The sequence below is a fragment of the Clostridium sp. N3C genome, from assembly GCF_900095445.1.
Taxonomy (GTDB): Bacteria; Bacillota; Clostridia; order Clostridiales; family Clostridiaceae; genus Clostridium_AU.
Map to the genome: position 1 here is coordinate 1 of NZ_FMJL01000015.1, position 57,671 is coordinate 57,671.

At 32.9% G+C, this 57,671-nt stretch carries 48 protein-coding genes, 1 pseudogene and 2 other annotated features (1 of these 51 running past the window's edge); of the genes and pseudogenes, 10 read left to right on the forward strand and 39 right to left on the reverse strand.

The features are described from left to right. Positions 1–228 precede the first annotated feature (228 nt). From N3C_RS06270 to N3C_RS06295, 6 genes are all read right to left on the reverse strand, one after another. Positions 229–1,458, reverse strand: a complete 1,230-nt coding sequence (locus N3C_RS06270; RefSeq protein ID WP_074365205.1) for an aminopeptidase — start codon at positions 1,456–1,458, stop codon at positions 229–231. Positions 1,459–1,619: 161 nt separating this feature from the next. Beyond that, positions 1,620–3,089, reverse strand: coding sequence for a sensor histidine kinase (locus N3C_RS06275; protein ID WP_242944050.1), 1,470 nt, complete (start codon positions 3,087–3,089; stop codon positions 1,620–1,622). Between the two features lie 186 nt (positions 3,090–3,275). Further along, positions 3,276–4,382 carry a GerAB/ArcD/ProY family transporter gene (locus N3C_RS06280; protein WP_074365206.1) on the reverse strand — a complete coding sequence of 369 codons (1,107 nt, stop codon included), beginning with the start codon at positions 4,380–4,382 and terminating at the stop codon, positions 3,276–3,278. A gap of 19 nt (positions 4,383–4,401) precedes the next feature. Beyond that, on the reverse strand, positions 4,402–5,580 hold the full coding sequence (locus N3C_RS06285; RefSeq protein WP_074365207.1) for a Ger(x)C family spore germination protein: 1,179 nt from the start codon (positions 5,578–5,580) through the stop codon (positions 4,402–4,404). A 43-nt stretch (positions 5,581–5,623) separates the two neighbouring features. Next, positions 5,624–7,255: a spore germination protein gene (locus N3C_RS06290; protein ID WP_074365208.1), complete on the reverse strand. Its 1,632-nt coding sequence runs from the start codon at positions 7,253–7,255 to the stop codon at positions 5,624–5,626. Positions 7,256–7,323: 68 nt separating this feature from the next. Beyond that, the gene (locus tag N3C_RS06295) at positions 7,324–8,766 is read right to left on the reverse strand and encodes a DEAD/DEAH box helicase (RefSeq protein ID WP_074365209.1); all 1,443 of its coding nucleotides are present in this window, start codon (positions 8,764–8,766) and stop codon (positions 7,324–7,326) included. Between the two features lie 138 nt (positions 8,767–8,904). On the opposite strand from N3C_RS06295, the gene N3C_RS06300 reads away from it, so the two are divergent. Next, positions 8,905–10,086, forward strand: coding sequence for a GerMN domain-containing protein (locus N3C_RS06300; RefSeq protein WP_178377779.1), 1,182 nt, complete (start codon positions 8,905–8,907; stop codon positions 10,084–10,086). A gap of 83 nt (positions 10,087–10,169) precedes the next feature. Here the strand turns inward: N3C_RS06300 and N3C_RS06305 are convergent, their stop codons facing one another. Then, positions 10,170–10,406 (reverse strand): glutaredoxin family protein, encoded by a 237-nt coding sequence (locus tag N3C_RS06305; RefSeq protein WP_074365210.1) that lies wholly within the window; start codon positions 10,404–10,406, stop codon positions 10,170–10,172. Positions 10,407–10,620: 214 nt separating this feature from the next. On the opposite strand from N3C_RS06305, the gene N3C_RS06310 reads away from it, so the two are divergent. Both N3C_RS06310 and N3C_RS06315 read left to right on the forward strand, forming a co-directional pair. Next, positions 10,621–10,806, forward strand: a complete 186-nt coding sequence (locus N3C_RS06310) for a DUF1540 domain-containing protein (RefSeq protein WP_373432799.1) — start codon at positions 10,621–10,623, stop codon at positions 10,804–10,806. A 93-nt stretch (positions 10,807–10,899) separates the two neighbouring features. Beyond that, positions 10,900–11,631 (forward strand): lysoplasmalogenase family protein, encoded by a 732-nt coding sequence (locus tag N3C_RS06315; RefSeq protein ID WP_074365211.1) that lies wholly within the window; start codon positions 10,900–10,902, stop codon positions 11,629–11,631. An 80-nt stretch (positions 11,632–11,711) separates the two neighbouring features. Here N3C_RS06315 and pyk read toward each other — a convergent pair whose 3' ends face one another. Both pyk and N3C_RS06325 read right to left on the reverse strand, forming a co-directional pair. Continuing rightward, positions 11,712–13,457: a pyruvate kinase gene (pyk, locus tag N3C_RS06320; RefSeq protein WP_074365212.1), complete on the reverse strand. Its 1,746-nt coding sequence runs from the start codon at positions 13,455–13,457 to the stop codon at positions 11,712–11,714. 307 nt (positions 13,458–13,764) lie between these two features. After that, positions 13,765–14,859 (reverse strand): DUF3810 domain-containing protein, encoded by a 1,095-nt coding sequence (locus tag N3C_RS06325; protein WP_083604446.1) that lies wholly within the window; start codon positions 14,857–14,859, stop codon positions 13,765–13,767. Positions 14,860–15,060: 201 nt separating this feature from the next. On the opposite strand from N3C_RS06325, the gene N3C_RS06330 reads away from it, so the two are divergent. The 4 genes from N3C_RS06330 to N3C_RS06345 all read left to right on the forward strand — a co-directional run bounded on the left by N3C_RS06330 (position 15,061) and on the right by N3C_RS06345 (position 18,719). Further along, positions 15,061–16,995, forward strand: a complete 1,935-nt coding sequence (locus tag N3C_RS06330; RefSeq protein ID WP_074365213.1) for an EAL domain-containing protein — start codon at positions 15,061–15,063, stop codon at positions 16,993–16,995. 79 nt (positions 16,996–17,074) lie between these two features. Next, entirely contained in the window at positions 17,075–17,578 is a 504-nt protein-coding gene (locus N3C_RS06335) for a hypothetical protein (protein ID WP_074365214.1), read from the forward strand. A 397-nt stretch (positions 17,579–17,975) separates the two neighbouring features. Beyond that, positions 17,976–18,452, forward strand: coding sequence for a peptidylprolyl isomerase (locus N3C_RS06340; RefSeq protein WP_074365256.1), 477 nt, complete (start codon positions 17,976–17,978; stop codon positions 18,450–18,452). Positions 18,453–18,536: 84 nt separating this feature from the next. Then, positions 18,537–18,719: a DUF6440 family protein gene (locus N3C_RS06345; RefSeq protein ID WP_074365215.1), complete on the forward strand. Its 183-nt coding sequence runs from the start codon at positions 18,537–18,539 to the stop codon at positions 18,717–18,719. Between the two features lie 104 nt (positions 18,720–18,823). Here the strand turns inward: N3C_RS06345 and deoD are convergent, their stop codons facing one another. From deoD to deoC, 4 genes are read right to left on the reverse strand one after another with little or no spacing between them, the layout of a single operon-like run. Further along, complete coding sequence (deoD, locus tag N3C_RS06350; RefSeq protein WP_074365216.1) at positions 18,824–19,531, reverse strand: purine-nucleoside phosphorylase; 708 nt, start codon at positions 19,529–19,531, stop codon at positions 18,824–18,826. A gap of 60 nt (positions 19,532–19,591) precedes the next feature. Then, the gene (locus N3C_RS06355) at positions 19,592–20,776 is read right to left on the reverse strand and encodes a phosphopentomutase (RefSeq protein ID WP_278281039.1); all 1,185 of its coding nucleotides are present in this window, start codon (positions 20,774–20,776) and stop codon (positions 19,592–19,594) included. 53 nt (positions 20,777–20,829) lie between these two features. Further along, entirely contained in the window at positions 20,830–22,134 is a 1,305-nt protein-coding gene (locus tag N3C_RS06360) for a pyrimidine-nucleoside phosphorylase (RefSeq protein ID WP_074365217.1), read from the reverse strand. A gap of 40 nt (positions 22,135–22,174) precedes the next feature. Then, positions 22,175–22,834 (reverse strand): deoxyribose-phosphate aldolase, encoded by a 660-nt coding sequence (deoC, locus tag N3C_RS06365; RefSeq protein ID WP_074365218.1) that lies wholly within the window; start codon positions 22,832–22,834, stop codon positions 22,175–22,177. A 277-nt stretch (positions 22,835–23,111) separates the two neighbouring features. Between deoC and N3C_RS06370 the strand changes: the two genes are divergently transcribed. Next, on the forward strand, positions 23,112–26,057 hold the full coding sequence (locus N3C_RS06370) for an ABC transporter substrate binding protein (RefSeq protein ID WP_074365219.1): 2,946 nt from the start codon (positions 23,112–23,114) through the stop codon (positions 26,055–26,057). Positions 26,058–26,237: 180 nt separating this feature from the next. Here N3C_RS06370 and N3C_RS06375 read toward each other — a convergent pair whose 3' ends face one another. The 6 genes from N3C_RS06375 to N3C_RS06400 form a co-directional block, all read right to left on the reverse strand. After that, entirely contained in the window at positions 26,238–26,942 is a 705-nt protein-coding gene (locus N3C_RS06375) for an ABC transporter ATP-binding protein (protein WP_074365220.1), read from the reverse strand. Then, complete coding sequence (locus N3C_RS06380; protein ID WP_074365221.1) at positions 26,929–27,717, reverse strand: ABC transporter ATP-binding protein; 789 nt, start codon at positions 27,715–27,717, stop codon at positions 26,929–26,931. The genes N3C_RS06375 and N3C_RS06380 overlap by 14 nt, the downstream gene beginning before the upstream one ends. Beyond that, positions 27,698–28,678 carry a branched-chain amino acid ABC transporter permease gene (locus tag N3C_RS06385; protein WP_242944052.1) on the reverse strand — a complete coding sequence of 327 codons (981 nt, stop codon included), beginning with the start codon at positions 28,676–28,678 and terminating at the stop codon, positions 27,698–27,700. Before N3C_RS06385 ends, N3C_RS06380 begins: the two co-directional genes overlap by 20 nt. An 11-nt stretch (positions 28,679–28,689) precedes the next feature. After that, positions 28,690–29,577: a branched-chain amino acid ABC transporter permease gene (locus tag N3C_RS06390; RefSeq protein ID WP_074365222.1), complete on the reverse strand. Its 888-nt coding sequence runs from the start codon at positions 29,575–29,577 to the stop codon at positions 28,690–28,692. Between the two features lie 129 nt (positions 29,578–29,706). After that, positions 29,707–30,852, reverse strand: coding sequence for an ABC transporter substrate-binding protein (locus N3C_RS06395; protein WP_074365223.1), 1,146 nt, complete (start codon positions 30,850–30,852; stop codon positions 29,707–29,709). Between the two features lie 60 nt (positions 30,853–30,912). Further along, positions 30,913–31,145, reverse strand: a binding site (T-box leader). 320 nt (positions 31,146–31,465) lie between these two features. Beyond that, entirely contained in the window at positions 31,466–32,443 is a 978-nt protein-coding gene (locus N3C_RS06400) for a diaminopimelate dehydrogenase (RefSeq protein WP_074365224.1), read from the reverse strand. Positions 32,444–32,733: 290 nt separating this feature from the next. Between N3C_RS06400 and N3C_RS06405 the strand changes: the two genes are divergently transcribed. Then, the gene (locus N3C_RS06405) at positions 32,734–33,678 is read left to right on the forward strand and encodes a methyl-accepting chemotaxis protein (RefSeq protein WP_074365225.1); all 945 of its coding nucleotides are present in this window, start codon (positions 32,734–32,736) and stop codon (positions 33,676–33,678) included. Positions 33,679–33,764: 86 nt separating this feature from the next. Here N3C_RS06405 and N3C_RS06410 read toward each other — a convergent pair whose 3' ends face one another. The 10 genes and pseudogenes from N3C_RS06410 to N3C_RS14995 all read right to left on the reverse strand — a co-directional run bounded on the left by N3C_RS06410 (position 33,765) and on the right by N3C_RS14995 (position 45,838). Then, the gene (locus N3C_RS06410) at positions 33,765–35,519 is read right to left on the reverse strand and encodes an ABC transporter ATP-binding protein (RefSeq protein ID WP_074365226.1); all 1,755 of its coding nucleotides are present in this window, start codon (positions 35,517–35,519) and stop codon (positions 33,765–33,767) included. A 327-nt stretch (positions 35,520–35,846) separates the two neighbouring features. Then, positions 35,847–36,086 (reverse strand): annotated as a pseudogene (gene tnpA, locus N3C_RS06415) (IS200/IS605 family transposase); the annotation flags it as partial. 397 nt (positions 36,087–36,483) lie between these two features. Then, entirely contained in the window at positions 36,484–37,644 is a 1,161-nt protein-coding gene (locus N3C_RS06420) for an aminotransferase class I/II-fold pyridoxal phosphate-dependent enzyme (protein WP_074365228.1), read from the reverse strand. Next, the gene (locus N3C_RS06425) at positions 37,641–38,120 is read right to left on the reverse strand and encodes an Lrp/AsnC family transcriptional regulator (RefSeq protein WP_074365229.1); all 480 of its coding nucleotides are present in this window, start codon (positions 38,118–38,120) and stop codon (positions 37,641–37,643) included. The genes N3C_RS06420 and N3C_RS06425 overlap by 4 nt, the downstream gene beginning before the upstream one ends. A gap of 62 nt (positions 38,121–38,182) precedes the next feature. Then, positions 38,183–38,435, reverse strand: a binding site (T-box leader). A gap of 142 nt (positions 38,436–38,577) precedes the next feature. Continuing rightward, on the reverse strand, positions 38,578–39,867 hold the full coding sequence (locus N3C_RS06430) for an alpha-amylase family glycosyl hydrolase (RefSeq protein WP_074365230.1): 1,290 nt from the start codon (positions 39,865–39,867) through the stop codon (positions 38,578–38,580). Positions 39,868–39,974: 107 nt separating this feature from the next. Further along, complete coding sequence (locus tag N3C_RS06435) at positions 39,975–41,504, reverse strand: FAD-dependent oxidoreductase (protein WP_242944053.1); 1,530 nt, start codon at positions 41,502–41,504, stop codon at positions 39,975–39,977. 77 nt (positions 41,505–41,581) lie between these two features. Continuing rightward, the gene (gene msrA, locus N3C_RS06440) at positions 41,582–42,076 is read right to left on the reverse strand and encodes a peptide-methionine (S)-S-oxide reductase MsrA (protein ID WP_074365232.1); all 495 of its coding nucleotides are present in this window, start codon (positions 42,074–42,076) and stop codon (positions 41,582–41,584) included. 24 nt (positions 42,077–42,100) lie between these two features. Further along, positions 42,101–43,798 (reverse strand): plasmid pRiA4b ORF-3 family protein, encoded by a 1,698-nt coding sequence (locus N3C_RS06445; RefSeq protein ID WP_074365233.1) that lies wholly within the window; start codon positions 43,796–43,798, stop codon positions 42,101–42,103. Positions 43,799–43,880: 82 nt separating this feature from the next. Beyond that, the gene (locus N3C_RS06450) at positions 43,881–45,110 is read right to left on the reverse strand and encodes an MFS transporter (protein WP_074365234.1); all 1,230 of its coding nucleotides are present in this window, start codon (positions 45,108–45,110) and stop codon (positions 43,881–43,883) included. A gap of 557 nt (positions 45,111–45,667) precedes the next feature. Beyond that, entirely contained in the window at positions 45,668–45,838 is a 171-nt protein-coding gene (locus tag N3C_RS14995) for a hypothetical protein (RefSeq protein ID WP_178377780.1), read from the reverse strand. A gap of 311 nt (positions 45,839–46,149) precedes the next feature. On the opposite strand from N3C_RS14995, the gene N3C_RS06455 reads away from it, so the two are divergent. Beyond that, positions 46,150–47,154 carry a polysaccharide deacetylase family protein gene (locus N3C_RS06455; protein ID WP_083604450.1) on the forward strand — a complete coding sequence of 335 codons (1,005 nt, stop codon included), beginning with the start codon at positions 46,150–46,152 and terminating at the stop codon, positions 47,152–47,154. Positions 47,155–47,286: 132 nt separating this feature from the next. On the opposite strand, the gene N3C_RS06460 is transcribed toward N3C_RS06455, so the two are convergent. The 10 genes from N3C_RS06460 to N3C_RS06505 form a co-directional block, all read right to left on the reverse strand. Next, entirely contained in the window at positions 47,287–48,477 is a 1,191-nt protein-coding gene (locus tag N3C_RS06460; RefSeq protein WP_074365235.1) for an ATP-binding protein, read from the reverse strand. A 364-nt stretch (positions 48,478–48,841) separates the two neighbouring features. Continuing rightward, positions 48,842–49,636 (reverse strand): ABC transporter ATP-binding protein, encoded by a 795-nt coding sequence (locus tag N3C_RS06465; protein ID WP_074365236.1) that lies wholly within the window; start codon positions 49,634–49,636, stop codon positions 48,842–48,844. Then, on the reverse strand, positions 49,611–50,537 hold the full coding sequence (locus tag N3C_RS06470; protein ID WP_074365237.1) for an ABC transporter permease: 927 nt from the start codon (positions 50,535–50,537) through the stop codon (positions 49,611–49,613). Before N3C_RS06470 ends, N3C_RS06465 begins: the two co-directional genes overlap by 26 nt. Further along, entirely contained in the window at positions 50,538–51,545 is a 1,008-nt protein-coding gene (locus N3C_RS06475; RefSeq protein ID WP_074365238.1) for an ABC transporter substrate-binding protein, read from the reverse strand. Between the two features lie 270 nt (positions 51,546–51,815). Further along, positions 51,816–52,232 carry a HutP family protein gene (locus N3C_RS06480; protein WP_074365239.1) on the reverse strand — a complete coding sequence of 139 codons (417 nt, stop codon included), beginning with the start codon at positions 52,230–52,232 and terminating at the stop codon, positions 51,816–51,818. A 32-nt stretch (positions 52,233–52,264) separates the two neighbouring features. Next, on the reverse strand, positions 52,265–54,169 hold the full coding sequence (locus N3C_RS06485; protein WP_074365240.1) for an ABC-F family ATP-binding cassette domain-containing protein: 1,905 nt from the start codon (positions 54,167–54,169) through the stop codon (positions 52,265–52,267). A gap of 109 nt (positions 54,170–54,278) precedes the next feature. Continuing rightward, positions 54,279–54,905, reverse strand: coding sequence for a hypothetical protein (locus N3C_RS06490; protein WP_074365241.1), 627 nt, complete (start codon positions 54,903–54,905; stop codon positions 54,279–54,281). Positions 54,906–54,954: 49 nt separating this feature from the next. Further along, entirely contained in the window at positions 54,955–55,980 is a 1,026-nt protein-coding gene (locus N3C_RS06495) for a TolB-like translocation protein (RefSeq protein ID WP_074365242.1), read from the reverse strand. 131 nt (positions 55,981–56,111) lie between these two features. Then, a complete protein-coding gene (locus tag N3C_RS06500) occupies positions 56,112–56,525 on the reverse strand; it encodes a GNAT family N-acetyltransferase (protein ID WP_074365243.1) in 414 nt (137 codons plus the stop codon). 293 nt (positions 56,526–56,818) lie between these two features. Then, on the reverse strand, positions 56,819–57,671 hold the 3' portion of the coding sequence (locus N3C_RS06505) for a CPBP family intramembrane glutamic endopeptidase (protein WP_074365244.1). Its footprint extends 104 nt past the window's final position; only the last 853 of its 957 coding nucleotides appear in the window; its start codon lies beyond the right edge, outside the window; its stop codon occupies positions 56,819–56,821.

The following is a 57,671-nucleotide window of genomic DNA, read 5'->3' on the forward strand; positions in this document are numbered from 1 at the left end:
GTCAAGGATACTACTTCTCTAAACCTTTGAACAAGGATGATGCAGAGAAATTACTATTAAAGTATTTCAATTAAACTAAACACCAGTAAATAAAGAGAGCCAATTAGCTCTCTTTATTTTTCACTCAATATATTTTGAATCTGAAATTCTATCAGACTCTTTGTCATTTACTTCTTCAATAATCTCTCTATTTAAATCCTTTAGCTTTAAAATCTGAATCTGCAAATTTTAATATGCAAAATTTCCTTTAACAAAGACTGGAACTTCTTTTCCATCTGCTGTAATACCTGTAATTTCTAAATCTTCAGTACCTATCATAAAGTCTACATGTACTAGAGAATCATTAACTCCTGCCGCCTTTAAATCTTCATCTGTCATATTTTCGCTATTTTTAAGACATGAAGGATAAGCTTTACCTATAGCTAAATGACAAGAAGCATTTTCATCAAATAAGGTATTATAAAATAAGATCTTTTGATTTGATATAGGAGAATCATAAGGCACTAAGGCTACCTCTCCAAGATAGTGAGAACCTTCATCTGTTTCTATCAGTGTTTTTAACATATCTAGGCCCTTCTCTGCAGTATATTCTACTATTCTTCCTTCTTTAAAAGTTAAAGTAAAGTTATCTATAATAGTTCCATTATAATTTAGAGGCATAGCACTAACAACTTTACCCTCTACTCCTGTTTTCTTAGGCAAGGTAAATACTTCTTCTGTAGGCATATTAGCATTAAATTCTATTCCTCCAGTAGTATACTCTGATCCTCCTAGCCACATATGACCTTCTGGTAATTCGATAGTTAAATCAGTTCCTAGGGCATTTTTATAACGAAGATATTTAAAATTATTGCTATTTAAAAAGTCCATACTTTTTCTTAAATTTGAATTGTGCTCATTCCAAGCAGCAATAGGATTCTCTAAGTCTACTCTTACTGCCTTTAATATTGCTTCCCATAATTTATTTATAGCTTCTTCCTCTGAAAGTTCAGGGAAAACCTTCTTAGCCCAAGCTACTGTAGGCACTGAAACAATAGTCCATGCATTTTTATTTGCCATCAGACTTTCATAAAACTCCTTTAACTCCTTAGCATTAACCTTTTGCTGTCTTGATATCCTATTTACATCTAATCCCTTAAAGATCTCAGGATCTGATGCCGCAATTTGAATAACCGCCGCTCCATTATGTAAATTAGTCAAAATGAATTCCTTTTTCCAAGAAGGTATCTCATCAAAAACTTCCTCTGGCGCTTCTAAAAATCTAATTCTAGCTAGCTTATCATCTGACCAATCCACATATACATCCTTTGCTCCTAATTTATAAGCAGCTTCTGCTATAGCTCTAACAAAATCCGCAGTATCTATAGGAGCCATTATAACTACCGGTTGACCCTTTTGAACATTAACTCCAGTATGAACTACAAGTTCAGCGTATTTCTTTAATATATTTTTATTCATAGGTTTACCTCCACTCTTTTTCATTAATAAGTGTTATATTTACATATTAGCATATGAAATCTTCATTATCTACATATCAAAAAAATAGCTAAAAGATTAATTCCATAACTAAAAATACTAAAAAGTCTCCAGCTTGGCTAGAGACTCCCTTAACAAAATTCCTAGCTATATATATCGGAAAACTCAATATTAATCATTTGTATCCTTTCATCTTCACCTTTAGAAGTTTGACTTATTACTTCTTCATCTTCCAAAACTCGATCTTCTAAAGCCACAATAAATTCACTACCTTCCCCTATTTTACTCTTCACACTAATAGAACCACCATGTACTTCTAATAAAGACTTTACAAGAGATAAACCAATCCCACTACCTTCACGGCATCTTCTAACAGACTTATCTACTTGAACAAATCTAGAGAAAATCTTCTCTTTTACATTATCTGATATACCTACCCCAGTATCCTTCACTGATAAATAAACATATCCATCTCCTTCGTATACATTTACGAAGATAGTACCTCCCTTTTCTGTGAACTTAACAGCATTAGACAGCAAGTTCAGCATTATCCTTTCCACTACATCAGGGTCACAGGCTATAACCTTTTCTTCTATCTCTGTATCAAAAACAAGAACTACTCCTTTATTTTCAATATAATCTGCTACTGATAAGGTAATATCCTCCACAACCCTTACTATGTCCATGTTTTTTAATCTAATTTCAAAGTTAGCAGCATCTATTTTTGTTATATCTATTAAATTATTGATAAGCTTAATTAACCTAAAGCAATTCTGTTTCATCATTTTTAAATACTTACGTATTTTCTTATCATTTGTATTACCGCTATCTATTAGCCTTTCTGCCATTTGTTCTGCGCTATATATGACATTTAAAGGTGTTCTAAGCTCATGTGATATATTTGCAAAAAAGTCTGTTCTGACTCTTTCATACATCTTTAACTTTTCATTTGTAGCTTCCAAGATCTCCTTAGATCTTAAGATATTCTTTTCATTCAAAAAATCCTTAGATAACCTTGTGTAATTTATTCTAGAAATTATCATAGATAAAATAACAGATATTAAAACATTTGTTATATAGCTATATAGCATTATTTCATCCTGTATAAGATAAAATAAGGTCATTATAATTATGATCATAGAACCTATAAACATAAGGGAAGCCTCTATAAAATTGAAAGATAAAAAAGATGCAAAAGTTAGTATACATATTACATAAGGTAAAACTGTACCATAGCCATCTAAGTCATTAATTCCTATTATAACGCACCAACCTATGGCTGAATTAAGAAAAATATAACACATTATACTGGTTAGTTTAGGCTTATTTATTTTATTAATAACTTTCATTACTAAAATCCAAAGCATTACTATGACTATCATAGTTATCTGATTAATAGGCAAATACACACTAGCATTGTGCTCTTTATATACAGGACTATACACAAAAAATCCCAAAATAAATAGAATTGCACATATAAATATCCATACTTTAGCTACTATTTTGCATTTTTCAAAATTTAATATTAAGCGCTGATTGTGAAATTCCTTTTCATATTCACCTAAATTGCTAGCTGAGATAATGTTATTTATGATTTGCTTTATCTTTGCCAACAATATCACCTACCAAACTACATAATTATAATACCAATCTATATTATAACATATAAAGTTTGTAATTTTAAGAATTTATTTGTAATTTTGTCTAATATTTTGTCTATCGCTAGTTAATATCATCACTTCTATCCATGCAGAATAAAAGACGGTTTTATCCGTCTTTTATTAATTATAAGTAAAATATTAAGTTGTTTCAGTTCTCTTCTTGATAGATTTCTTTTTAAAATGGTTTACCATTAATGCTAAAACAGGCAAGATAATTTGCATAGGCAAATGTATGTACTTAGGGGTAAAATCTAAGCCAATTTTTAAATGTTGAGGATAATCTTCTGCCATATAATATGCAGCTATGCTTATTATAAGACCACTAATCCATATTAGTGCTCTATTGTTTTTTACTCCTAAAAGCTGATTAGTAGCAGCTATACTGCAATAAGTAAAGAAACCTATCTTAATAAAGGCGTTAAAGGTCAGTATTGTTATGATGAATAAATCCAGTCTATCTAAAAATCCAGATAATCTAATAAGCCTCAGTGTATCCAGCATGGGAAAATAGGCCTTACTAGCAAAATTAGCTCCCAAACCAATGATATAACATATACTAGCAAAAGAAAGTACAATTCCTTCTACAATAATTGCCCAAAAAGCTGAGAATTTAATTTTATCCGGATTGTTAACCTTTGAATATAGCATTGTAGCAATTATAGTTTCGCCATAAGGAAAGGTAATAATGTCCCAATTTTTCAATAGCGGTTCTAGAAGCCCCTTAGGTAAAATAGGCTTAAGATTGTGCCAATGTATTATGTTGGAAGTAGCAAAAAACAAAAGTAATAATATTAAATTAACTATAACTAAAACTAAAAAATAGGAGGAAGTTATTCTACACATGTTTTCTACTCCCTTTGATATACCATAGATAACTGTTCCTATAATAACTATATTAAATGTAATTAAGTTATTGGTGGCTGCTACTATTTTAAGAATATTTATAAAGTCTCTAAGCACTCTACCTGCTATATATCCAAAGTATAAGATATAAAGTATAGCAAAAAATCCCCCCAGTACTTTTCCGAATATTTCTACCATCCAATCTATAATAGTCCCTTGGGGATAGCTTCTATGCAAAGAAATATAAATATATTGTAATAAAAAGCCAGGAATCATATATATTAAAATCATAATCCAGGCATCTTGCTTGGCTTCAGCTGCATTAAAAACTAATATAGCAGTACCGTAAGGAACGAGGAAAATAACAGAAAAAAGTTCATAAGGTGATATCTTCTCATCCAACGACTAGACAACCTCCCTCTCAGTATATGGGTTTAGATAACAATCCAGTATCTTTTACCTCTATATCAACGGTTACTTTTATAGGCAGATTTATGAAAAGCTCCTGCCAATTATCTTTAATTTTTTCAAATTCCTTAGGGTGCTGCTTATAAATGATATTTCCAAAGCCAATAAAATCTAACTTCATATCTTCTTTTGCAGCAGCAATAGTTTCATTCACTTTCTTTTTTATTATGTCCCTTTGAACATTTTCCATCTGAGTTAGCAATTCTGGATTTTTCAAAAAATCCATATCTCCTGTTATATCCATCAAAACGCTATATATTTTTATATAAATATCAACCTGTGGCATATCTTCTGTAATTGTTGTTTTTACCTTACTTTTACAACGCTGAATTTGCAGTGTAGCCTTGTTTCCATCACTTAGCCTTATAGAAGTAGTTAAAAGTTTAATCTCCCCCATTATAAATTGATAGCCCAAAGTAATATCTCTATCTAAATATCCTTTAAGTTTATCCTCTGAAAAAACCGCCATTCCTTCCATCTCAAAAGCACTGCTATCAGAAATCTCATTCCTTTTTGGTATTGTAATAACACCTAAAACAGGAGCAAAACAATGTTTGCTGGATAGCTTATCTGCTATTTGAGCCAAATATACTACAGGATTTGCTCCAGTGCGCACTTCTTTCAAAACAATATTATCTATAACATTTGCTGTTATGGCATCTTCAGAAGGTCTTTGCATTATGATCTTTGACGCTTCTCCTTTTGTAACATATATTGGTACATTAGTTTTGATATCAACTAATCTTGCCATAGTATCTATTGCTAAAGAAATTCCTTCTTCTCCAGCCTTTTCACCTATAATTACAACCTTTAGTTGCCCAAAATGAATCTTTTTACCAATCCTATCTTCCATCTCATGCATAGCTTCCGTTAAGGTTTCTCCAAAACCCTCAAAATATGGAGCAACTATTCCACCACTCCCCCCCTTAGGGCCTCCGCTTCCCCCTTGAAAAGTGCTAGCAGTAAAAATTTGATATGAGACTTTATACTGACTTTCATCAGTGTAATCTATTCCCATGGCCATTACTATAGCCAAATCTTGAATATCGACCTTATCTTTACAACCAGTAGTAGTAAACATTATTCCTATAATAGTTAAAAAAATAATTATGTTTCTAAATATACTTTTCATTCCCAGTACTATTCCTCTCCTTTTAATCAAGAGATTCTTTAATTTAGCTCCTGTTTGTATTCTTTCTTTCTTCTCTACTAACTTTTTCTTTCCATTTTTTTATGTAGGGGCCATGATTTATCATCCAAATTGGAGCTCTAACAATAGTATCCTTCATTGCTTTAAAATCAACAGGGCAAAAAGGAGCCATAAAAGGAACCCCAAAGGACCTTTGAGAAACGAGATAAATAAAGATCATTAATACTGAACAGGTAGTGCCTACTAACCCCAAAAGGCCCGATGCTATTAAAACAATTATTCTCATATATATAAGGGATCTTTGAATTTCCAATTCTGGTATGGCTAGACCGGAAATACCAGCAAAGGCAGCTACTATAACCATAGGCGAACTTACAATGCCTGCAGATACAGCTGCTTCACCAAGCACCAAAGCACCTACTACGCTTACAGCCTGCCCCATAGATTTAGGAATCCTTATATCTGCCTCCTGTAATATATTAAAGGTAACCATCATTATAATAGCTTCTATCACGGCATTAAAAGGTACCGTTGCCCTAGAACATACTACTGTATTAACCAGTCTAGCAGGTAGTAACTCACTATGATAGGTAATTAAGGACACATATATTGCTGGCAAGGTTAATGACACCAAAAACGAAAGATACCTAGCCCATCTTATTATAGATACTATTACAGCTCCTTGATAATAATCATCACTGCTTATAAAAAGTTCAGAAAAAACTGTAGGCAAGGTTAATACAATGGGAGAACCATCCACCATAACTGCAATCTTCCCCTCTAGTATCTTTGCAGCCACTACATCTGGTTTCTCAGTGCGAAATATGGTAGGAAGTAAACTCACAGGCTGATCCTGAATATATTCCAACACATAATTGGAATCTAATACAGAGTCTATTTTAATCTCACCTAATCGCCTTTTTAACTCTTCCAATATTTCTTTATCAACTAAATTATCCATATAAGAAATAACTACCGGAGTTTTAGTCTCCTGTCCCAATTTAAACATTTCAGTTTTCAAATATATACTTTTTATTTTCTTTCTCACTAAAGCTATATTAACAGGTAAATTTTCTATAAAACTTTCTCTTGGCCCCCTACCTGCCTTTTCTACTTCCGGTTCAGCAATAGTTCTTGATGGGGGATCTGCTAAGGAAGCCACCAATGCTTTATTTATTCCATTAATCAGTACTATAACCTTTCCTTCTGTAATAGCTTCGCAGACTTTCTCCACTTCTTCAAAGGTATTTTCATAACCAATACCTAATAAGGACATAGTATATTCTATATTGCTGGGATCAGGGCTATGCTCTGCAGGACTTGCCGTTAGTATATTAATTACATTATCCTCTAAAACATCTTGTGGAATCATATTATCCAAGTACATAACTTTTGCCTTATAAGCTAGATTATTGGCTATATTTATATCCCTTACCAAAAAATCAATACATTTATTAAAAACCTGTTTCAAGATTGCTGCATTTTTCTGTAAATTATCAGTAAACTTACTGGGCATCACCTTATTACTACTTTCATCTAGTCCACTGCCTACTTCACTTGTTGAATTTTCTTTAGAATCTTTGTATCCTTTCTTATCTGAATCATTAGACCTTCTATTTTTTCCTATAAGTTTATTAATAAAATTAAAAAAGAGCATATTTATCACCCCTTAAATGTATTATTGTAAACAGAGGTGTAAATTATACTCTCCCACTAATTGACAATTTATTTTTTGGCTTTTTGCACTCTTACTTCTTTACCTTTCATTGTAGTTTTCTGTAAAGCTCTAAGAACCTTATCTCCTTTACCATTTAGTATATCCACATAAGATACATTATCCTGTACATCTATTATACCAATATCTTCTGCATTAACACCTTCGATAGCTGTGATAGCTCCAACAATGTCTCCAGGACGCATCTTTTTCTTTTTTCCTGCATTTATATACAACTTAGTTACCTCTTTATTTAGAAGCTCTCCCTTATCAATTTTTAATTGAGGAGCCTCCCTTTCCTTTTTCACAAATTCTTTTTTAGCAACCTCAGACTTTTCTTTAGATGGTATCTCTCTCCTAGGTATCTTATAACCAATATATTCTTCTATGCTGTTAAGATACTTTTTTTCATAGGGAGCTGCAAAGGTTACTGCCTTACCTGACTTCCCCGCTCTAGCAGTTCTTCCTATTCTATGAACATAACTTTCATTTTCTACCGGTACATCATAGTTTATTATTAAATCCAAATCAGAAACATCAATACCCCTAGCAGCCACATCTGTGGCTATAAGAATCCTAAATCCCCCTCTCTTAAAGAGCCTCATTATTTCTAATCTATCCTTTTGCTCCATTCCTCCATGAAGGGCCCTAGTATATATTTTTTCACCCTTCATCCTCTTGTTGAGGGTATCCACATTTTCCTTAGTACTACAAAAAACTATACAACTTTCCGGATTTTCTATATATAATATCCTCTTAAGCAATTCTAACTTTTCTTCCTTTTCTACCTCATATAGCTCCTGTACCACTCTTTCTGAAATTAAAGTCTCACGTGTTATCTCTATCTTCTCAGCAGTATTTAAATATCTTTGGCATAGTCTTTCAATTTCTTCAGCCATAGTAGCAGAAAAAAGCATAGTGGTCCTTTCCTTAGGCAAAGTGTCTATTATTTCTCCCACCTGATCTATAAAGCCCATATTAAGCATTTTGTCTGCTTCATCAATAACTAAATAACGTAATTTTTCAAGTTTTAAACTTCCCCTTTTAATATGATCCATAACCCTTCCAGGGGTTCCTGCTACAATATGGACTCTTTGCTTTAACTCCTGCACTTGCAGGCTCATAGGCTGCTTACCAAAAACAACGGCACAGCGTATCCTCTTAAATCTCCCTATGTTTGTTATATCCTCTTTTACTTGTACCGCTAATTCTCTAGTAGGTACAAGGATAAGTCCTTGTGGCATCCTCTCCTCAATATCTATACTTTGGCAAATTGGTATTCCATAGGCCGCTGTCTTGCCACTGCCTGTTTGTGCTTGCACAATTAAGTCTTTGCCCATAAGAGCCTTATCTATAACCTTACTCTGCACCTCTGTGGGATTTTCATACCCCATTAAGGTTAATGCCTTCACTATTTCCTTACTTAATTTGTAGTCTTTAAAACTATTATTCATCTTTACTACCCCATTTTATCAATTCATTTTATTAATTATATAATATAGAATCAATTAATTTTTAAAATATTATTCAAATTTATAATTCTCTTAGCATAGTATAGATTAGTTAATATTATTTTCATGGTGGTGATACAGGTGAAAAAACTCTTAGCTAGTTTTTTACTTTTATTTTTTACCATTTCCCTAATAGGATGCCAGGGAATTGTACCTACTGATAACTTTGATAGCATATCTCAAATTAAAACTGATTCAAATAAATCATCCAGTAATGATGAAGGAAATACGGATAGCAAAGAAAAGGATACTAATAATGGAGATGCTAATAAAAAAAATACAGAAGACACCATTAGCAATAACTATAATGGAAATAATAGCCTTACTTCCCCTTATAGTATTAAGGATTATTACCCCATAAAGGCTAATACCCATTACATATATGAAGGAAGTGGCAATGAATTGTCCTCTTATTCCCTTTGGACTGACTACATAAAGGATAATAAGGTTCAACTAAGAATAGAAAGTTCTGGTACTATAACTTCTAAGATTATCGAAAGCAATAATAATGAGCTAAAGCTTATTTATGAAAAAGAAGACACACTATATAGAGAAGACCTCACCAGCAAAAAAGCCAATAAAGAAGAGATATTGCTAAAAGAACCTCTTGTAAAAGGTAATCAGTGGACTTTACCTGATAAAGATGTACGAACTATAACCAATGTTAATATTGAAGTTACCACTCCTTCTGGAAGTTATAAAGCCTTGGAAGTCACAACAAAGGGAAAGGATTCTGAAAGAATTGATTATTATGTTTTAAATATAGGTCTAGTAAAGACCATCCTTAAATCCAATGGAACAGAAGTTGTTTCTTCCTTAAAGGAAATCAGAAACAATGAAACTCTAAAAACCGAAATCACCTTTTATTATCCAGATACTCAAAGCGATAAATTGATTCCCATTAAAAAAAAATTATCCTTTAGAACAAACGATATAACTAAATTAGCTATAGAAAAAGAATTTAGAACTGTTCCTAAGGATAATCTAAATAAATTGCTTGGACCTAATGTTAAAATTAACAGCCTATACCTAAACAATGATGGCATGGTTTATGTAGATTTTACAAAAAACTTTGTTTCTGATCTAAATGTTGGAGCCTCCTTCGAGTTAAAGATTCTTCAGTCTATTACCAATACCCTGGGAGAATACTATGGTGTAGAGAAGGTCTATATTACTCTAGATGGTAATCCTTATTCTTCAGGACACATTAGCATGAAAAAAGGAGAAGCTTTCACCGTTGATAGAACACAGGTTACAGAATGATTCCACTACTAGTTAAATTTTAATTTATTAATTTAGGCTTTTTCCTATATTATTAAGAAAAAGCCTATTTTTATTGTCATTTATCAATACTTCCTTGCCAAAGATCTATCAATAGCCTTTTTATTAAAACCAACAATAACGTCCCCATCAATATCAATTACCGGCACAGCACTCTGTCCTGACTTCATTTTCATTTCAAGAGCTCCTAATAGGTTTCCAGATACATTTACTTCCCTATATTCAATATTTTTAGAATCAAGATATCTCTTAGCTTTAACACACCAAGGACATGATGAACTGGTGTAAATGGTTATATTCATTATTTCCCCTCCTTTATACCCCATATAGGTATATCTTAATACCATTATACTCACTAAGGGTATACTTGTACCTGTTTTTGTACTAAAAATTAATAAAAATTCTGTTATCTATATCAACTCCATTCATCTTGTGGTAATAGCTTGTATCTTTGCCATGAATAAATCTCTATTATAAGCACACAATAAAAGTGAAAATCTTAAAAGGAGTGATATGATGGAACACAATAAACAAGCAATGCACAATGGACATAACGACAGCATAGGTTGCATAGTTGATGAGTGTAAATATCATGCTAAGAATGTAGATTACTGCACTTTACAGCAAATAAAAATAGTTAAAAACGAAAGAAATGCAAATTCTGTGCAAGCTACTGACTGCGGAAGTTTCGAACCTATGTAAAGAACTAAAGTTTAGAAAGCATCTATCAAGATGCTTTCTTTATATAATCATATATTTATAAATTACAAAAAATAATTTATACGGTGGTAAAAAATGAAAACCCTAAATTTCAAAAAATTGACTGTAGTACTAATATTAATAGCAATATTTCTTTTGTATATATTATTTTTAATCTTAGACTTAGACAATATGTATAAAAGCAACATTTCAGACAAACTCAAATATATTTCTATTCTACTATGCTTTGTTTTATCTTTGTTAATAGATGAATATGGCCTAAACCATAAAGATACCCTTCTTCTACAGCTTGGGCTACTTTTTACCACCTTAGCTGATTTATTCTTTTTAATATTAGACTTTTGCGAACTAGGAGTAATAACTTTTTGCTTAGTCCAAATCATTTATTTCATGAGATACCTGTCTAAAAATAACCATTACACTGTAATAAAACTTATAACTTTTATAGTAATTACAACAATTATCTATCTAACACTTAGTATTTTTTCAAAAAATATTATGTTTTTATTTATGGTAGCCTTCATCTATACCATTACCCTTATTGCTAGTGTAATAAGATCAATAAAATCCTGCAAGGAAAAATACTTTCCAAGCCCTAATAGATATATGATTGTAGTAGGTATGATGCTCTTTATGCTATGTGATATTAATGTTGGTCTTAGCTATCTTGCTAGTAATTCTAACTTCCATTGTACTTTTCTTAATAAATACGAAGCTACTTCTAGTTTTCTCATATGGCTTTTTTATCTGCCTTCTCAAGTTTTGCTAGCTTTGAGCGGATATGATTTTGATAAGTTGAATACATAGCAAAAAACACCTCGACGCTCTCTCCACGCCAAGGTGTTTCATGTAATAACGTTTCTAAAATTTAAAATCAATCTACAAAACTAATTAGTACCGCTCAAAACCTGACCATTATTGGCATCCACTGTTACTACAGAGCCATTCTTTAGTAAAGATAGGGCATTATGAGCTCCTACAATAACTGGTATATCCAAGGCTAAACCTACGGTTACAGCATGACAGTCTAAATCCGATTCTTCTACTATAATTCCAGAGGCGGTTTTTAGATAAGGAACCATTTCATTGGTTGTATTTGCAACTACCACTATATCTCCATTATTATAGCACTTAGCAAAATCATCCATTTTTCTTATCAAACATACCTGAGCTGTGCTCTTACCTTTTACTACACCTTCCCCTTTTAATAGTACATTACCTACTGTATGAACCTTTAATAAATTAGTTGTACCACTTATACCGCCTGGTACTCCGGCAGTAATTACTACTATATCACCATCTTTTACTACTCCAAGTTTCTGAGCCTGCTTTACTCCCTCTTCAAACATTTCTTCTACAGTAGTTAATGATGGTATTAAGCAAGGAATAACACCCCAGGATAAATGTAGCTGTCTTTCAACCCTTGGATTATCTGTAGCTGCAACTATTGGACAGAAAGGTCTAAATCTAGATATCATTCTAGCAGTTTCTCCAGAATGAGTAACACATATGATAGCTGCAACATTTAGTTGTTGAGCTATTGAACAAGTTGCATAGCTTATGGCATTAGTAATATTATCCATAGTATCAAACTGCATGACTGCAAGCATTTTACTGTAATTTATGGCTTGCTCAGCTTTCATAGCTATCTTAGCCATAGTTTTTACACTTTCTATAGGATACTTTCCTGCAGCACTTTCTCCTGAGAGCATTATAGCACTAGTTCCATCGTAAACCGCATTTGCTACGTCGCTGGACTCTGCTCTTGTAGGTCTAGGATTTTTAATCATGGAATCCAACATTTGAGTTGCGGTAATAACAGGTTTTCCACCCTTATAACACTTACTAATTATCATCTTCTGTACAATAGGAACTTCTTCTGATGGAATTTCTACTCCTAGATCTCCTCTGGCTACCATTATGCCATCGGCAACCTGCAATATTTCATCAAAGTTGTTTACACCTTCACGATTTTCAATTTTAGCTATTATCTTAATGTATTCTCCACCTAGCTTTTTAAGTACCTTTCTAACTTCATTTACGTCTGTAGCCTTTCTAACAAAAGAACACGCTATAAAGTCAAAATCATTTCTAACAGCAAATTCTATATCCTTAATATCCTGTTCTGTTAAGGATGGAAGATGAGTATCCGTTTCAGGGATATTTACTCCCTTATTGTTGCTAACAACTCCACCGTTTAAAACTCTGCAGTGAATATCCTTACCTACAACCTTTATAACTTCTAGCGCAACTAAGCCGTCATTTATCAAAACCCTTGTTCCCATATTAACGTCCTTATACAATTCTTTATGGGATATGCTAGCTTTTTCTTCATTACCTAGTATATCTTCATTAACTAAGATAAAGTTATTTCCTTCCTTAAGAGTAACCTCATTATTTTCAAACTTTCCCAAACGTATTTCAGGACCTTTAGTGTCTAAAAGAAGTGGTACTGGCTTTCCAACCTTTTCTCTTATTCTTTTAAGCCTATCTACCCTAACTTTTTGCTCCTCATGAGTACCATGAGAAAAATTCAAGCGGGCTACGTCCATTCCCTCAAGAATTAACTGTTCCAATACATTGTCATCATCTACAGCAGGCCCAAGGGTGCATATAATTTTTGTCATTCTCATACTAACAGCTCCTATCTATAATTAATTATTGTAATTTAGTATCCTATTCCTTTGCCTCTATTTCCATATGTACAAATCTCTATTTTAATTTTATCCTTAATAAAATTATTATTCAATAAATCTAATTCTTATATAACTACAGTAAAGAAATGAATTGCTAGCTTTAGCTCTAAGCTTCTTTCTCAAATTATCTGACTCTTCTTACATTATCCCATTTTTATAGGTAAACCGCAAGGTAAGGGGTTACTTATATGTCATAAAAATGAATAGTAAAAATATTTTTTCCCTATATTTTTTATAGCATTTATCAATAATTTTCTTCTGATAAAAATCTATGTTCTGCTAAAAGTAAATCTACCATCCTACCATAACTTTGAACTCCGTCCTTCTGGCCATTAGACTTTAAATAGCTATTATTTATACTATTTGAAATCTCTTCTACCTTACCTTCATATTGAGCCCAAAAATCAATATCATCTAGTATATCTCTTTTCATACCTGGAGAATAATTTCCTATAAGTTCCTTATAACCTTCATAATCTACATACCATAAAGCATTCATAGAATGGATTAAAGCTAACATCACTCCTGAATATTTAAATTGAGGATCATCATTAGCAGTGCAAGTTAAATAAGCAATATAATTAGCTTCATCCTCTCGGGCAAAACCTCTTTGATGAGCCATTTCATGGGTAGTAGTAGCAGGTAGCATAAAATCTCTTACATTAATATTTACGTTGGCCTCCCCTGTATAAGGAATATATATACCTGTAATTCCTGTATAGCTCATAGGCTTAGATAAAATTATCTTTTTGGGTTTACCATATTTTCCGCTAAGTTCTGGGTACTGTTCTGACAACTTTAAAAATCCCTGTGATGCCTTTGAAAAAACTTCTTTATAACCACCTTCAATGGTCATTACTCCATCAGGCCCCTCCTTAATTTTCTCTCTTAACACACTAGCTCTCTCAATGAGGCTTTCACAAAGTTTGTATAGTTGTTCCTGGGATGAATTTTCTATTTTTAAGCCAGATATTTTTTCAAAGGATAACCTATTATAATTAAATCCCCAAAGAACCATAAATAATATATAAAGGATTGATAGATAAACTCCTAAATCTAAAAGCTTAGTTAGAAAGCCTCCCCTTTTTATGCTAATAACAAGCTTAACTATTAGAAAAAATAGTACAATAACAAGTACAGGTAATAAAAATTCCGCTACAGAAAATGGAAATATACCTGCTATTAAACTAAGTACCTGTCTTACAGCTTTATTTATGCCAATAGAATAATATCTTTCAACTGAATCAATGAAATTCTTACTTATTACGTTAATAATAAAGATTAAAGGGGCCATTCCGATAACTATAAGTTTAATTACAGTTTTCTTATGTACTTTCACAATATACCCTCCTAATAAAACTTTACCTGTATTTACAAAAAATATAAGATATCATAAGCGTGACTATAATACAATTTATTTAACAAATATTCTAAACTATGTATAAAAGTAAGTAATATTATGATATAATTGAAACAATAAACTTAAACTATGCTACTTTTCAATATATATAGTATAAATCTAGTGTATAGAGGTAATAAGATGATAAATTATGTTAATAGTATGATTATCACTTCCCAAGAGTATAAATTTTTCATCTATGTTTCCTTTTGCTTATTAATCTTATCATTGCTTTTTATAATCGTACTTTTATTTTATATACGAAAAATAAAAAGGATGCAAAAAGAATTACAGTCTAATCAGGATGAACTTGCTGAACTGTACGAAGAATTAGCTAAAAATGATGATGAAATTCGGGCTCAATACGATGAACTTTCTTCAACCCAAAATTTTTTAGCTAGTGCAGAAGAACGTTACCGTTTAGTATTAGAGTCCACTAACGATGCCATTTGGGATATAGATGTTAGCAACTTCACCATTTTTCACTCTGATAAATGGTACGAACTTTTAGGTTATAATGAGAAAGACTTTGATGGTTATCTTTCTACATGGAGAAAGTATATCCATCCAGAAGATGAACCCAAAATAATAAAAGCCATTAAAGATAGTTTGGCAGAAAAAAACTCTTTTATTAAATGTGAATTTAGAATAATGACAGCCAAAGGTGATTATAAGTGGATTAGAACTAGAGGAAAAGCCTTATTCAATTCCCAAGATGAAGCTTATAGAATCATTGGTTCCCACATGGATATAACTGAACTAAAGGATTATGAAGACGAATTGCAATATATAGCTTATCATGATCCATTAACAGGCCTTTATAACAGATTGTACCTCTATGAAACTGTAGGAACAAGATTAAGTCATATGAAATCAGATGATATGTATAATACACTAGATGCTATGATATTTATAGACATAGATAACTTTAAATTTATTAACGATACCTTAGGTCATTCTTTTGGAGATAAATTCTTACTAGAAGTGGCTATGAGATTACTATCCTTCACCAAGTATAACTACGAATTATATAGGCTTAGTGGTGATGAGTTCGTATTTTATATGAAAAATGCTAATAGCAAAGAGGAAATAGAGTCCTATGCAAATAAAATAACGAATAGTTTTTCAGAGCCATTTTCTATAGATTGTAACAGTATTAGCGCCTCCGTAAGCATAGGTATATCTTTATATCCTTTTGACGGAAAAGATGTGGATAGCTTATTACGCTATGCAGATATGGCTATGTATAAGGTTAAACAAAGAGGAAAAAATGGTTATTGCTTCTTTAACACTTTAATTAAAGATGAGATTCAAGCTAGAGTTAATATAGAAATGCATTTAAAGAAGGCTTTGGAAAATAATGAGTTTAAACTTTACTATCAACCTCAAGTTGATGTAGAATCAAAGCAAATTATAGGTTTTGAAGCTTTAATTAGATGGATTAGTCCTGAACTTGGTATGGTTCCTCCCTTTAAATTTATTCATATTGCAGAGGAAACAGGCTTTATAGTACCATTAGGTGAATGGATCTTAAGAACCTCCTGTGAATTTTGCAAAACTATAAACTCAGAAAAGAATGCAAACTATAAAACTTCCGTTAATATATCTGTAATGCAAATTTTACAGGATAATTTTACCGAAATGGTAGAAAAGGCTTTAAAGGATACCGGGCTATCACCAAATTTATTGGAACTAGAAATAACCGAATCCATTATTATGGAATCTCCTGAACTAATTATAGAAAAATTAAAGACCCTAAGAGAAAAAGGGATTAGCGTAGCCCTAGATGATTTTGGTACAGGATATTCCTCCTTAGCTTATTTGAAAAGCATCCCTATAACAACTTTAAAAATTGATAAGCTGTTTATAGATGACATTTCTTCTGATGACTCTAGTACAACACTGACAGATTCAATTATAAACTTAGGTCATAAAATAGGTCTTACTATAATAGCAGAAGGCGTTGAAACTACAGAGCAACTTAAATATTTAGAAAATAATAAATGCGATATGATTCAGGGCTATTTATTTTCAAAGCCGTTACCTCCAGAGGACATTAAAAAAATACTAAATTAAAGCTATGAAAAATTTAACATTAACCTAATGACATAATCACCTCTTTAATAAGGAAACCTATTAAAGAGGTGATTATGTTATGAAAAAATTCGTTTTTACAATAGCACTAACTTTATTTACTTTCCTTACACCTATAAAGGTTATTGATGCTGTTAGCTTTATTGAAAATCCTGATAAAGATTTTACCTCTATGATAAAAGAAAAAAGAAGCCAAATTAACGAAAAAGTTAAAGAGAACAAAGATATTCAAAAATCCATTAATCAAAAGTCAAAGGAAGCGTCGGATCTCTACATGCTAGTATTTAGCGGCCCTATTCCGCCTTCCGATGAAGACCGTAAAAAAGTAGAAATTATGGAAATGGAACTTGGTTCTATAGCAGAACAAATAGCTCTTACAGAAAAGGCTATTGCTAGAAGGATAAAATCTGTTAACACTTATTTGAAAAATCAAGATTACAATGAGGCTCTTTCTGGTTATGACAGCATCATAAATCTTATGAGCAAACAATACTCAAATCTAAAAAAACAAGATGAAACCTTAAGCAAATATATTAATTTTCTTCAATCCTTAAGACACAAATAATTGTAGCAACCACGAAAAATAAAAAGTATCGGATTATATCAAATAGATATCCGATACTTTTTATCTTACTTTTCTTATATATTTATATCCTTGCCTCTTTTTATCTGCTCTGCTATACTTTTTTATAGTTACATACTTGGTAAAAGGAGGTAGTGTTAAATATATGAAAAGAAAAATTACATATTGCTTAGGTAGCTTTATATTGATTTTTATTCTTTTATTTACCGCTTGCACTACATCACAAAAGCAAGAAAGTAATACTAAATCAGAAAAACAAGATATGACAATAAAGTCAGAAAAGGAAAAGGCAGCAGAGCTTATTAAAGAAAAACTAAACACCCCTGCTCCAAAGGAAGATTTAGATCTTTCAGGTAAAAAACCTATAGTAACTATAGAAATGGAAGACGGTTCAATAATGGAGGCTGAGCTATATCCTGATATAGCTCCTAAAACCGTTTCAAACTTTGTTTATTTGGCTCAAAGAGGTTTCTACGATGGTCTAATATTTCATAGAGTTATTCCTGGCTTTATGATTCAAGGGGGAGACCCTACTGGTACTGGTACAGGTGGCCCAAGTTATACAATCCCAGGTGAATTTACTAGCAATGGCTTTAAGAACGACTTAAAACATACTAAAGGAGTTCTATCTATGGCTAGAAGTAACGAACCTAACTCTGCCGGTTCTCAATTTTTTATCATGGTAGGAGATGCAGATTACCTTGATGGCCAGTATGCAGCTTTTGGTAAATTAATAAAAGGCCTAGAGGTAGCAGAAAAGATTGCTAATGTTAAGCGTAATTCCAATGATAAACCTTTAAAAGATCAAAGAATAAAGAAAATTACTGTGGACTTAGGCTCAGTAGAAAACAAGTAGTTGCAAACATATATTGCTTCGTTCAAAATAAATATTATAATATAACATAAACTGTATATTATGTTATAGGTAGGGTGTTGTGAGTTGAATAAAAAATCAGATCGCTTTCAAGTAGTATACTCTCAAGGGACCTTAGAGATGTACCGTATATTAGTTGATAAAGAGACTGGAGTTAACTACTTGTATATAAGCAATGGCTCTGCCGGTGGTTTAACCCCGTTACTAGATAAGGAAGGTCGTCCTATAATTACTCCATATAACTCATAAATAAACCAGCATTGTACATTTTTATTAAACTTTAAAATTACTAAAATCTTTCTTCGTAATTCAATATTAAAGCTAGAGCAATAATTCACTCTAGCTTTATATTTTTAATCTGCTGTTATAGTATCTAATGCCACTTCAATCATATCTGTAAAAGTTTTTTGTCTTTCCTCCGCAGTGGTTAATTCTCCTGTTACAAGGTGATCACTTACGGTCAATATAGCTAGGGCATTTACACCAAATTTAGCTGCTAAGGTGTAAAGAGCTGCCGCTTCCATTTCCACTGCTAGAACTCCATAATTGGCCCATAGCTTCCAGCTATTTGGATCATCATCATAAAAGGTATCAGAACTTACCACATTACCTACCTTTGTACTTAGCCCCTTTGCCACACTTATATCATAGGCCTTTTTAAGCAGTTCAAAACTAGCTGTAGGAGCAAAATCCATACCTTTAAATCTAATCTTATTTATAGCAGAATCTGTTGAGGCAGACATAGCTAAAATAACATCTCTAACCTTAACGGACTCTTGATAAGAACCACATGTACCTACTCTAATTAAATTTTTAACTCCGTAAAATTGAATTAATTCATTAACATAAATTGATATAGAAGGTATTCCCATCCCAGTACCCTGTACTGATACTCTTTTTCCATTGTAGGTACCGGTATAACCATACATACCTCTTACTTCATTATAGCATTCTGCATTTTCCAAAAAATTTTCTGCTATGAACTTTGCTCTTAGTGGATCCCCCGGTAATAATACCTTATCCGCTATTTGACCTTCTTTCGCACCTATATGCACACTCATTTTAAAACCTCCTTATTCCAACATGCAGTTGGCTTAATTATTATAGCTTGCTAACAAGCTTTACTTTACAATTTCCTTTAAAAAGCTTTCACCATTTTGAATTTTTTCTGTTCCAAAGATTTCAGCTATTGTCTGTCCAATGTCTGCAAAGGTATTTCTTGTGCCTAAATTTACATTTTCCTTTAATGCCTTACCGTAAGCTAGGAAAGGGACATATTCCCTTGTATGGTCAGTTCCAGGAGCAGTGGGATCACAACCATGATCTGCTGTAATAAATAATACATCACTATCCTCCATAGCATTGAGTATCTCCGGTAGTCTTGCATCAAAGTCTTCCAACCCCTTGCCGTAGGCCTTATAATCACGACGATGGCCCCATTTCATATCAAAATCTACTAAATTTGTGAATATGATACCCTTTTTATTTTCCTTCATATAATCTAAAGTTTTATCAACGCCATCCATGTTATCCGTAGTATGAACCGCCTCTGTTATTCCCTGTCCAGAGAAAATATCTTCTATTTTACCTACTGCCATTACATGATAACCGGCCTTTTTAAGCTTATCTAATACGGTATCATGAGGTGGTAATAAAGAAAAATCTCTTCTGTTAGGGGTTCTTGTAAAGGAACCAGGCTTTCCTACAAAGGGTCTTGCTATAACTCTAGCTACTGCATGCTCCTTTACTAAGATATCTCTAGCAATCCTACACATATTGTATAGCTCTTCTAAAGGCACCACATCCTCATGAGCTGCTATTTGAAAGACGCTGTCAGCAGAGGTATATACTATAACCTTACCGGTTTTCATATGCTCTTCCCCAAGCTCATCTAATATCACCGTACCTGAAGCTGGCTTGTTACCTATAACTCCCCTTCCTGTAGCCTTTTCAAAGGCCTTAATTATTTCCTCAGGGAAACCATTAGGGTAAGTTGGAAAAGGTACCATTGATACAACACCAGCCATTTCCCAGTGTCCAGTTGTAGTATCCTTACCTCTCGAAGCCTCTGCAAATCTACCATAACAACCTCTAGGAGACTCTACCTTATTTAATCCCTGTATTTCATCTATGTTACCTAAGCCTATAGATTCCATGTTTGGTACCTTAAGGCCACCTAAAGCTTGAGATACATGTCCTATGGTGTTAACATCTACGTCACCAAATAGCTCTGCATCTGGCATTGCTCCCATACCAACACTATCTAATACTATCCATATAACTCTATCTATATTGCTCTTAACCAAAACAACACCTCCTATATTAATTATTTTCAATTATTATCTTGTATTAATTACCGCTACCTTATTACCTCATAAATCAAAGGAATATCCTTACCCTTTTCTTCTTTTATTTCATAATTATTTAGAATATCCTTAATAGCTTTTTCTATACGCCCTTCATGATTAGCATGAATAACCGCTAAAGTATCCCCTACTCTAACCTTATCGCCACGCTTTTTATTAAGCAGCAATCCTACAGCTAAATCTATCACATCTTCCTTAGTTGCTCTGCCTGCACCTAATTCCATAGCAGTAATGCCCATTTTCTGAGCATCAATTTTTGTAACAAAGCCTTCTCTATCACTTTTCACTTCAACTACATATTTAGCCTTTGGCAATAAATCAAGATCATCTATCTCAGCTCCATTGCCACCCTGAGCCATAATAAATTCCTTAAACTTTTTAATAGCTGAACCATCTTCTATAGTTTTTAAGAGCATCCTTCTAGCTTCCTCTTCAGAAGAGGCCTTCTTAGCTAAAAGTACCATTTGACTACCTAAGGTTAAAGACAATTCTAGCAAATCTTTAGGACCTTTTCCTCGAAGAGTATCTAGAGCTTCCTTTATCTCCAAGGCATTTCCTATAGCAAAACCTAAAGGTTGATCCATATCAGATAATACAGCCACTGTTTCCCTGCCTACACTTTTCCCTATGTTAACCATAGCCTTAGCTAATTCTTTAGCCTCCTCATAGGTTTTCATAAAGGCTCCATCTCCGACCTTTACATCTAAAACTATTGCATCCGCTCCAGCAGCAATCTTTTTACTCATGATGCTGGAGGATATAAGAGAAATATTGTCTACCGTTCCGGTCACATCTCTTAAGGCATATAACTTTTTATCCGCCGGTGCCAGTTCCGCTGTTTGACCCATAATAGCAAGTTTTATCTTATTTACATTGCTTATAAATTGATCTTCTCTTATTTCTACAGAAAAACCACTGAAGGATTCTAGTTTATCAATAGTTCCCCCTGTGTGTCCTAGTCCTCTTCCGGACATTTTAGCTACTGGAATACCTACCGCTGCTACCATAGGAGTTAAAACCATGCTTGTAGTATCTCCTACGCCCCCTGTACTATGCTTATCTACCTTTATACCTTCTATTCCGCTTAGATCCAATATATCTCCAGAATTCACCATAGCCATGGTAAGATCTACCGTTTCCCTCATAGTCATTTTTTGAAAGTAAATAGCCATCATAAGTGCAGACACTTGATAATCTGGAATTTTCCCTTTAGTATAATTCTCTACAAAGTAGTTTATTTCCTCTGTACTAAGCTCCCCGCCATTTCTTTTTTTAATAATTAAATCATACATCCTCATAGAACAGACCTGCTCCTTTATTAAAAATTATTAAAACTTTTTAACCTTCTTTCTTTTCTGCCTCAACCACTGCTATGCTAGCACTCATACCTAATCTATTTGCTCCTGCCTCTATCATTTCTTTTGCAGTTTTATAATCTCTTATTCCGCCGGAAGCCTTAACTCCCATTTCCTTTCCTACCGTTTCCCTCATTAGAGCAACATCCTTAGCGGTAGCACCAGCAGTAGAAAAGCCAGTGGAAGTCTTAACAAAATCTGCACCAGCATTTTTTGCTATAGTGCATATTTGAACCTTTTCTTCCTCTGTTAAAAGACAAGTTTCTATTATAACCTTTACTAAAGCCCTACCATTTGCAGCATTTACTACCGCCTCTATATCTGCCTTTACTTCATCATATTTTTTAGATTTAAGAGCCCCTATATTTATGACCATATCAACTTCCTGAGCTCCTCTTTCGATAACTTGATTGGTCTCAAAGGCTTTAACTTCTCTTGTGGTAGCTCCTAAGGGAAATCCTATAACTGTACAAACTTTAACATCAGAATCCTTTAATTCCTGGGCTGCCAAAGAAACATAATAAGGATTTACACAAACAGAAGCAAATCCGTATTCTTTAGCTTCCTTACAAAGTTTCTTAATTTCCTCCTCAGAAGCCTCTGGCTTTAGTATAGTATGATCTATGTACTTAGCTAAACTCATCTCATTCAACATCCTTCCCTTATAGTTTTCATGTTATTTAAAACTAACTTTATTATACCCTAAATTTCATCTTAACATCATCCCTATATGATACATATTTCCACATTTAATAATCGGCCTAAATTCTAAATTTACATTTATACATTTACAAAAAAAATCATTTTTCTTAATATTGTATGCAAATTTATGATATAATTAATTGTAAATTTGGAGTTTATATTTAATATGAATTAATCTTTGGTTATACATGTTATTTTAGGTTAATAGGGGTGGGCCTATGAGTAAATATGGATTTTATAAGAAATTTCTAATCCTAATTATAATATGCTCCTTAATAATTAAACTACCAATAAAATGTCATGCTGATAATATAAATAAAAATGTAATTATTATAAATTCCTATGAAAGAGGGATGGCTTGGACAGATAATCAAACGGAAGCAATAATATCAGAACTAAAAAAGTATGATCCTTATATCAATATTTCTACAGAATATATGGATTGGAAGCGTTTTCCTTACGATAATGTTAAAGAAGCCTTCTATAAAATGATAAAATTAAAATATGCTAACAAAAAAATAAATTTGATTATATCAATTGATGATGCAGCATTAGATTTTTCATTAAAAAACCGCAAAGAATTATTTAATAATGCACCTATAGTTTTTACAGGGGTAAATGAAGAAAGTCTCAATAAAATCGTATACGACAAAACAAATATCACAGGCATATTAGAATTAGTAGATGTAAAAGGTACAATAGAAGCAGCATTAAAGATTAATCCAAATTTAGAAAAGATATATCTTGTTAATGATTATACCGAAAGTGGCCTATCCACCTCTAACTTAGCAATAAAAGCAATAGAATCCCTTAATAAAAATCTAACTGTTGAATCCTTAAATAATTTTTCTAAATTGAGTATTATTAATTTACTATCTAAAGAGGAAAAAAACAGCATCATCCTTATGGGAACCTTTTTTTCAGATATTAATAAAGAATTTATAGGTAATCGACACTTTACAAAACTTTTAAGTGTTAACTCCAACATCCCTATCTACCTTTTATATGATTATTCCGCTAATAGCGGCGTAGTAGGTGGAAGCATGCTTTGTAGTGATCTATTAGGCCATGAAACTGCCAAATTAGCAAAAAAGATACTAAATGGAGAAAATCCATCCAACCTGCCAATTGTAACTACAAAATCCACTCGCTATATTTTTGATTATGAACAACTAAAAAGATTTAATATACCTAAATCAGCTATTCCCAAGGATAGCATGCTGTTAAATAACCCTTATGCAATATGGGAGCAACATAAAAGTTTAATAATTACTACAGTTTTTGTAATCTTGATATTAATTATATTAGTGATATTTTTAATCATATATTTAAAAAAGCTTAAAAAGATGAAAGAAGAAGTTGAAAACAATCATGATGAGCTATCTGCATTATATGAGGAACTAGCCAGCACCGAGGAAGAATTGCGGGAACAATATCTAACCATCGCCCAAGCTCAAGAAGATTTGATTGAAAGCGAGCAAAGATATAAGCTTGTAATAGAAGCTACCAATGATGCTATTTGGGATTGGAATTTAGCAAAAAATGAAATTTACTTTTCAGAAAAATTTCAAGAACTCACTGGTTATGATAAATCCTTTTTTTCTTCCAAAGATGACGCTTATAAATCGCTTATTCATCCTGATGAAGTTGAAGATATAGCGAAAAAACTACAACTGTACTTAGAACAAAAGATTAATAAGTTTGAATGTGAATATAGGCTTAAAGTAAAAAATAATGGATACAAATGGTTTTACAGTCGGGCTAAAGCAATCTTTGATAGTGAAGGTAACCCTATAAGGATAGTTGGATCTAACTCTGATATCTCCTATATTAAATCCCATGAGCAGGAATTGGCATATTTAGCTTATCACGATCAACTTACTGGCCTTTATAATAGAAGTTATTTTAATGAGAAATTTGCTTTAGCATTTAACAAAAAACTATCCAGCAGTAATTTACAAGCCTTCTTATTTATAGATATGGATAACTTTAAACTAATCAACGACACTTTAGGACATGCTTATGGAGATAAGGTAATAATAGAAACAGCTAAAAAATTAACTCCCTTTACAAATAAAAATAGAGTTCTCTTTAGAATTGGTGGGGATGAATTTCTTCTATATGTAAAGGAAGCTATTGACAAGGATAATGTGGAATCCTTAGCTAAAGAGATTATAAACACCTTTAGCAATCCTATTGTTATAGATGATAATAGTTTAAATATAAACGTTAGTATTGGAATAGCCCTTGCTCCTCAGGATAGTACTACTGCAGACGGTTTATTAAAATGCGCAGACATGGCAACATATAAATCTAAGGAAAACGGAAAAAATACTTATTGTTTCTTTAACCAATCTATAACGGAACATATAAATCATAGAGTAAATATCGAAAGAAATCTTAAAGATGCTTTGCATAGTAATGAGTTTTTCCTTTTATACCAACCACAAGTAAACATAAAATCCAATGAAATATGCGGCTTTGAAGCCTTAGTTCGTTGGCAAAGTAAGGAACTAGGATTTGTACCTCCTAATAAATTTATAGGAATTACTGAAGAAACAGGCTTTATAGTTCCTTTAGGAGAATGGATTTTAAAGACCGCTTGTGAATTTACTTACATGCTTAATAAGAAGTTAAATACCAGCTATAAAGTATCTGTAAACATATCAGTTATACAGATACTACAGAAAAATTTCTGTGATATGGTTTTAAAAATTTTAGAGGAAACTAAACTTAATCCTTCATTATTGCAATTAGAAATTACTGAATCAATTATAATGGAATCGCCAGATTTTATTACAGAAAAGTTGCAACTCCTCCGAAACCATGGCATCAGCTTAGCTATAGACGACTTTGGTACAGGATATTCTTCCTTAGGTTACTTAAGAAACCTTCCAATAGATATGATTAAAATAGACAAGCTATTTATTGACGATATTATAAAAGGAGACTCAAATAATATTATTGCAGACTCCATTATTACTTTATGTCATAAAATAGGAATCACCACCGTATCTGAAGGAGTAGAAACCAAAGAACAGCTAGATTATCTTAAGGAAAATAATTGTGATATTATTCAAGGATATTACTTCTCTAAGCCTCTATCTTCAGAGGACCTATATAAATACTTAACAAACTTTTCATTGGGTGATGTGAACAATTAGCAATCATAACTATCAGTTTCTAATTTAATAAAAAAATAAACGAACGTAAGGCTGCATGCAAGTTACTTAAACTTGTATGCAGCCTCTCTTAATCCCCTATTATTTAGATGCGAACGATCACTCAGATATTAATAACATTGCCCCAAATTTGTTATCTAATAACTTTTAATACCTGAGTATCTAGCCCCCTAAATACGCTTTCTTAACTTTTTCATCATGCAGGAGCTCCTGAGCCTTACCCTCAATGCTTATTACCCCATTAGCAATGATGTAAGCCCTGTCTGCTATTTTTAATGCCATGCTAGCATTCTGCTCTACTAAAAGCACCGTAGTACCTTCACTACTGATTCTTTGAATAATTGAAAATATTTCTTTTACTACTAGAGGAGCCAGCCCCATAGAAGGCTCATCCAGTAATAGTAATTTAGGTTTGGACATTAACGCTCTCCCTATAGCTAGCATTTGCTGCTCTCCACCAGATAGTGTTCCTGCCATCTGATTCTTTCTCTCTTTTAGTCTTGGAAATATATCGAATACCTTCTCATAATCTCTTTTTACCTCTGCTTTATCCTTTCTCGTATAAGCCCCCATTTCTAAATTTTCCATAACAGACATCTTAGGAAATACTCTTCTTCCTTCCGGTACATGAGAAAGTCCCATAGAAACTATTTCTGATGGATTCATCTTACTAATATTAACTCCATCAAATTCAATAGTACCGTCCTTAATTCTTTCAATACCGGATATAGCCCTTAAAGTTGAAGATTTTCCTGCCCCATTAGATCCTATTAAAGTTACTATCTCACCCTTATTTATATGAAGGCTTACATTTTTTAAAGCGTGAATTACCCCATAATATAAGTTTACATCTTTAAGCTGTAGCATGCTCTTCCTCCTCCCCTAGGTAGGCCTTTATAACCTCTGGATTATTCTGTACCTCAAGAGGAGTTCCCTTTGCAATTAACTTACCATAGTCAAAAACGAATATTTTTTCACAGATATCCATAACTAATGACATATCATGCTCAATTAAGATAATTGTAAGATTGAAATCCTTTCTTATAGTACTTATCATTTCCTTAAGTTCATTAGTTTCCTGTGGATTCATTCCTGCCGCTGGCTCATCTAGCAAAAGTACCTGAGGTTTTGTAGCTAAAGCTCTAGCTATTTCAAGCTTTCTTTGTTCACCATAAGGTAGATTTTTTGCTAGTTCATCCTTCTTATTAAATAGCCCCATTACCTTTAGAAGCTCTAAAGCTTCTTCTCTGGCCTTTCTTTCCCCCTTTGAAAAGCCCGGTAATCTTAAAAAGGATGAAAAGACACTATAATTAAGATTATTGTGATAGCCTATTAATACATTTTCTAAAACTGTCATTTCCTTGAACAATCTTATATTTTGAAAAGTTCTTGATATTCCGTAGGCAGCGGTCTTATATGGTTTTAATTTCTGCGTTGTAATCTTTTTATCTAAGTTATATTCTATTTCTCCGGAGGTAGGCTTGTATATACCAGTAAGCAAATTGAAGAAGGTTGTTTTACCTGCCCCATTAGGTCCAATAACCCCAGCAATTTGTCCCTTTTCCACTTCCATGTTAATATTGGAAACTGCTACTATTCCACCGAAACTTTTAGTTAAATCTTTAACTGTTAGCACTGGCATCTGCTGTCTCCTCCTTTCTTAATAACTTCTTAATCCATTTTTTAATTGATTTTAAACCATTCTGCCCTAATATACCTTGAGGTCTATAAAGCATTATTATCATTAATATTACCGCATATATAAGCATTCTATATTCCATAGCATCTTGTAAAAGAGCTGATACCACAGCAAGAACTATAGCTCCAACTACGGAACCAGAAATACTGCCTATGCCACCAAAAACTACCATTACCAAAATATCAATAGATTTCATAAATCCAAAATCACTTGGTTTTATATAATACATGTAATTTGCATATAGAGCACCAGCTATCCCTGCAAAGGCTGCTCCTATAACAAAGGCCATAACCTTGTAATAGGTTGTATTAACCCCCATAGCCTCTGCGGCAATTTCATCTTCTCTTATAGCAATACAAGCTCTTCCTTGATATGATCTTATAAAATTATTAATTAGTATTATGGTAGCAACCACTACAAAGTAGAGCCAAGTCCAAGTTGTATAAAAAGGAATATCATTCATTCCAGCAGCGCCACCAACTTTTTCATAGTTTTCAAGTAAAACCTTAATTATTTCCGCAAAACCTAAGGTAGCTATGGCTAGGTAGTCTCCTTTTAATCTTAGAGATGGTATTCCAATGATCAAACCGGCTATGGCTGTTATAACTGCTGCAGCTAATATTCCAAAGATAAAATCCTTTCCATAAAGAGAAGTTACCACTGCAGATGCATAAGCTCCTAAAGCCATAAAACCTGCATGTCCAAGAGAAAACTGTCCTGTAAAACCATTAATTAAATTTAAGCTTACTGCCAAAATTATATTTATTCCAATTATATATATATTAGATTCTATATGAGGTGGAATAATGCCTTGTTCCAACATTATCTTTCCCAAGATGTATAATAATAAAATGATAACTACCTTAATAATGTTCTTCTTATTTAACATCTCTAGACTCTTCACGCTTCCACCTCCTATACCTTCTCTTTAACGTTTTTACCTAGAAGTCCGCTTGGCTTAATTATTAGAACCACAATTAAAATTAAAAAAGCTACTGCATCTTTATAGGTAGAACTTCCAGCATAACTTACAAAGGTTTCAATAATACCTAAGAAGAATCCACCAAATACAGCTCCTGGTATAATTCCAATACCACCAATAACCGCTGCAATAAATGCCTTAAGTCCTGGTGCCATTCCCATTAATGGATTTATGGAATTATAGTATACACCAACTAAAACTCCTGCTGCTCCTGCTAAAGCTGAACCTATAGCAAAGGTAAAGGATATGGTTTTATTAGAATTGATACCCATAAGTTCTGCTGCTTCCTTATCCTGAGATACAGCTCTCATGGACTTACCAACCTTTGTTTTATGAACTATAAATTGCAATAATACCATTAATATAATAGTAATAAGAACAATATAGATATTTTTAGAATCTATAACTACATTTCCACCGAAAAGTGATATGCTGTGGTCTGGTAAAAGATCATCCCTGAAAGTTCTTGTTTCCGCACCAACCAAAGCCATCATTCCGTACTCTAGTATTAATGAAACTGCTATAGCAGTAGTAAGGGCTGCTATTCTGCTAGATTTTCTAATAGGCTTATATGCAACCTTTTCAATAATAATTCCCAACAAAGCACAAACCACCATAGATATTATAAGGGATGGAATAAATCCAAGGCCCATGCTTGCTGTTACATAAAAACCTACATATGCGCCCACCATATAAACATCACCGTGGGCAAAATTTATTAAATTTATAATTCCATATACCATAGTGTATCCTAAAGCAATTAAAGCATATATACTTCCTAAGGAAACACCGTTTATTAATTGCTGTACAAAGCCCTCCATTTAATTCCCCCCTTTGTTATCTATGTTTTAGAGCTTAGTGATTGTATTACTTTTAAAATGTCAGATGTATAGCAAATTCAGCCAAGCCGAATTTGCTATACATGATTATAATACTCAAGTCCTATTAAATTATGGTTCTAGTTTTTCTAAGAAAGTAATTTCTCCGTTCTTAACCTCTAATATAGTAATAGCTTTTACAGGATTATGCTGTTCATCCATAGTTAATGTACCTGTAACTGCCTTAAAGTCCTTTGTAGCTGCCAATGCTTCTTTAATAGCTTCAGCATCAGCCTTTCCTGCTCTCTTTATAGCATCTACTGCCAAATAGCCTAAATCATAGCCTAAAGCGTTGAAAGCATCTGGTTCCTTGTTATATTTTGCCTTGAAGGCTTCTTTAAACTTTGTTACTTCTTCTGAAGTATCCTGTGATGAGTAGTGATTTGTATAGTAAACCTTATTTAATGCATCCTTTCCTGCTAACTCCAATAGCTTAGGAGAATCATAACCGTCTCCACCAAGTACAGGAGCCTCTATACCAAGTTCTCTAGCCTGCTTAATGATCAGACCAACTTCTTCATAATAACCTGGAACAAATAGAACATCTGGATTAGTGGCCTTTATATTTGTTAAAACAGCCTTAAAGTCTGTATCCTTTGACTTATAAGCTTCTTCAGCAACGATTTGTCCAGTATAATTCTTTTTAAAGCTATCTGCTAATCCTTTACTGTAGTCACTAGTTGTATCTACAAGCATAGCAGCCTTCTTTGCAGCTAACTCTTCTCCTGCAAACTTAGCCATTATAACTCCCTGGAAGGAATCACTAAAGCAAGTTTTAAATATATAGTCTCTTACCTTACCATCCTTATCTACTGTTACATCATCTGCAGTAGCTGATGCAGATACTAAAGGTACCTTATACTTGTTAGCCATTGGTGCTGCAGCCTTAGTATTTCCTGAAGTAGCTGCTCCTAATATAAGTACTACCTTTTCTTTAGTAGCTAATTTTGTAGTTATATTAGCTGATTCTGCAGTATCAGACTTATTGTCCATTTTTACTGCTTCAATCTTCTTGTCCAAAACGCCCCCGTTGTTATTGATTTCTTCAAAAGCTAGTTCTATACCTTCCACAAGACTTCTACCATAAGTAGCAACTTGCCCAGAAAGTTCGTAGTTTAATCCTACTTTTATAGTATCTCCACTGTCTTCCTTCTTACATCCTGTAAAAAGGCTTGCACCAACTAAAACTGCTGTCAATAAAGTCAAAGACTTTTTCATAAAAACCCCCCTCATTTTACTTTTACATTATTTATACAAAACGCCTCTATATGCCTTGCATATAGAGGCGTTACATATACGCGTTACCACTCTATTTCACAGTCACTTCACAGCAACTGCCTCATCAGGTTCTTTCAAACCTTAGCCTTTTAACGGGGCCACCGTCATGGCTTACTAACCTTCAGCCATAAAACTCAGAAGTGATCATTACCTATCAAATTAATATCGGTTCCCAGCTCCCCCGACTCTCTTGGATTAATTATTGATAGCTTTATCTTCATCAACGTCTTTATACATATTTTATAATAATATTTCACATTTTAAATATTATTATATTTCTTTATTATTTTTGATTATTTAATAATTTTTTTAAGAACTTTTTGAAACTGTTATATATAAAATAGCACGGAATTATCATTGTGTCAATAACTCCTATGAAAAAATCAAATATTTTTTCAAAAACAAGTATAAAATTTATGAAATCGTTTTAATTTCTATGAAAGTTTTTCATATTTATAAAAACTTAAATCTATGAAAAACTCTTTTATAAAAAATATAAAGGACATTTCTTAAGTTTGATAAGAAATGTCCTCATTATCGCATACTTTTTCAATTATAATAATTCTTTTCTCAATTCCGCGCCTGATTTTGGTGATAAATAACTAAATGGAATATCAAACACTGTACGTGCTCCACTTTGACCTTCCTTGGCTAATCTGTAAACCGCTCTAGCATAAGCTACAAGTACACTGGAAGTAAACTCAGGATTGCTTCCAAGGGATAAATTAAACTCTAATTTCTGCTTTGTACCTTTTCCTGAAACCCCTGTACGAATTACGAAACCTCCATGAGGAATACCACTATGCTTTTCCTTTAATTCTTCTTCACTTATGAAATGTACAGTAGTGTCATAGTCAGCAAAATAGTTTGGCATAGTCTTAATTTCTTTTTCAATAGCGGCTAAATCTGCCCCTTCTTCCGCTACAACATAACAAATTCTTTCATGCTTCTCTCTTGTAGTTAATTCAGGATTTTCACCAGAACGAACCTTTTCTAAAGCTGCTTCCACTGGCACTGTATACTGTTTTCCATCCTTAACTCCTGCTATTCTTCTTATAGCATCGGAATGACCTTGGCTTACTCCTGGTCCCCAGAAAGTATAGGTGCTACCTACTGGTAAAACCACTTCACCAAGAATTCTATTTAAAGAAAATAAGCCTGGGTCCCAACCTACTGATATAAGTGCAATTTTCCCTGACTTCTTAGCTATTTCATCAAGTCTATCAAAGTATTCTGGTATTCTAGCATGGGTATCGAAACTATCCACTGTATTAAAATTTGCTGCTATATCAGGAGTCTGCTCTGGTAAATCTGTAGCGGAACCTCCACACATTATCATAACATCAATCTTATCCTTATAATTATTAATTTCAGAGATATGTACCATCTTAGATTTTCCATCTAAAGTGCTAGGATCTCTTCTAGTGAATATAGCCTCCAACTGAAAATCATCATTTTGAGCCAAAGCTAGCTCTACACCTTTTCCTAAATTTCCGTATCCTACAATTCCTACTCTAATTTTATCTTTCATATAATGTCCTGACTTATTTGGCCAGGTACCCCCTTTCCAAATATTTTTATTATAAAAGTTTAAATATTTTATAGAAGTTAGTGTAGCATAATAGCTTATAACTTTCCATATATTAATTTAATTTTTTACATCTATATTATTCTAAAAACCTCATATCTAAAATTTTTACATAGTACTGGTTTTATTTGATAAATATTGATATTATAATAGTAAACATAAACTTTTTTTACTATATAAAAAATTTACTATATAATTTATTATACAAATAAGTTAAGCAAAGGAGAAATATTATGCTTTTCAAAAAAAAATCTGACACACTAAGCAATTCAGCTGTTACTACAAGCAGCTCCGAAGAGGTTATTACCACTAATTCTTCTAAACATACATACGATTTTATTAATTCAGTTAAAACAACCATCAGCAATACCATTAAACAACATCAACAAGTAAATGCCCAACATGAGCAGCTTGCTGAACTTACTGAAGATATAAAATCACATATGTCAACTTTAGCTAATTTAACTACAAAAACCACAGAATCTACAACAAACCTCCAAAGCCAAGGGGAAAAACTTTTAAGTATTACTGATAGCACTGTTAAAGGTTCCTTACAAGGTAAAGAAGCTATAGAGGAAATGACAAATATCATTAAAACCTTGGAAGAAGAGAATATTAATAACCAAAAAATGATTACTGAATTAGCTCTTAAATTTAAACAAGTTGAAGAAGTGCTAGGTCTTATAACTAATATAGCTTCCCAGACTAATCTTTTAGCTTTAAATGCTAATATAGAAGCGGCTAGAGCTGGTGAACATGGAAAGGGCTTTGCAGTAGTTGCAGATGAAGTTAGGAAACTGGCAGAAGAAACTAAAAACAGCGCTAAGGATATATCGCAACTCATCGAAAACATTTCTCTAGGGGCTAAGAATGTCCTTGCAAATTCAGAAAAATCTAATGAAGTTATAGCCATGGGAGTGCAAGCTTCCGAAAAAGCTATAGATAAAATCGAAGACAGCCTTTCTGCTATTCAAAATTTAGATAAAGAAGTAAATAAGATGATAGAAAGTTTAAGTGATCAAAGTTCTAATATAACTGATATGAACAAAGAAATATCTTCAATAGAAAGAGTTCTTAAGCAAACAACAGATACCATTGTGAACCATATTGAAGAAGCTAATATAGTTGATAAACATTTAGCAGAAGCTACTAATCACCTTGAATCTTTCAATGAATAAGAAAAGTTCTTGTATTACTTATAAATGAAGGTGTTGCAAACTACTGATTTGGTAGTATTGCAACACCTTCATTATTTCTTTAGCTATTAACTAATTCTCTCTTCAGAAAAATTTTCAAACTGCATATTGTAGAGATAGGAATAAGTTCCCTTCATCTTTAATAGTTCTTCATGTCTTCCTCTTTCCTTTATGCCTTCATCGGTAAGCACAATTATCTCATCTGCATTTCTTATAGTACTCAATCTATGTGCTATAACCAAGGTTGTCCTATTCTTAGCAAGCTCTTCAAGAGATCTCTGAATGTATCTCTCACTTTCATTATCTAAAGCAGAAGTTGCTTCATCCAATATTAAAATAGGAGGATTTTTCAAGAACACTCTAGCAATAGATATTCTTTGCTTTTGACCACCGGAGAGCTTAACTCCCCTTTCTCCTACATAGGTGTCATAGCCATCTTCTAAGGACATAATAAAATCATGTATATTAGCTTTCTTAGCTGCTTCAATAATTTCTTCCTTACTTGCTCCTGGTTTACCGTATCCAATATTTTCACCAATGCTGCCAGCAAAGAGATATACATCCTGTTGCACAATACCTATTGCATTTCTTAAAGACCTTAACTTTAAATCCCTTATATCTATACCATCTACAGTTATAAATCCCTCACTTATTTCGTAAAATCTTGGAATAAGACTGCAAAAGGTTGTTTTTCCTGCACCGGAAGGACCAACTAGGGCAACGGTCTTTCCAGCTTCTATATCAATGTTAATGTTGTTTAGCACAGTATGCTTATCATTATAGCTAAAGGATACATTTTTAAACTGAATATTTCCCTTTGGATCAACTAAATCCTTTGCCCCCTTCTTATCTTTAATATCAGGCTCTGTTTCCATAACCTCTAAGAATCTTTCAAAACCGGTGATTCCTCTTTGGAACTGTTCTGTAAAGTTTACAAGCTTCTCTATTGGATTCAAGAATATATTTATATAGAGAATATATACAACTAAACCCGAAAGTTCAAGGGTTCCATTGCTTATAAAAATTCCACCACTAAGTATAACTGATAGATAAAGTAGACCTTGGAAAAATCCATTTCCACTGTAGAATCTGCCCATAATCATGTAGCTATCCTTTTTGGTGTCCAAGAATTCTTGGTTTCCTCTATCAAACTTACTTTTTTCAATTTTTTCATTGGCAAAGGACTTTACCACTCTAATTCCAGCTAAGCTATCCTGCACCTGAGCATTAACATTTGCTATCTTCTCTCTATTTTTCTTAAATACAGCCTTCATCTGCTTATTATAGTATGCAGAGAACAATATCATAACACCTGTAAGTAATAATAAAATCAATGTAATTTTTACATTAATACTCATTAATATTATGAAGGACCCTATTAATTTAATTGCGGATATAAATAAGTCCTCTGGTCCATGATGGGCCAATTCAGATATGTCGAATAGGTCATTTACTATTCTAGACATAATCTTACCAGTATTCTTATTGTCATAATAGGAAAAGGATAGCTTTTGAAGATGGTCAAAAATATCCCTCCTCATATCCGCCTCCATTCTAGCTCCCATAATATGTCCCCAGGATGTTATAAAATACTGGCAAAAAAGTTTCACAACATACATTAATAGCAAGGCACTTCCTACTATTAATACATACTTTAATATTACTTGTCTATCATTCAGTACATATACATCATCTAAAAGATATTGTACTAACAGTGGGAAAACTAAATCTATTGCAGATAGCAATAAGGCACAAAACATATCTGCAAAAAATAAAAGCTTATAGGGCTTATAATAGGAAATAAACTTTCTTATGCTCTTCATATTTTCTTGTCACCATCCTTTTGGCTTAAATTTGCTCTATACATAAAGGTAACATTTTAGATAAATTTTATCAATGGATGAAAATAGAAGTTATAGGTCAGAGAATGAGGATAAATTTCCGAAGTGCAAAATTTTTCATTTTAATTTCCTTGTAGTGTAGTCATGACCACCCGTAAAACCGGTGGCATGCTCTAGCCCTATAATGGCATATTACTGTCTGTGTCTAAAGACACGCTGAATAGTCCGCCAACCGCATATTTTCTCAGGCTGCCCCTAAAGGGGCTGTTTATTTTTTTCCTTTGTTTCTGGCTCGCCCGTAAACGGGTCAATAAATTCCTTAAATTGAGCCACACTTATCTTTTGTGGTATACTAACTAATATATGTATATGGTCTGGACAAGCATTATCTTCTATGATTTCAACACCCTTATGCTCACACAATTTTCTCAAAATCTGTCCTATATCTTTCTTTATCTTTCCATATATAATTTGTCTTCTATACTTAGGTGCAAATACTATATGATATTTGCAATTCCATTTAGTATGTGATAAACTTTCTGTATCCATTTGGATAACCTCCTTTGTTATTTGTTTGGTTGGCGAACCTTACTATAGATTACAAAAGGAGGTTATTTTTTTCTACTCATAGCTGTAAGCTTTTTAGAACCCCCGGTATAACCGGGGATATTCGTTACACAAAAATTACTACAGGAAATATATCCCTGTAGTAATTTCCAAACAAATCTTATCTCGTCTAATTAAATTTACACAATTCTATGGACGTTCTGAAAAGATTAAGATGTATGGATCCCTTAGAACATTGAAACCATGCATCCCAATATGCATAACATTTTTATTAAATTGATTGTCTACTTAATATGGATCAGTTCAAACCTGCCACTCTTTATCTCTTATAAATATTTACTTTCTTTTATTTCCTAAATTTTCGACCAATATTTTTAACCTATAAATTCTTTATAAACCTTTCAATCCTCTTCAATGCCTCCACTATATTTTCATAGGAAGAAGCATAACAAGCTCTCACAAAGCCCTCTCCACATTCTCCAAAGGCAGTTCCTGGTACAACTAGCACTCTTTCTTGCTTCAAAAGGCCTTCGCAGAATTCATCAGAGGTTAAACCGGTGGATTTTATTGAAGGAAATACATAGAAGGCTCCTAGAGGCTCAAAACAACTTAGTCCCATCTTCCTAAATCCATTTACCATAACCCTTCTTCTTCTGTTATATTCCTTAACCATGTCATTTACTTCTCTATCACAGTTTCTTAAAGCTTCTATAGCTGCAAACTGAGCTGTGGTTGGAGCACACATCAAAGCATATTGATGGATTTTTTTCATTTGCTCTATTAGAATCGGATGTCCACATACATAACCTAGTCTCCAACCTGTCATAGCAAAGGCCTTAGAAAAGCCATTAATAACTATAGTTTTGTCCCTTATCTCTGGGAAGCTAGCTATGGATACATGTTTCTCACCATAACTTAATTCTGAATATATTTCATCAGAAATTACTATTAAATCCTTATCTTTTAGCACTTCAACTATGGAAGCTAACTCTTCTCTTGTCATTATAGATCCTGTTGGATTGTTTGGAAAAGGAATTATAACCACCTTAGTTTTTGGAGTAATGGCTGCTTCCAAAAGCTCTGGGGTCAATTTAAATTGATCTTCCTCCCTAAGATTAATTACCTTTGCAGTAGCACCAGTAAAAGCTGTACATCCCTTGTAGGCTACAAAACTTGGTTCAGGAATGATAACTTCATCCCCAGGACCTACTAAAGCTCTTAGTGCTATATCAATACCTTCACTACCTCCTACCGTTACTATGATTTCACTAGAAGGATCATAATGCAAATCATATCTCTTTAAGTAGTTTGCTATTTCTTGACGAAGTTCTACAAATCCTGCATTAGAAGAATAATGAGTTTGACCTTTCTCCAAGGAATATATACCTACTTCTCTTACCTTCCAAGGAGTTACAAAATCCGGTTCACCAACCCCTAAGGATATAACGTCATCCATTTCATTTACTAGATCAAAGTATTTTCTAATGCCTGATGGCGGCATATTTTTAACATTATCTCTTATCATATCTTCTATCTTCATATAAATATAGCCTCCCTATCGTCCACTGGTTTTTTCTCAAATATTGTACCTTTATCTTTATACTTCTTTAGTACAAAATGAGTAGCACAGCTTATTACACACTCCTGCGTGGCTAATTTTTCTGCTACAAAGAGGGCTACTTCCTTCATGGTTCTTCCTTCTACTATAACTGTTAAATCAAAGCCTCCAGACATAAGGTAACAGGCCTTAACCTCTGAAAATCTATATATCCTTTCTGCTACCTTATCAAAACCCTCTCCTCTTTGTGGAGTAACCTTTACCTCTATAAGGGCAGTTACAGTTTCATCATTCATGTTTTCTCGATTTATCAAAGCTGTATATCCAACAATAACATTCTGCTTTTCATAATTTTTTATAGCTTCCTCTACTTCTTCCGGTGTTTTCCCCACCATCACCGATATCTCTTCATTGCTAAGTCTACTATTCTTTTCTAGAACCTCTAAAATCTCTTCCATACTTTAATACCCTCCTTTTAACAAATAAAGTATTATTCTATTAAAAAAACTCCTTCTTCCCAATAAGGGACGAAGGAGTATATTCGCGGTACCACCCTAGTTAGTGTCATAAGACACTCTCTCAACCGGAACTAAAATTCCGTGCCTCTATAACGTGAGGTAACGTCTTATTTATTGAACATATATAGGATTATGCTCATTTCTTCATAAGAAACTCCAAGGCTGCTTTCCATAACAGCTAGCTACCGGACTCCCACCAACGCCGGTTCTCTAAAAGCATCACTATTACGTACTCTTCCTTATCAATATTTTTGACCTTTTATTACGTTTTTATTAATTATACAGTAAGACTATTGATAAATCAATAGAGTTTTTTAAAGTATATCTTCAAACTAATATATATATATGAGTTACTTCCTTTGAATTATTGCTTTTATAGTATAATATCTCTAGCTTTTTATGCTCTTATTATAACCGGAACATAAGGAAGTTCTATTTCTCCCTCTCTTATATTTATCTTCTTACCATTAACTAGATTTTCATATTCTCCATCCTCTACAGGAAGCTTTATAGTACCATCTTCAAGGTTTACATTGAAGATTCCAATTAGCTTTTCATGGCCCTTTTCATAGGTTATAACAATAACATCCTTATTATCAACAACTCCTATAGAGTAATTTCCTTCTGCCATAATAGGCTCTTTCTTTAAGGCCGCTAGTTTCTTTATCATAGACACAAAGTCTTCTTCCATTCCAGCCCAATTTACCTTATCATCATTAAAGAGATTAGGAATCTTGTCATCTTTTGCTTCTTGTCCGTTAAATATTAAAGCCGCTCCCTTTTGGAAGAACATGTATGCAGTCCATATGTTTAGCTTCTCATTATCTGGAATTAGATGCTTAGCCCTTGGCTGATCGTGATTTTCAAGGAATCTTAATTTTACATAGTTATCTGGATATATAACTTCCTGCATGGCCACTCTGTCTATGTATTCCTTAAGAGTATTCTTGCCTTCCAAATATCCCTTAAAGTAATTATGAACATCATAGTCATAGCATATATCAAAGGCATTATATACTTCACAGTCAGAATGAGCAACGAAACCTTCCTTTCTAAGGTATGAAATAAAGCTATGTTCCACGCTTTCAGCTAACCAAATAACCTCTGGTTTTACCTTCTTTACTTCTTCTCGAGCTTTCATCCAAAACTCTATTGGAACTAAAGGTGCCACATCACATCTAAAGCCATCTACTCCTATTTCTGCCCAATACTTTAAGGTATCAATTTGATAAGTCCATAAATCCTTGTTGTTGTAGTCTAAATCTACTATATCACTCCAATCTCCAACCTTGTTACCTCTTTTTCCATCTGGTTTAATATAAAAATATTCTGGATGGTTTCCTACAAGCCAGGAATCTGGAGATGTATGATTGTAAACCACATCTATCATTACCTTCATGCCTAATTGATGAATTTTATCTACTAGTCTTTTAAAATCCTCTAAGGTACCATATTCAGGGTTAATTGCTCTATAATCCTTTATAGCATAAGGTGAACCAAGTATACCCTTTCTATTAACCTCTCCAATAGGATGAATAGGCATAAACCACACTATGTCCGTACCTAGGTCCTTAATCCTCTGCAAATCTTCCTCTATATCTATAAATTTACCATTCTTACCATAATTTCTAACATAAACAGAATAAATTACGGCATTTCTTAGCTTTTTAGATGTATCTAAAGCCATAGAATCACTCCTTCCTAGTATAATTATATCAACCTACTCAATAAAAATCACTAACTTTTGGAAGGTAGTATTGAAAAAATGTAAACATTTTAAAAATCTAACTGCAACTATTTATTAATTTTTTTAAGAGGTTTCAAAGCAGGTCCTTCTATTACATTACCCTGTATATCATAGCGTGAACCATGGCAAGGACAATCCCAAGTTCTTTCAGCATTATTCCACTGTACTTCACACCCCATATGTCTACAGGTGGTATCAACAAAGTGTACGCATCCTTGTTGATCCTTATAGGCTCCTATCTTGTTTCCTTCAGAATTTATAATCTTTGCTGTATCCGGCGCTAGGTCCTCCGAAGTTTCTGGTACAGCTTTAAGCTTGCCCTTAATAAACTCTTTAGCTATCATAGCTCCTTCCTTTACTAAGTTTCGTAAAGATGGATCTGCTACAAATCTAGAAGGTGTAAATAATTCTATCCAAGGACTTTCCTTCTTTACTATCATATCCCTTATTAGTATCGCAGCCATAGACCCAGTGGTCATCCCCCACTTTTTAAAGCCTGTTGCAACAAAAACATTAGGTTTTCCTTGAGCCAAATAGCCAATGTATGGAACATCATCCAAGGTTGTCAAATCTTGTGTAGACCATCTGTACAAAATTTCATTTATTCCATAATTCTGCTCCACAAAATCTCTAAGAGCCTCATAGTGAACCATTGTATTACTATCCTGGCCTGTAATATGATGCTCTCCAGAAACAAGAACTATCTTTTCTCCATTAATAGGAGTGTATCTTAAAGAACGTTTAGGATCTTCTGCGCTTATATACATTCCTTCTTCAAAGTTCTTCTTTGTTTTTACTGCTAAAACATAGGACCTAGAAGAAAACATTCTTGCAAAGTACATGCCATACCCGTCATAAAAGGGAAAATGACTAGCAATTACTGCATAATTGCTATGAACTTTTATTCCGTCTTCTAAAGTTGTAACTAAGCTTTTATTTTCTACAGGACTATGTTCAATATTTAAGGCTCTTGTAGATTCATATATACATTGTTCCTTACTGTTCAGCAAATTGCATAAGGCTATTAAATACTTTCTAGGATGAAACATAGCCTGATCCTGAAAGCATATTGCGGCTTGCACCTTAAAGGGCAAGGGTACAGTATCCAGATACTGTGCATTAAGCCCAAGCTCTTGAGCAGTTTTCACTTCATCCTCTATGGCTTTTACATAGCTTTCTGATTGAGTATACACATAGCTATTTTGTGCCACAAAATCACAATCTATTTTATGCTCATTTATCAGATCCTTTATTAATTGCAAGCCTGCCTTATTAGCTTCACCATATATCCTAGCCTTTTCCTCTCCAAAGTGGAGCTTTAGCTTGTCATATATAAGACCATGTTGAATAGTAATCTTTGCTGTGGTATAACCGGTAGTTCCTGATAGGATCTTATCTGAATCTACCACCGCCACCTTAAGCCCTTCCTTTTGCAGCAAATAGGCTGTGGTTATACCGGTAATTCCTGCCCCTATTACTAGCACATCCACCGCAATATCATTTTCTAGTACAGGATACTCCTGAGCTTTTATAGAATCTATCCAATAACTACTCGAAAAATTAGGTATAGTTGCCACAATAAAACCTCCTTACAATTTATATCTTTTATTGTGGCAATAATCTGGTAATTATATGCATGCAGAAGGAAACTTCACTACTTATCCTTTTTCTGCAAGAGCTCCCTTGGTATATGGCAGTAACCATTAGGATTCTTCTCCAAGTACTTTTGATGATATTCCTCTGCTTCATAAAAGTTTTCTAGTGGCTTTATTTCAGTAACAATCTTCTTATCATATTTTTGCTGTTCCATATTCCTAGATTCTATTATTGTATCTAAATCCCCTTTATCTATATAATAAATTCCAGTTCTATATTGACTACCTATATCATGTCCCTGTCGATTTAAAATGGTAGGATCTATTACTGCCCAAAAGGCTTCCAATAACTTTTCTAAAGTTAGCACCTTTTCATCATATTCAACGTAACAGCTTTCTGCGTAACCGGTATTGTTTTGACATACCATTTCATAGGTTGGATTAGCCACATGACCGTTAGCATAACCAACCTTTGTATTGATAATTCCCTCCAAGGTATTTATATAAGCTTCAACACCCCAAAAACATCCTCCTGCCAATACTATCTTCTTCATCTTATCCACTCCTGCTTTTATTAATTATTTTCTGTTTGCTATTATTCTAGGATATTCCGCTCCCTTTTCCAAAGGTTCTACTCCTAAAAACTCAATTTCAAAACTAATTTTCTTATCGAAGTCGTATATCAAAAGGAACTTTTGCCCTACAATTAATCTTAGTTCATAAAGCTTTATATTTGCTGCTGTCATTTCACTATCAATTTCCGCTGGGCTTGGAATTTCATAATCCCTATCAAAAGGTTTATTATTCATAAAAAAGGAATATAAGTATTCAAAATCTAAATTGTATCCCTCTTCCACAATATCACGTATTTGTGATATTGTTTGTGATCCCTTTAATTGGACGGTTATGTACTTTCGCTTATGAGCAGTATTTTTTATTTTAAAAACATAAGCACGATTTCTGTTGGTTATAACTTCATCACCTTCAGAGGCTGGTATATTTAGCTCTGCTTTAGATTTTACCTTTCTAACAGGTTTACCATTAAAATAAGTTGCTGCTATATCTATGGGAGGTTCCTCTGCTATGTCAAGCCACTCATGTAAAGGATTTATAACTTGGTATTGGTATATATCCTCAAGGGTCTGCATATAGTCTATTTTCGTGTCTAAATCCTGAAACTGATGCTTTGCCTTGTTACCATCAAGAATAATATTTTCACCAAGCACCGTCAAATCAAATCCATTAGGCATTATAAAATATAATTTAATTAAAGGCACATTACTATGTTCTGCCTGATATAGTTCATAAAAATGGGTAGCTGCAGAATAGTTGTGTATGTATATTGGTTGTAACACTTGCAAATAATAACCTAAAGGAGTGGTTATATAGGCATCAAACGCAAAGGCCAATTCCATTCTAATGGCAAGGGCCATGATGGACTCTTTAGGTAGAGCTTCTATATCTATATCACCAATACTTTCAAAATCAAGCTTCTCCAATTCCTGGAAGTCCACAACAATATTATACTTTCCCATAATATTGCTAAGGTACTCATTTAAATCTATACCATCCCTTATCATTTTTCTTAAAGAGCTTATACTAAAGGAGCTCCTATCTAATGGAAATAGCTCACACATTTGCTTTGAAGCAATAGATACAACTGCCTCTATTATTCTTTTTAGCTGTTCTCTCTTAGATAAATTAAAAAACACCTCCATATTCCTGGTTACTGCCATAGCTCTATGTACTCCTATAGAGGGCATCTTTTTCAACAATCCAAGTTCATAGGAGGTGTTAGTTAAAAAGGTTACATAAAAAATTTCTTTAAAGGTTAAAGAATCTATGATTTTCTCTCTTTCCTCATCTAACAGCAAACCCTTTTCATCTACTCCAATATCTGGCCTGCAGTTGTTCATAAAATTCTCTAAATCTTTTAATACAGGATGATCCTCCACTGAAAAAATTACAAACTCCTGATGAAAATCTGTAAGTTTTTTTCTTGTATATATAGGTCTTGCTATAGGAAGAACCACTAATTCTTCATCATACTTTTCCTTAATCTGCATATTTATTAAATTCGCTGGACTTAGAGAAGTATGAGAAATAAGGGCTGAATAATACCAGATTCTATAACAATAGGGCATAGCTTTCAAAACAGACTTTCTTTCCTCTGAATTTAAAAACTCATAGTTATTAAAAAATTCCCTCTTATAAAATTCAAATACTTTATTAATGGTCTCTGTTTGCTGACAATACTGTTCAATATAATTATCCATTTAATGCATCCTTTCCCTTAAACTAAAAAAATTTTACCGCAACCAACACGGTTATGCAATATTAGACAAGCATATTTTATCCTTAATAATGACCTTCTACTTTTTTCTTTCTCATGCTTCTATTAAGAACAAGCATACATAGTGAAGCTGACGCCATAATTATGGTTATGACAGTCCATACCGCCCTTGTTGAAATATAATCTAATAAAATACCTATTATAAACGGTCCTGTAGCAAAACCGGCACCATAGATAATTTGAAAAATTCCACTTACTCGACCTCTGTATTGTGGAGGGGTCATACCAGATATAAAGGCATTATTATTTACGGTAATCATAGTTTCTCCAAAGGTCATTACAATTATAGATAAATAAAACATGGAAAGGGGTGCAACGAATATTAATATTGCAAAGGATAAGGTATAAAGTAAACCTCCCTGAGCTATTGACTTAGTAGGTTTGCTTTTTATGGTTATTCTAGTCATAATGGGTGTTAATATTAAAATTAGCACTCCATTTAATCCTTCCATAGTACCATAATACTTTGCTCCATTTTCAGGGAATAATTCTACCACATGAATTGGCAAAGTAAAGGCCAATTGGGAAAAGGCAAAATTATAAAAAAATAGTATACCGGAGAAAATTAAAATATATTTATTGCTTAATAAAAACTGAAATACATTTGCTTTACTGTCAATATTATTTTGATCATTAACTTCATCTTTTCTTTGGACTTTGTTAAGTTGAATGTTGGGAATAAATATTGCTACTAGTATTACGGATATAACAGTGCTAATTGCATCAATGACAAAAACCAAGTAAAGGTAATTTCTAAATAGAAAGCCACCTAGTACAGGAGCAATAGAAAAGCCTAAATTATGTCCCATAAAGGTTAAGGTAAAGGATCTCTTTCTATTATCTTCATTTGTCAAATCTGCCAATAAAGCATCATATGCTGGTAATGAAGCCGCTAATAGGGCTGAACCCAACATTAGCAAATATACTACTAGCATAGAAGGTCTTATAAAACCACAGGTCATAAACACTAAAGCCGCTAGGCTATGAAATATTATTATAACCTTTTTTCTCCCAATACTATCTGCTAGTCTACCTCCAAATAGCAGTCCCGGTACAAAACATACATTCAGCATTAACATATAAAAGCCTGCTTGAGTACTACTTAAACCAATCTTTTCTGTCAAAATTAATGTTAAAAGGGGCATTATAAAGTTACCTAACCCATTAATAGTCTTTGCTGCTGCTAAAACATAAACTTCCTTCGGTAAATGAAGATATTCTCTAAAGATTTTCATAGCTACCATATCTCCTTATACTTTTACTATATTTATTTTGTGCATTATTTTTTAAAGGACACATAGAAAATATTTCATTAAAATACTGATGTCTCATTACACCATAAAGTAAAATGTTTATTACAATTCCAACTTAATGTTCCAATATATTTTTAAATTGCAAATAATTATATATAGTGTATACATTATATTTTATTCCGATGGATATTTCTATAGAAAATTATCAAAATACTGCCAAGGCAGAAGGTTAAAGTAGCCAGAATCACTATATAAGTAATACACTTTTTTCAATCATATATTTTAAAATAAGATACAGGTTTAATTAAATATTATTTCCATTAGAAAAGCCTTTATCTCAAAGGGATAAAGGCTCTTACATAAAAAACTTGCTCTATCTAATAAATCCCTCTTCCGCAACCAGCGCAAGATAGGAAGAATAATGCGATTATAAATAATATTTCATTACTTACTTGTTTATCTGCATGTCTACTCATAGTTAAACCTCCTTATTAATCCTCTAATTTGGTTTATTACTTTCTAATTAGTTATTCTAAATCCTAGTCATCATAGTCTTCTGAACAATCTTTATTACTCTTTGAGAATTGAAGCACTATAAGAATCAATATAATCAAAGTTGGAAAATCACATATGCAATTAGAGCTTCTACCAAAACCTCCACCAAAGCCTAGTCCATATCCCATACCGTAGTTACAGCAGCATTTTGACATATTTAACCCTCCTTATTTCTTTAAACCTAGTTTCTTATTTTAATTAGCTAATGGTTTTCCTTGCCGAATACCTTTAGTCCTTCGGCAACAAATACTCATACTACATAATATACAGGAGAGTGCAAATTGTTACATTGTTATATGTAAATTTTTCCTTTTATTATCCTTAACTTATAGTAAGTTACTTTTATCTCTATAAATTATCACAAAATTAAACATATTTTTTTATTTTTTTGAACAATTAACAAGGAATATCGTATATAATTGTTGTAGAACCATGACGAAATTAAATTAAAAGAGGGGAATTTAAATTGAAAAAGAAAAGAGTAAATGCAAGACTACTTATAGCAGGTATTATATTTTTTACTTTCGGCTCTTTAGCGGCCTTTACTGTGGCTTATTTCAAAAGCTATTCTAACAACTCTGTTAATACTTCTGCTACAAAAGCTGAAAAAGAGAATTCCAACAATTCAAAGATAGTCCTAGTAGAAAAGAAAAATGATAATAAAGAAGTGCCGGAATCCCCTATTGTTGGTGAGGAAAAACCCGAAGATTTAAACAACAACAAAGAAGCTAAATTACCATCGGAAAAAGCTCCTGAAAAAACAGTTGATGAAAATTCTTCTTCTGTTCAAGATATTTCTAAAGCCAAAGAAGTAATGAATCTATTAAAAACCAAAGTAGATTCTGATATAGATAAAAAGGTGGCTTACCTTACCTTTGATGATGGTCCTTCTACTACTGTGACTCCTTTAATTTTAGATATATTAAAAGAAAATAACATTAAAGCAACGTTTTTTGTGTTAGGAAGTTCTATTGATAAGTCTGAAAAATCTAAAGAACTATTAAAACGGATAGATGATGAGGGACATACTATTGGTAATCATACTTATTCCCATGATTATAACTATTTATACCCTAATAGAACTGTTAACACTGAGAACTTTATGGCAGATATTAAAAAAAATAACGAAGCTATTTCAAGGGCCTTAGGCAAAGAAGTGGAATCTAAAATAATTAGATTACCTGGTGGCCATGGTTCCTGGAAAGGTACAGATTTGCTGGACAAGCATCTAGAAGAGCAAGGCTATGTATATATAGACTGGAACAGCTTAATTGGTGATTCAGAAGGCATAAAAAGAAACAAAGATCAATTGATAGCACGATTTAACCAAACCAGGCAATATGTTCCTTCTAATAATGATTTAGTAGTTTTAATGCACGACACTTACGGTAAAGAAGAAACAGCAAAGGCCCTTCCAGAGATAATAAATATACTTAAAAGTGAAGGCTATGAATTTTCTACCTTAGAATAATAAATTACTATTTTGATATATAAGCTGATTTAGATTTTATAAAGCCTAAATTTTGTTACTATATAGATTTAAAATTTATTAAAACTCAAAAAGTCCCTTACCGGATAAAACTGGTAAGGGACTTTAATTATTTTATGCTTCCTTTGACTTCAAATATTCTACAAACTGTCTTGCTACCCTAGGAGATCTTCCATTATGCCTTAGAGCAAATCTTTCTGCTTCCAATTCCAGTTCCTCTGCAGAGAGCTTAACTTCATACTGGTCTGCTAGTCCATAAACAATTTCTAAATACTGTTTTTTATCTGGTTTTGTGAAGGTTACAGAAAGTCCAAATCGATCTGATAAGGACAGTAGTTCCTGAATCGTATCGTTTATATGAATATCATCACCTTTTCTATCAGAAAAGGATTCTTTCACTAAATGTCTTCTATTGCTAGTGGCATATATAACTACATTGTTAGCCTTTGTTGAAACTGATCCTTCCAATATAGCCTTCAATGCTGCAAAATCATCATCATCCTTAGCAAAGGATAAATCATCTATAAACAATATAAACTTCAAAGGATTTCTACTGAGTCTATCCATTATAGCCGGCATATCTCTAAGCTGCCTTTTAGTAACTTCTATAAGACGAAGTCCCATATCCTTAAATTCATTAGCTATAGCTTTCACTGTAGAGGACTTACCGGTTCCCGCATCCCCTCTGAGAAGTACATTAGCGGCAGGCTTACCTTTTAATAATGCTAAAGTGTTATCTACTACTATTTTTCTTTCACTTTCATACCCTTGTAACTGAGAAATTCTTATATTATCTGGATATTTTACAGGAATTATATCTAGATCTTTAATCATAAATATATGATATTTAGCAAAAATTCCATAACCATATGTAGAAATATGCTTTATTCTATCTTTATATATACTAGTAAAATCTACTGAAGAAGTATTCCAACTAGCTAAAAATCCAGCATAATTTATAGATATGCGCAGCTGCATAGCTGTTAATTGAGATACTTCCTCCAAGACCTTCAGCTCATAGCGTAAACTTTCTTCAATTTCTTCACTTACCTTTAAGCCTTCAGCACATTTTAAAATATAGACATTTTCATCTTCAAGCACTCTATTTAGTATATAATCAGTAAGATTATCACTTTCTTCTAAAAGAGCCGACGCAAAGGCGGAGTAACGACTTACCTGTTCCATTGTATCTTCATCATTACAACTTATTAGTTCCATCAAGCGTTTTATAACCTTATCCTTAAGAAGATTTCTAAATATAACTAAAGAATGAAGCTTAATATTGATATCTTGAAAATTAATCATACTTTAACTTCACGCCTTTCCCCAAATAATATTACCAATTATTTATATTTTAACTCAGTCTATTCAAAATTAAAAGGCTCTGTATTTCGACCTTTCAATTAATGTAAAAAAGTCCAAGACCATAGGCCCTTGGACTTTTTCTTTGTTAAGAAGAAGGGGGATTTCCTTATCACAATTAAATAGTATCTTTTTTTTATGACAGTTTTATGGCAATATTAAGTATTATGTGTTAACTATTCTTTAATAAATTGTTAATGGATTAAATTTACTGCAAAACCTTAACCTGTATAATTAGCTTTCTCTTAAAATAATTCTTTACATAAAAAAGCTGCCGCCAACTTTTCAGTTCCGCGACAGACATTAATTATGCAAATAATACCCTATCACTTAAGCTACTATTTGAATTTAAACTTTCAAAATGAGAAAGTAGCTTATTAACGGTTAAATTATTTTTCTGTTCTCCTTGAACATCTAATATAATCTTTCCTTGATCCATCATAAACAGTCTATTTCCCATCTTTATAGCATGATTCATATTATGAGTTACCATAAGTGTAGTAATATCAAATTCAGACACTATTTTTTCTGTAATTTCATTTATAATTTCTGAAGTTTTTGGATCCAGAGCTGCTGTATGCTCATCTAAAAGTAACAGCTTAGGCTTGCTCATAACTGCCATTATCAAAGAAAGAGCCTGTCTTTGACCTCCTGACAATATTCCAACTTTGTTATAAAGTTTATTTTCTAAACCTAAATTTACTTCTGCTAAAAGCTCTCTAAAATAGGAAATATTTTTCTTAGAAATTCCCCAAGTAAGATTAAAAGGTTTTCCCTTATTATATGCCATAGACATATTTTCCAATATAGTCATATTGGGAGCTACTCCTGCAGATGGGTCTTGAAACACACGTCCAATATTTTTTGAACGCTTATATTCAGGCATAGTGCTAATATCCAAACCATCTAATTTTATAGTGCCATAATCATATTGAATAAGTCCAGAAATAACATTTAATAAAGTAGATTTTCCGGCTCCGTTACTACCTATTATTGTTATAAATTGCCCTTTTTCAACTTCTAAATTTAAGCCATTGAACACTACCTTTTCATTTATACTGCCAGCATTGAAAGTTTTATGCAGATTTTTTATCTGAAGCACTATTACCACCACCTACTAAGGATTTTATTTTACACTTTTTAAAGGATACTCCATTTAAAGATAAGGCCACAGCTACTATTGCCGCTGTTACTAATTTTAGGTCTGATTGAGGCATACCTAATCTCATAGCTAAAGCTATTGCTCCTTGATATAGTAAAGCCCCTAAAATTACCGCTGTACTTGCTTTAATAAAAGACAATTGTCTCCATATCATAGTTAATATTTTCAAAATAGTTTCCCCAATTATTACCGCTGCAAGTCCTGTTACTACCATTCCAGTGCCCATGCCTGCATCTGAATAACTCTGGCTTTGTGCAAAAATAGAACCTGCTAAAGCTACTAAAGCATTAGAAAGAATAAGTCCTATAACTTTAATTCGATTTTTATTAACCGCTAATGAAGTTACCAACTGTTCATTATCCCCTACAGCCCTTAGGATAAAGCCACCTTTAGTCTTCAAAAACATATCAATACTTAATTTCACTAAGGCAACAAAGCAAAAGACAATTAATATTCTCATCCATGGTTCATCACTTTTAGGAAGTATTAGCTTACCAGCTAAATTTAATGATATATTAGGCATACCCATAATCCTTATATTAATAGAATATAAACCCATCATTACTAAGATACCGGACAATAGACTGTTTATCTTTAATCCCACGTGGAGAAAACCTGTTACAAGGCCAGCTATTCCTCCTGCAATTAGAGCCAGTAAACAAGCTATGAAGGGGTTTCCCCCTTCATTTACTATCCACGCAGCTGTAACGGCAGCGCCTAAGGGAAAAGTTCCGTCTACTGAAAGATCTGCTAAATTGAGAATTCTATAACTTATATATACACCTACTGCTAATATACCATATATAAGGCCTTGCTCCATTACAGTTTGTAGAATTTCCATTTATTTTACCCCTCCAGTTACCTTATCGGCTTTATCTAAAATGTCACTTGATACAGTTATATTTAATTTCTCTACAGCGTCTGTATTTATCACTAATTGCAAATCTTCAAGTAAAGTTATAGGAATGTCCTTTGGTTCTTTACCATTTATGATATCTACTGCTTTAAGACCTGTCTGATAACCTAGCTTGTAGTAATCAATGCCTGAAGTTGCAAGAGCACCATTCTCCACCATTCCTGCCTCTGCAGCTATTATAGGAATATTTTTGCTATAACATTTATCCACTAGTAAAGGCATAGCAGAAGCTACTGTATTATCTGTAGGTACATATATGGCATCTACCTTATCCAAAACATTAGCCACCGCTTGAGCGATGTCATTAGTGCCAGTTACTCCTATTTCCACCAATTCAATTCCAGCACTTGGTGCTGCTTTTTTCGCTGCTTCTACTTGCACTTGAGAATTCTTTTCAGCGGTGTTATATATAATTCCTACATTTTTTGCCTTTGGAACCAACTGTTTTAATAAATCAAATTGCTTATCTACAGGCACATCATCAGAAGTACCAGTTACGTTATTTCCAGAGCTATCTAAAGACTTTGCTAGTCCAGCTCCTACTGGATCTGTTACCGCTGTTATAAGAATAGGAATTTTACTGGTCTTATTAACAGCAGCCTGAGCTGAAGGAGTTGAAATTGCAAGAATCATATCCATTTTGTTAGAAACAAAATTTGCAGCTATAGTATTAGCTGTTGCTTGCTGATTTTGAGCGTTCTGGTAATCCACCTTTATATTCTTACCATCTTCATAACCCTTGTCCTTCAATGCAGCTAAAAAACCCTCTCTTGCAGAATCTAGTGCAGGATGTTCCACTAGCTGACTTATTCCTATTTTTATCTCCTTTTTATCCTTTAGTACTGCTGTTTCTGATTCACTACTGCCGCAACCAGCTAATAGCGAAACCCCCATTAGTAAGGCCATAAGACCTGTTAATTTTTTTGCTACCATTCTACCATTCCCCCTTATTATTTAGTTCTTAAAACATGGTGTTGTAGAGTGATATGTGTAAGAATGCAAAAAACTCTCCAATAGGAGAGTTTTACTATAAAAGTATACACTAATCCGCTATAAATCTTTTTCTCCTACCATCCTACATTCCTACAATCTTACACTTAATTATTTCTACAAACTTCACCATGCTACATAACTACTACAATTAACCAGTCCCTCTGGTTTGTTTAAATTCTATAATGTTTTTTGGTCATTGTCAACAAAATTTTAATCCTTAGGTATAGACCTATGACCTAAGCCTATAACTACTTCATTAAGGTGTAATAATCCAATACTCATAAATATGCACAGGCTTAAATGTTCTCCATATCGTGCTATTCCTATTTTACCTCCTACATTGAGACCATTGGCCTTAGCAGATACTTGTGCTATAGCTTCTCTGGCAGCACCAGCCACCGCACCATCGTAAACATGACCCTCCTTAATAAGGCCACAGCGCTTGGAAGCCACTAGAGCTCTTTCTATTATTTTAGGAATAGAATTATTAATATTCCCTCCTACATCTACAGCTACCGTTAAAATCCCTTTAGCTTTAAAATCTTGTTCCAATTGCTTTTCTTCTTCTCTGCTAGCAATAGCAAGCCTTACAGCAGCTTTTGCTACATCTACACTATCTATAGCCATTATATTCGCCTTCCCTTCCATTGTTTAAAAAATTAGTTCTTTTGTTTTTTAATCTTTTCTGCTAAATCGTTAAGATAGATCCAGCGCTCCATTTTTTCCTCAAGCTTATTTTCAACTTCCTCTTTTTCTTTTAATAGCTCTTGCAACAAAGTATAATCTGTTGTAATACTATTAATTCTATCCTCTATTTCCTTTAGTTTTTCTTCTAACTCTGCTATTATACCATCTATTGCCTCATATTCTAATTGTTCCTTGTAGGAGAACTTCAAAGGCTTTTTCTTTTCCTCTTTTTTATCCACAGCAGTCTTATTTTTATCCACATTTTCCTTGTGTTTTTCACCATCTATCTGAATAACCTTTTTTTCTTCAGACTTTAACTTATAATCCGAATAATTACCAGCATACTGAACTATCTCTCCACCATCTTTAAAGGCAAAGATCTTCTCAGCTATTCTATCAAGGAAATACCTATCATGGGATACGGCTATAACTGCTCCCTGAAAATTATCTATATAGTCTTCTAATATTGCTAGAGTTTGAATGTCCAAATCGTTAGTAGGCTCATCTAGCAAAAGCACATTAGGCGCTTCCATAAGCACTCTCAATAAATATAATCTTCTCTTTTCTCCTCCGGACAATTTTTCTATAGGTGTCCATTGAACTTCTGGTGGAAATAAAAATCTTTCTAACATTTGAGATGCACTTATCTTCTCTCCTTCTGCTGTAGTTATATATTCAGCAACCTCTCTTATATATTCAATTACCCTTATATCTTCTTTTATAAAATTATTCTCTTGGGAATATAGTCCTATCTTTACAGTCTCACCAATCTCTACATAACCACTGTCCGCCTCTAATTTTCCAGCAATTATGTTTATTAATGTAGATTTTCCCATACCATTAGGTCCTACTATACCTATTCGGTCGTCTCTTAATAAAATATAATTAAAATCCTCAATCAACTTTCTATTGCCGTAAGTCTTGCTAATATTATTTAATTCTATTACCTTTTTACCTAACCTGCTGCTTCCTACAGAAATATCAATCTTATCCTCTACCTTCACCACTTCCTGGGAGGACAGCTTTTCAAAGCGATCTATCCTAGCCTTTTGCTTAGTAGTCCTGGCCTTAGCACCTCGCTTAATCCAAGCCAATTCCTTCCTTAAAAGGTTCTGCCTTTTAGCTTCATTGGCCTCTTCAATTTCCATTCTTTCAGCTTTTTTCTCTAAAAAGTCAGTATAGTTACCCTTATAAGTATATAAATTTCCCCGATCCAACTCTATAATTACGTTAGCTACCCTATCTAAAAAATATCTGTCATGGGTTATCATTAATAAAGCACCTTTTCTCTTATTAAGATACTGTTCTAGCCAATCTATGGTATCGTTGTCTAGATGGTTTGTAGGCTCATCTAAGATTAATAGATTAGAAGGCTGAATCAAAGCTGCTGCTAAAGCTACCCTCTTTTTCTGCCCTCCAGATAGAGTTCCAACCTTTGCATTAAAATCAACAATGCCCAGCTTGCTCAATATAGATTTAGCCTCACTTTCTAAAGTCCATCCATTTAAAAGATCAATTTGCTGGGTAAGCTTCATAAGCTCTTCACTAGAAGTCTTGCTATTTAAAGCCTCTTCATACTCTCTCAATAACTTCATAATCGGTGAAGAACCTTTGAATACTTGCTGAATAACAGTACTGCCCTCTTCAAAGTCTGGATTTTGAGAAAGATATTCTATTTTAAGAGCATTAGAACGAATAATTCTACCCTCATCTGGCTCTTCTACACCGGCTATCACTTTTAGCAAGGTACTTTTTCCTGTACCATTTATACCTATAAGACCGATTTTATCTCCATCATTTATTCCAAGGTTTATATTGTTGAATAGTTTTTTCTCACTATAACTTTTTGTAATTCCTTCTGCGCTTAATAGATTCATCTTACTTCCTCTCACTTGTTTTTTAATTATTTTATATCATATAGCTATAAAAAGAGCAAATAAGAAAGTTAAAAAGCACGGTGCAGTATTACACCGTGCTATAAAAAGACTATACATATTTCTTTACTTCTTCCTCAAATTCTTCAGCGGATACTTCATTATAGAACTTTCTTTTCAAAGTATGTATATCTATACCTATTATTTTGTTATCCTCTATCTTTAAGGCGCCCTGTTGTGGATTTAAGCAGGAATAAGGCATTACTTCACTATCTTTCTCATTAGAATCTAGGAACATATAGTATTGCTCACCAATCTTAAAGTAATCTTCACTGTCAAAATTATTAGCTATGACCCTACTGCCATCTCCTAATTGTTTAACGTATACCATTTCCTCTTCATTTAAAGATCCTTTTAAGGACTTTAACACCTTAACCTTAGAAACAGTATACAAATGAGATATGGCTTCACCATTTCCATATGCCCCTACCTGAATTTCTTTCACAAACTTATCAACAATCTCGCCCTTTATTGCTATTTTACTCTCTTTAACTACTTCTTCTAAGGATTCATAGGTGGGATAATTCATGCTTATTACCTTAGTTATAGTTCCAGAATCCAACTTATCTATTGTCTTTTTCTTTTTGGATAGCTTCTTGTAAATTATCAATGATGCGCCAACTACGCTAGCAGCTGCAACACCAGCTGCTACTCCAATAGCAAGGTTTCTCTTCTTCAAAATACCACGCCCCTTTTCACCATATAGGTACATTATATTCCTTTATTTTCTAAATTTCAATTATTATCGCAATATATTTATCATCAATTTTCTCATAAGCTGGCACTAATATTTTTTTCCCGGAAGGACTCCAAAAAATATATGGAAAGCTTCGTGGTATATTTTCTGCTATCTTCTCAAACTTACCAGAATAAATATTAGCTAAAAATAAAAGATCTCCTTTACCAGAACTATTTGATACTAAATAAGCTAGTTTATTTCCGCAGGGAGACCAACTAAATCCACCTACTCCTCCTCCATCGTATATATTTAACTTTCCTCCTCCATTCTCATCCCTAATATCTAAACTTTTTCTTCCTAAAGCTACACTTGCAAAACATAATCCTTTCCTGTCAGGAATGAACTCTGCAATATCTTGAAGTAATAATTTTGTTTCCTTTCTAGCCATATCATACTTATACAATTTATATTCATCACTAACATAATATACTTTATTATCCACCATTACAGGATCCCTCATAAAGACCTTAGATTTAGGCACAATTTCCTTTCTTTCTCCCTTAAGTGATGCAAGAAATACTCCGCCCTTAGTGTAAGAGAAGAAAATCACTGAATTTTCATCACCCCAACGTCCTATTCCTATAGGTATCTCATCCTGCTCTGTAACCTGTATTCTTTCATTATTAGTTAGATTATAAATATAACCTGTTCCTGTTAATTCACTACCCTCTTCATAAAAAATATACTTCCCATTTGGAGAAACTACTGAATATTCTATATCCTTATCCGATGATATCAGAAGACTTTCCGTACCATTTTTTAAGTTGTATTTATATATTCCCTTACTCTTCTTTTCCTTTTTAATAATTATGTTTTCTTCATCTAACCAACCTAAAGGATATATTCCATCAATCCTTTTCACCTTACTAACTTCCATACTGGAAGCATTCATCACAGAATCTTTCTCTGCAAAATTCTTATACTTATTATTGTAGTAACATAATATAAATAAAATCGCTAATAGTAAAAAAAATATGACAGTTATAATCTTTTTTGAATTATATCTAATCTTCAATACTAACACCTCCACCTATAAAGTTTACAGCATTAGTATTGGTAAAAATTTATATTTTATTACTTTATTATGGTAACCCGTAACTAAAATATACCTCCTACTTTTGAAAATATAATTTTCTAATTACCAACTTAAAGCTTTCTTGAAAATATCAATAATTCTCTACTTTCCTTCCAACCTTCAGTAATCCAAAAATCCTGTTCTTCATAATTATAATCCCTTACAAATAAGCTACATTCCTCAACACCATCTTTTTTAAGTTTTCGTATGAGCTCATTAATCATATAACTTTCAGTCTCTTTTGATCTATAATCCTCTCTTATAGCCAAATGATATATATGAGCTCTTTGTCCATCACTTCCACATAATAGAGTTCCAATAATTTTATTGTTTACCTGACACACTAGATTATAGGAGGAATTCTTTCTTAAAAACCTTTCTAATTTATCCTTAGATTGCAATTGATTACTTTCAACATTAGGTACTTCAGTCCATAGTTTTAGGATTTCCTCATAATCATTGATATCCATTTGTCTTATAATCACAGTTACTCCCCCTAATTACTTTATATATGCACCTTTTAATTTTCTCTATATATTAACATTTTTGTATTTTTTATACATAAATACTTTTAAAAAAGGCAGAAATAATTTTATCTTATATTTCTGCCATGTGATATAAAGACCCGCCATGCAAATTGAGATCTGAAATATACTTCATCCTCAACTCCATTAATAACAAAATATATACTATTATATAATAAAACACCGCCAAAATCAAATATTTGAAATTTAAGTTAAGAAACACTACATAGATTATTCCATAATAACTATAATATTTACCTTTTCATTAATAGCATAATAAATATATAAACAATTATAAGTATTAAAAAGGATAAATAAGCTATTCCTTTACCTTCTTGGGCTTTTGATTCATTATTTATAACCACTTTCACTTCATTATCTATAGCAAAATCACTTGTCCCTTGAGCTGATATATTATTTGTCTTTCTATTTCTTTTATACATAAAACGCAAAATAAATATAATTGCTACTAAAAAAGGTATTGCAAAAATAAAGGTAAAAATTAAAGATATAATTTGATTTCCTGAATTAGCCGCAGACTCTACTGCTGACTCAACTTGCTGCTTAGGTAGTAATTTAAGTATTTGCTGAGCACATACGCTTATTGAATTAAAAGTAAAATGGCACAATACAGAAGACCAGATGGAATTAGTTGCTCTTACCATAAAAGCAAAAATTACTCCTAATACAAAAGTATATAAAGATTGCTGAAAATCCATATGTAACATACTAAAGGCCACTCCGTTAGCTATACAAGCTACCCATATATTAGCTTTTTTATATCCATATAGAAATATACCTCTAGTTACTGCCTCCTCACATATAGCAGGAGTGATAGCCATCATAAATAACATTGTAGAGAAAGGCATAGACTGTAATATTTCAAAGGCCTGCTCTACTGGATTATCAAAGAATAATCCTGTCAGTTGAGAAAAAAAGGCTGCCACAGGATGAGCTAAAAAGGCTATTAAAATTGAAAAAATAATGTCTACAAAAGAAATTTTATTAATACTAAATACCTTTTTCGGTGATTCCTTGGTGACAATCATATAAATTATAATTGGCAGCAAGAAAAGTATATATTCTGCAAAAATTATATAATTATTG

Excerpts from the sequence above, each read along its gene's own strand:
- N3C_RS06425 (WP_074365229.1), bottom strand. The coding sequence starts at position 38,120 with ATGGAAGAGATTTTAGAGGTTCTAGAAAAGAATAGTAGACTTAGCAAT.
- pyk (WP_074365212.1), bottom strand. The coding sequence starts at position 13,457 with ATGAGAATGACAAAAATTATATGCACCCTTGGGCCTGCTGTAGATGAT.
- N3C_RS06395 (WP_074365223.1), bottom strand. The coding sequence starts at position 30,852 with ATGAAAAAGTCTTTGACTTTATTGACAGCAGTTTTAGTTGGTGCAAGC.
- N3C_RS06360 (WP_074365217.1), bottom strand. The coding sequence starts at position 22,134 with ATGAGGATGTATGATTTAATTATTAAAAAAAGAAATGGCGGGGAGCTT.
- N3C_RS06290 (WP_074365208.1), bottom strand. The coding sequence starts at position 7,255 with ATGCTCTTTTTTAATTTTATTAATAAACTTATAGGAAAAAATAGAAGG.
- N3C_RS06295 (WP_074365209.1), bottom strand. The coding sequence starts at position 8,766 with ATGAATAATAGTTTTAAAGACTACAAATTAAGTAAGGAAATAGTGAAG.
- deoD (WP_074365216.1), bottom strand. The coding sequence starts at position 19,531 with ATGAGTGTGCATATAGGTGCGAAAGAAGGTCAAATAGCGGATAAGGTA.
- N3C_RS06450 (WP_074365234.1), bottom strand. The coding sequence starts at position 45,110 with ATGAAAATCTTTAGAGAATATCTTCATTTACCGAAGGAAGTTTATGTT.
- N3C_RS06485 (WP_074365240.1), bottom strand. The coding sequence starts at position 54,169 with ATGAATCTATTAAGCGCAGAAGGAATTACAAAAAGTTATAGTGAGAAA.
- N3C_RS06305 (WP_074365210.1), bottom strand. The coding sequence starts at position 10,406 with ATGAATATAACCATTTACACCAGTTCATCATGTCCTTGGTGTGTTAAA.
- N3C_RS06400 (WP_074365224.1), bottom strand. The coding sequence starts at position 32,443 with ATGAAAGATAAAATTAGAGTAGGAATTGTAGGATACGGAAATTTAGGA.
- N3C_RS06375 (WP_074365220.1), bottom strand. The coding sequence starts at position 26,942 with ATGCTACAGCTTAAAGATGTAAACTTATATTATGGGGTAATTCACGCT.
- N3C_RS06410 (WP_074365226.1), bottom strand. The coding sequence starts at position 35,519 with ATGAAGAGCATAAGAAAGTTTATTTCCTATTATAAGCCCTATAAGCTT.
- N3C_RS06430 (WP_074365230.1), bottom strand. The coding sequence starts at position 39,867 with ATGGCTTTAGATACATCTAAAAAGCTAAGAAATGCCGTAATTTATTCT.
- N3C_RS06480 (WP_074365239.1), bottom strand. The coding sequence starts at position 52,232 with ATGGCTATAGATAGTGTAGATGTAGCAAAAGCTGCTGTAAGGCTTGCT.
- N3C_RS06340 (WP_074365256.1), top strand. The coding sequence starts at position 17,976 with ATGGAAGACGGTTCAATAATGGAGGCTGAGCTATATCCTGATATAGCT.
- N3C_RS06470 (WP_074365237.1), bottom strand. The coding sequence starts at position 50,537 with ATGGAAATTCTACAAACTGTAATGGAGCAAGGCCTTATATATGGTATA.
- msrA (WP_074365232.1), bottom strand. The coding sequence starts at position 42,076 with ATGAAGAAGATAGTATTGGCAGGAGGATGTTTTTGGGGTGTTGAAGCT.
- N3C_RS06420 (WP_074365228.1), bottom strand. The coding sequence starts at position 37,644 with ATGAAGATAGAAGATATGATAAGAGATAATGTTAAAAATATGCCGCCA.
- deoC (WP_074365218.1), bottom strand. The coding sequence starts at position 22,834 with ATGAGTTTAGCTAAGTACATAGATCATACTATACTAAAGCCAGAGGCT.
- N3C_RS06380 (WP_074365221.1), bottom strand. The coding sequence starts at position 27,717 with ATGCCAGTGCTAACAGTTAAAGATTTAACTAAAAGTTTCGGTGGAATA.
- N3C_RS06335 (WP_074365214.1), top strand. The coding sequence starts at position 17,075 with ATGAAAAAATTCGTTTTTACAATAGCACTAACTTTATTTACTTTCCTT.
- N3C_RS06460 (WP_074365235.1), bottom strand. The coding sequence starts at position 48,477 with ATGATTAATTTTCAAGATATCAATATTAAGCTTCATTCTTTAGTTATA.
- N3C_RS14995 (WP_178377780.1), bottom strand. The coding sequence starts at position 45,838 with ATGTCAAAATGCTGCTGTAACTACGGTATGGGATATGGACTAGGCTTT.
- N3C_RS06330 (WP_074365213.1), top strand. The coding sequence starts at position 15,061 with ATGATAAATTATGTTAATAGTATGATTATCACTTCCCAAGAGTATAAA.
- N3C_RS06475 (WP_074365238.1), bottom strand. The coding sequence starts at position 51,545 with ATGGTAGCAAAAAAATTAACAGGTCTTATGGCCTTACTAATGGGGGTT.
- N3C_RS06285 (WP_074365207.1), bottom strand. The coding sequence starts at position 5,580 with ATGAAAAGTATATTTAGAAACATAATTATTTTTTTAACTATTATAGGA.
- N3C_RS06405 (WP_074365225.1), top strand. The coding sequence starts at position 32,734 with ATGCTTTTCAAAAAAAAATCTGACACACTAAGCAATTCAGCTGTTACT.
- N3C_RS06315 (WP_074365211.1), top strand. The coding sequence starts at position 10,900 with ATGAAAACCCTAAATTTCAAAAAATTGACTGTAGTACTAATATTAATA.
- N3C_RS06445 (WP_074365233.1), bottom strand. The coding sequence starts at position 43,798 with ATGGATAATTATATTGAACAGTATTGTCAGCAAACAGAGACCATTAAT.
- N3C_RS06390 (WP_074365222.1), bottom strand. The coding sequence starts at position 29,577 with ATGGAGGGCTTTGTACAGCAATTAATAAACGGTGTTTCCTTAGGAAGT.
- N3C_RS06370 (WP_074365219.1), top strand. The coding sequence starts at position 23,112 with ATGAGTAAATATGGATTTTATAAGAAATTTCTAATCCTAATTATAATA.
- N3C_RS06270 (WP_074365205.1), bottom strand. The coding sequence starts at position 1,458 with ATGAATAAAAATATATTAAAGAAATACGCTGAACTTGTAGTTCATACT.
- N3C_RS06310 (WP_373432799.1), top strand. The coding sequence starts at position 10,621 with ATGGAACACAATAAACAAGCAATGCACAATGGACATAACGACAGCATA.